Origin of the sequence: Paraburkholderia solisilvae, assembly GCF_902859875.1 — a bacterium.
Taxonomy (GTDB): Bacteria; Pseudomonadota; Gammaproteobacteria; order Burkholderiales; family Burkholderiaceae; genus Paraburkholderia; species Paraburkholderia solisilvae.
The window spans coordinates 57,672-98,182 of record NZ_CADIKF010000027.1 but is presented as its reverse complement, the minus strand read 5'-3'; the positions used below and the strand labels follow the sequence as shown (position 1 = coordinate 98,182).

36 protein-coding genes (1 of these 36 only partly in view) are annotated in these 40,511 nt (G+C 65.5%); 6 read left to right on the top strand and 30 right to left on the bottom strand.

What is annotated here, in order from left to right; genetic code table 11:
- Both HV675_RS17870 and HV675_RS17865 read right to left on the bottom strand, forming a co-directional pair.
- Nucleotides 1-2,635 (bottom strand): DUF748 domain-containing protein (locus HV675_RS17870; RefSeq protein WP_175112259.1); only part of this gene is annotated, 2,635 nt, incomplete at its 3' end.
- 264 nt (nt 2,636-2,899) lie between these two features.
- Nucleotides 2,900-4,336, bottom strand: a complete 1,437-nt coding sequence (locus tag HV675_RS17865) for a DUF1254 domain-containing protein (protein ID WP_175112258.1) — start codon at nt 4,334-4,336, stop codon at nt 2,900-2,902.
- A gap of 236 nt (nt 4,337-4,572) precedes the next feature.
- On the opposite strand from HV675_RS17865, the gene HV675_RS17860 reads away from it, so the two are divergent.
- From HV675_RS17860 to HV675_RS17850, 3 genes are all read left to right on the top strand, one after another.
- Nucleotides 4,573-5,214, top strand: coding sequence for an FMN-binding negative transcriptional regulator (locus HV675_RS17860; RefSeq protein ID WP_175112257.1), 642 nt, complete (start codon nt 4,573-4,575; stop codon nt 5,212-5,214).
- A gap of 119 nt (nt 5,215-5,333) precedes the next feature.
- Complete coding sequence (locus HV675_RS17855) at nt 5,334-7,985, top strand: heavy metal translocating P-type ATPase (RefSeq protein WP_175112256.1); 2,652 nt, start codon at nt 5,334-5,336, stop codon at nt 7,983-7,985.
- A 168-nt stretch (nt 7,986-8,153) separates the two neighbouring features.
- Nucleotides 8,154-10,130 (top strand): methyl-accepting chemotaxis protein, encoded by a 1,977-nt coding sequence (locus HV675_RS17850; RefSeq protein ID WP_175112255.1) that lies wholly within the window; start codon nt 8,154-8,156, stop codon nt 10,128-10,130.
- Between the two features lie 33 nt (nt 10,131-10,163).
- Here the strand turns inward: HV675_RS17850 and HV675_RS17845 are convergent, their stop codons facing one another.
- The 18 genes from HV675_RS17845 to HV675_RS17760 all read right to left on the bottom strand — a co-directional run bounded on the left by HV675_RS17845 (nt 10,164) and on the right by HV675_RS17760 (nt 28,528).
- A complete protein-coding gene (locus HV675_RS17845; RefSeq protein ID WP_175112254.1) occupies nt 10,164-10,778 on the bottom strand; it encodes a flavin reductase family protein in 615 nt (204 codons plus the stop codon).
- Between the two features lie 236 nt (nt 10,779-11,014).
- Complete coding sequence (locus tag HV675_RS17840) at nt 11,015-11,287, bottom strand: hypothetical protein (protein ID WP_175112253.1); 273 nt, start codon at nt 11,285-11,287, stop codon at nt 11,015-11,017.
- Nucleotides 11,288-11,720: 433 nt separating this feature from the next.
- Nucleotides 11,721-11,879, bottom strand: a complete 159-nt coding sequence (locus tag HV675_RS17835) for a hypothetical protein (protein ID WP_175112252.1) — start codon at nt 11,877-11,879, stop codon at nt 11,721-11,723.
- A gap of 313 nt (nt 11,880-12,192) precedes the next feature.
- Complete coding sequence (locus HV675_RS17830; protein ID WP_175112251.1) at nt 12,193-13,575, bottom strand: hypothetical protein; 1,383 nt, start codon at nt 13,573-13,575, stop codon at nt 12,193-12,195.
- Nucleotides 13,576-13,750: 175 nt separating this feature from the next.
- The gene (locus tag HV675_RS17825) at nt 13,751-14,266 is read right to left on the bottom strand and encodes a YbaB/EbfC family DNA-binding protein (RefSeq protein ID WP_175112250.1); all 516 of its coding nucleotides are present in this window, start codon (nt 14,264-14,266) and stop codon (nt 13,751-13,753) included.
- A gap of 79 nt (nt 14,267-14,345) precedes the next feature.
- On the bottom strand, nt 14,346-15,749 hold the full coding sequence (locus HV675_RS17820; protein WP_246270359.1) for a Do family serine endopeptidase: 1,404 nt from the start codon (nt 15,747-15,749) through the stop codon (nt 14,346-14,348).
- Between the two features lie 207 nt (nt 15,750-15,956).
- Nucleotides 15,957-16,316 carry a hypothetical protein gene (locus tag HV675_RS17815; protein ID WP_175112249.1) on the bottom strand — a complete coding sequence of 120 codons (360 nt, stop codon included), beginning with the start codon at nt 16,314-16,316 and terminating at the stop codon, nt 15,957-15,959.
- Between the two features lie 57 nt (nt 16,317-16,373).
- Complete coding sequence (locus HV675_RS17810; RefSeq protein ID WP_175112248.1) at nt 16,374-17,159, bottom strand: hypothetical protein; 786 nt, start codon at nt 17,157-17,159, stop codon at nt 16,374-16,376.
- Nucleotides 17,160-17,176: 17 nt separating this feature from the next.
- Nucleotides 17,177-18,067 (bottom strand): peptidylprolyl isomerase, encoded by an 891-nt coding sequence (locus HV675_RS17805; RefSeq protein ID WP_246270356.1) that lies wholly within the window; start codon nt 18,065-18,067, stop codon nt 17,177-17,179.
- Nucleotides 18,068-18,167: 100 nt separating this feature from the next.
- Nucleotides 18,168-18,653: a hypothetical protein gene (locus tag HV675_RS17800; protein ID WP_175112247.1), complete on the bottom strand. Its 486-nt coding sequence runs from the start codon at nt 18,651-18,653 to the stop codon at nt 18,168-18,170.
- On the bottom strand, nt 18,650-19,192 hold the full coding sequence (locus HV675_RS17795) for a YbjN domain-containing protein (protein ID WP_175112246.1): 543 nt from the start codon (nt 19,190-19,192) through the stop codon (nt 18,650-18,652). The genes HV675_RS17800 and HV675_RS17795 overlap by 4 nt, the downstream gene beginning before the upstream one ends.
- Before the next feature lie 104 nt (nt 19,193-19,296).
- On the bottom strand, nt 19,297-19,998 hold the full coding sequence (locus HV675_RS17790; RefSeq protein ID WP_246270355.1) for a hypothetical protein: 702 nt from the start codon (nt 19,996-19,998) through the stop codon (nt 19,297-19,299).
- Nucleotides 19,999-20,006: 8 nt separating this feature from the next.
- On the bottom strand, nt 20,007-21,821 hold the full coding sequence (locus tag HV675_RS17785) for a putative porin (RefSeq protein ID WP_175112245.1): 1,815 nt from the start codon (nt 21,819-21,821) through the stop codon (nt 20,007-20,009).
- A 73-nt stretch (nt 21,822-21,894) separates the two neighbouring features.
- Entirely contained in the window at nt 21,895-22,617 is a 723-nt protein-coding gene (locus HV675_RS17780) for an energy transducer TonB family protein (RefSeq protein ID WP_175112244.1), read from the bottom strand.
- Between the two features lie 76 nt (nt 22,618-22,693).
- Nucleotides 22,694-23,098 (bottom strand): ExbD/TolR family protein, encoded by a 405-nt coding sequence (locus HV675_RS17775; RefSeq protein ID WP_175112243.1) that lies wholly within the window; start codon nt 23,096-23,098, stop codon nt 22,694-22,696.
- A 78-nt stretch (nt 23,099-23,176) separates the two neighbouring features.
- Nucleotides 23,177-24,928 carry a DUF2341 domain-containing protein gene (locus HV675_RS17770; protein WP_175112242.1) on the bottom strand — a complete coding sequence of 584 codons (1,752 nt, stop codon included), beginning with the start codon at nt 24,926-24,928 and terminating at the stop codon, nt 23,177-23,179.
- Between the two features lie 99 nt (nt 24,929-25,027).
- Nucleotides 25,028-26,749, bottom strand: a complete 1,722-nt coding sequence (locus HV675_RS17765; RefSeq protein WP_175112241.1) for a ShlB/FhaC/HecB family hemolysin secretion/activation protein — start codon at nt 26,747-26,749, stop codon at nt 25,028-25,030.
- Nucleotides 26,750-27,388: 639 nt separating this feature from the next.
- Nucleotides 27,389-28,528 carry a TIGR03032 family protein gene (locus HV675_RS17760; RefSeq protein ID WP_246270354.1) on the bottom strand — a complete coding sequence of 380 codons (1,140 nt, stop codon included), beginning with the start codon at nt 28,526-28,528 and terminating at the stop codon, nt 27,389-27,391.
- A 313-nt stretch (nt 28,529-28,841) separates the two neighbouring features.
- Between HV675_RS17760 and HV675_RS17755 the strand changes: the two genes are divergently transcribed.
- Nucleotides 28,842-29,510: a hypothetical protein gene (locus tag HV675_RS17755; protein ID WP_175112239.1), complete on the top strand. Its 669-nt coding sequence runs from the start codon at nt 28,842-28,844 to the stop codon at nt 29,508-29,510.
- A 19-nt stretch (nt 29,511-29,529) separates the two neighbouring features.
- On the opposite strand, the gene HV675_RS17750 is transcribed toward HV675_RS17755, so the two are convergent.
- Complete coding sequence (locus tag HV675_RS17750; protein WP_175112238.1) at nt 29,530-30,216, bottom strand: MgtC/SapB family protein; 687 nt, start codon at nt 30,214-30,216, stop codon at nt 29,530-29,532.
- A gap of 159 nt (nt 30,217-30,375) precedes the next feature.
- Here HV675_RS17750 and HV675_RS17745 point away from each other — a divergent pair, with 159 nt between their 5' ends.
- Nucleotides 30,376-31,494: an AGE family epimerase/isomerase gene (locus tag HV675_RS17745; protein WP_175112237.1), complete on the top strand. Its 1,119-nt coding sequence runs from the start codon at nt 30,376-30,378 to the stop codon at nt 31,492-31,494.
- Nucleotides 31,495-31,579: 85 nt separating this feature from the next.
- Here the strand turns inward: HV675_RS17745 and HV675_RS17740 are convergent, their stop codons facing one another.
- On the bottom strand, nt 31,580-32,440 hold the full coding sequence (locus tag HV675_RS17740; protein ID WP_175112236.1) for an MBL fold metallo-hydrolase: 861 nt from the start codon (nt 32,438-32,440) through the stop codon (nt 31,580-31,582).
- A 45-nt stretch (nt 32,441-32,485) separates the two neighbouring features.
- Complete coding sequence (locus tag HV675_RS17735) at nt 32,486-34,051, bottom strand: methyl-accepting chemotaxis protein (RefSeq protein ID WP_175112235.1); 1,566 nt, start codon at nt 34,049-34,051, stop codon at nt 32,486-32,488.
- Between the two features lie 262 nt (nt 34,052-34,313).
- On the opposite strand from HV675_RS17735, the gene HV675_RS17730 reads away from it, so the two are divergent.
- A complete protein-coding gene (locus HV675_RS17730) occupies nt 34,314-34,760 on the top strand; it encodes a PaaI family thioesterase (RefSeq protein WP_175112234.1) in 447 nt (148 codons plus the stop codon).
- 137 nt (nt 34,761-34,897) lie between these two features.
- Here HV675_RS17730 and HV675_RS17725 read toward each other — a convergent pair whose 3' ends face one another.
- The 7 genes from HV675_RS17725 to HV675_RS17695 form a co-directional block, all read right to left on the bottom strand.
- On the bottom strand, nt 34,898-35,746 hold the full coding sequence (locus HV675_RS17725) for an ureidoglycolate lyase (RefSeq protein ID WP_175112233.1): 849 nt from the start codon (nt 35,744-35,746) through the stop codon (nt 34,898-34,900).
- Nucleotides 35,747-35,802: 56 nt separating this feature from the next.
- On the bottom strand, nt 35,803-36,546 hold the full coding sequence (locus tag HV675_RS17720) for an SDR family oxidoreductase (protein ID WP_175112265.1): 744 nt from the start codon (nt 36,544-36,546) through the stop codon (nt 35,803-35,805).
- A 171-nt stretch (nt 36,547-36,717) separates the two neighbouring features.
- A complete protein-coding gene (locus tag HV675_RS17715; RefSeq protein ID WP_175112232.1) occupies nt 36,718-37,557 on the bottom strand; it encodes an amidohydrolase family protein in 840 nt (279 codons plus the stop codon).
- Between the two features lies 1 nt (nt 37,558).
- The gene (locus HV675_RS17710) at nt 37,559-38,599 is read right to left on the bottom strand and encodes an aldo/keto reductase (protein ID WP_175112231.1); all 1,041 of its coding nucleotides are present in this window, start codon (nt 38,597-38,599) and stop codon (nt 37,559-37,561) included.
- 85 nt (nt 38,600-38,684) lie between these two features.
- On the bottom strand, nt 38,685-40,007 hold the full coding sequence (locus HV675_RS17705) for a UxaA family hydrolase (protein WP_175112230.1): 1,323 nt from the start codon (nt 40,005-40,007) through the stop codon (nt 38,685-38,687).
- A gap of 94 nt (nt 40,008-40,101) precedes the next feature.
- Nucleotides 40,102-40,410: a UxaA family hydrolase gene (locus HV675_RS17700; RefSeq protein WP_175112229.1), complete on the bottom strand. Its 309-nt coding sequence runs from the start codon at nt 40,408-40,410 to the stop codon at nt 40,102-40,104.
- A 37-nt stretch (nt 40,411-40,447) separates the two neighbouring features.
- Nucleotides 40,448-40,511 carry the final stretch of an ABC transporter permease gene (locus tag HV675_RS17695; protein ID WP_175112228.1) on the bottom strand. The gene runs 968 nt beyond the window's last position, so 64 of the gene's 1,032 nt are visible here — the last part of the coding sequence; its start codon lies off the right edge, out of view — the gene reads right to left on this strand; its stop codon occupies nt 40,448-40,450.

Genomic DNA, 40,511 nt, shown 5'->3' with positions numbered 1-40,511 from the left:
CGCCCGTCGCCGGTGTGCTGGCGGCGGCAGTCGCCTCCGTCGCGGCGCTCGCTTCGCCGCCGGCTGCGGCCTCCGCCACCGCGGGCGGCGTGAGCGGAATCGGCGGCCTGCCGTTTTTGCTGTCGTCGTGCGTCAGCGAATGCGCGGCGCCGTCGCCCGGCTTCGCGACAATGGCGCTCAGATTCAGCTTGCCCTGCGCATCGAGCAGCACGCGCCCGTAAAACTCGGTGAACGTCACGCGCGACGCATCGACCTCGGTGCCGCGCGCGTCGTAGTCGGCCTTCAGGTTGGTCAACGCGAGCGAGCGCCAGCCCGCGAAAGGGCCCGACGTCACCTTGTCGAGCATGCGCACATCGACCAGCGCGGCGTCGCCGCGATATGCCGCCTTCAGTCCGCCGCCCGCCTTGCCGCGCTTTTCCTCGTCGACCAGCGTCACGTCGCCTTTTGCGTTGAGCAGCGCGCTGGCGATCGTCGCGTTCAGCTGGTTGCCGAAGTACGGCTCGAACGCCGCCGCGTCGAGCCGGTTCGCGTCCAGCTTCAATGCGAGCTTGAGCGGCGTCGCGGTGACATCGCCGGTGACACCGAGCGTGCCTTTGCGATTGACCGTCGCTTGCAGATCGATCGGCAGCGGGCGCGACAGGTCGTCGCTGATCTGCTGCACTTTCAGTTGCAGCGGCGCGACCGCCACTTTGACCGGACGCGCGGTCGTGTTGTCGGTGAAGGTCGCCGAGCCGTCTTTCAGGTTCAGCGCGCCGATTGTGTAGTGCCATGCAGGCCCGGCTTCCTGCGCTTTCTTCACGGCGTGAATCGCGGTGCGCTCCTGCGCCTCGTGATGCGGACCGGCGAGCGACAGCAGATCGATATTGCCGTCTTTCTCGCGCGTCGCGTCGATCGCAAGGCCGCTCGCATCGATGCTTTCGATGTCCGCCTTGCGTGCCGCGAGGTCGACGCTCTTGAGCGCCACGTGCCCTTGCGCGAGGGCGATCGCCGGCTGCTTCACGCCGGGCGCGGCGAGCTTCAGCGATTGCAGATCCAGCGTGCTCGCGCCGACCTGCAGCGCAGGCGGCGATTGCGCCCAGTTCGCGCTGAGGTTGACGCTCGCAGCGAGGGTTCCGTCTAGCACTCGCGCGGCGGTCGCGGTGTCCAGATACGGCTGCAGCGGCGGCAGCGAAATCGACTTCAGATCGAGCTTCGCGTCGGCTGTCTTCGCGACCATGCCGAACGAGCCGGCCGCGCTCAGCGTGCCGCCGTTGTCCTTCGACGTCAGATTGAGCGTATAGCGCGCGGGCGTTTTCGCGACCGACGAAAAGTCCGCGAGCGACATCCCGACATTCGTCAACGTCGTCGTGACCGGCCGCGACGCGGCGGCGTCGGCTACCTCTACGGTGCCGTCGTTCAGCGTGAAGCGTTTGATCGCCAGGTCGAGCGGCGGCGGCGGCGCGGCGGCGGTTGCAGGCGCCGCGGACGCGCTCGCCGCGGCTGACGGCGGCGCGGAAGCCGGCGATGCCACCGCCGGCGCACTCGCCGTGGCAGCGGGCGACGGGCCCGGCGCCGGATTCGCGCCGGGCTGCGCGGCAAACATGCTTTGCACGCTCAACACGCCGTCCTTGTCGCGCGCGAGATGCATCGACGGCGCGTCGATGCGAATCTGGCCGAAGTGGTAGACGCTCTTCAACGGCTCGAGCAGATCGGCGCCGACATGCACCGCATGCGCGGCGAAGAACGGCGCCTTGTTGCCGTCGACCACATTGAGGTCGGCGAGATCGGTGGTGCCGGACACGCGCAGCGTCGGCGTATCGCCGGACACGACGAAATTGAGCTGCAGATCGCTCGACAATTTGCCCGCCTGCACGGTCACCGGCAGCTTCATCGGTGCGTACGACAGCAAACGCGGCATGTCGAGCCCGTCAAATCGCAGCGACACCTCCGACTCGCGCGACTGCGCAAACGGCTTGGTCTTGCCGTCGAGCGCGAGCGGACTGCCGTCGATACGCATGCGCAACAGCGGCTCGACGAAGATATCGGTCTTCGACGGCAACGTCGCGATAAACGGAATACCGAGCTTCCACTGATCGATGACATGCTTTTCGTTCAGCAGCCGGTCGTCGAATGTGATCTGGCCGTTTTCGAGACGGATGTTCGACACGGAAAACAGCGTCGGCTTGCTTTCCGGCTTCGCCGGCTGTTTCGAGAATTTTTCTATCAGATCGCTGAAATTGAAGCGCTGCGCATCGTAGCGAACGATATGAAAGCGCGGCGAGTCGATCTGCACTTCGTTGACGATCGGCGCCGCGCGAAACAGCGACGTCCAGGACGGCCGCACGATCAGCCGTTCAATATCGATGAAGTCGCCGGCGCCGCCGCGTTCGCCGATATGAATGCGGTCGGCTTCGAGATTCAACGTGTAGGGATTGAGCGCGATGCGGCCGATCGTGGCGGGCCGGTCGAGCTGTTGGGACAGCTGTTGCGCAGCGATATGGCGAATCAGCGGCGGCGCGGCGAAGAAACCGAGCAGCCCGAACAGCACAAGGAAGATCAGCAGCCCGATGACGACACGGCGGGTGCGCCGGCCGCGCGCGACATCGCGTACGGTCTGCAAGGAGGATGCGAGCGTTGCTTTATTGAGGCTTGCCATTCTCGGTCGCGGATCGTGCGGCGGCAAGCCCGCCGCAGGAGTCAGAGTTGGGCAAAGTATACGTCTTGTGTCGCGGCGACAGATCAAATGTAAGAACGCTGTTACGCATTGCTCTTACCTGCGCTTGACGACAAAACGGCGAGCGAAACCGCCAACGAGACAACAACGAAACGCCAAACGAAGCGCCCGGCGAAACCGCAGCCACGAAACCGCGTGGCACGAAGCGGCGGACGCAAAACGCCGCGCGCTTCGCGACGCGCGCCCCTACTGCCGGACGACCGGCGGCGGTTGCCAGGTGCCGTCGCTCGCCTGCGGTTTTGGCGCATAAAGTCGCATCACGAGCTGAAAGCCGCCGCGCGGCGTCGGCAGCCAGTTCGCCGCCTTGCGCCGTGCCGACGACACGGTCACGTCGACCGAGCCGTCGCGATTGCGGCGCAAGCCGTTGCGATCGCCGACCGCGACATGGGCGGTTTCGCTGTCGTCGAGGCCGCCCTCCTTCGTGTATGCGGTAATCGACCAGAAGCCGCGCACCGGCGGCAACTGCGCCGGCGTGAAGTGGATCACGTAGCGGTTCGCGCCGTTCAGCAGATGGCCGTCGTTGTCGAGCGTCGCGGTCGCGCGCACCTCGTCGTCCTTGGTGCCGATGCCTGGCTGCGCGTAGGCCGCATACGCGCGCAACCCGTAGTCGGGTCCGTAGTTGCCCACGCCGTCGCCGAACCAGCTCCAGCCGTTCGCGGTCAGCACGTTGGTCGGCGCAGTCTGCACGCGTGCGCGGCCTTCGGCAAGACCGGCCGCGAGGGCGCTGTCCGCGCCGGACGGGAACTGCACCGGCGCGTCCGACTTCACGCCGAGGTCCGCCAGAATGCTCAGTGCATGCGGATCGGGCGGCGCAGGGGGATTGTCGGGCAGCAGTTGCGCAAGGTGATCGAAGAAGGCTTTCGGGTCGAGCGCCGCGACCTGCGAGTCCGGCGTGCCGGCGACCGGCATGTCGCCGGCCGGATAGCTGCGCGGCTCGTCGGACGACTTCGCCGCGCCGGTATAGATGTCGAGCGGCGCGACGCGCATGGCCCGCTGCAGCTTGCGGATTGCCGCGATATCGCGCCCGCCGTTCGACTGCACGCGTATGTTGAGCCACACGTAGCGGGTCGGCACGTCGACGCGCTTGACGCCCTTCGGCAAATCGCCGTTCCAGCCCTGCGGCACGAACGCGACGGTCTGCGCCTTGATGCCGGTCACGCGCGCGCCGGTTTGCTCAGCCGTCGTCGACCAGAGCACGTTGGTCCACATATCGAGCGCACGCGCGTCGACATAACGGTTACGGGAATCGGGGAGCGAGACGAGCACCGGCTGGCCGGACAGATCGAGCCAGGCGGACGAATCGAGCGTGTCGACGCCCGGCGTCGGCCGGTTCGCGGCGCCGACCGGCGGCAGCGCCTGCGCATGGCGCAGCGTATTGAACGGCGCCTGTCCGGGGCCGCTGCCCACCGCCGCGTCGCGCGCGACGCCCATCAGCACGAGCGGATACGCGAACACGTACGAGTCGGCGACTTCGTCCTGAATCCATCCGGTCGGCTTCGGCGTGGCGATGGGAGAAGAATTGCAGCCGGCCAGCATTGCGGCAGCGGCCAATGAGACGCAAACGGCATAGCGTGAATAAAACAGCAAATTCAGCGAATTGGGTTTTTGGCGATTTTTTGTCATTCGACGAACACGCGTCCGTAGGGATACGTCGGTCGGGGCTGCGTGGGCACCGGTCTGGCCCACCGCACGCCTTCCGCGTCTTCCTGGTTCTGTGGATTATGTAGACGGGTTGTATCGTATCCGTGAGACACAGGCAAGCATATCCGCCAAAGGACCGGCCGCAGTGAGCATTTTCGCGGTACGGTTGCGCTTTTCCGCATATTTTTGCGGGATACCTTCAATGACCGGAGGAACTCATGTATATGCCCGCGCACTTTGAAGAGACTCGTGCCGACGTGCTCCATCGGTTGATCGACGATTGTCCGCTTGGCGCGCTCGTGACGGTCGGCCCGCATGGACTCGACGCCAACCATCTGCCGTTCGAGCTCGATGCGTCGAGCGGCCCGCACGGCACGCTGCGCGCGCACGTCGCACGGGCCAACCCGGTGTGGCGCGAAGCGGCCGAACGGCCGGACGCGCTGGTGATTTTCCAGGGGCCGTCCGCGTATATCTCGCCGAACTGGTATCCGAGCAAGCATGAAGCGCATCGGCAGGTGCCGACTTACAACTATATGGTGGTCCATGCGCACGGCCGCATCACGGTGCGCGATGACGAGCGGTTCGTGCGCGGCCTCGTCGCGCGGCTCACGCGCAGGATGGAAGCGGGCGAGCCGGCGCCGTGGAAGATCGGCGATGCGCCCGAAGACTTTATCGCGCAGATGCTGGGCGCGATCGTCGGCATCGAGATCGAGCTGACGCGGCTGGTCGGCAAGTGGAAGCTGAGTCAGAACAAGGACACGGCGGACCGGCAGGGCGCGCTCGACGCGCTGCGCGAGCGCGGCAGCGATGCGCAGCGGGCGGTGTCGGCGGCAATGGACACGGCGATGGGCAATGAGTAAGGCGCGCAGCGGGTGCGAATCCGCCGCCGCGCGAAGATTTCCTTGACCTTCCCATCATTGGAATGTCGATACTGGGTTTCATCGAGCGGCCCATCGGCCGCGGCAGGAACCCGAAAATCATGACCGACCTCGCTACGCCCTCTGACGCCGCCGCAACCGCGGCCGGCCGCCCCGCCCGCCCGAGCGCCGAGCTCGAAATCCAGGGCATGACCTGCGCGTCGTGCGTGATGCGCGTCGAAAAGGCGCTCGCCAAAGTACCCGGCGTCGCCCGCGCGAGCGTGAATCTCGCCACCGAGAAAGCGACCGTCGACGCCGACGCGTCAGTTCCGCTCGACGCGCTGCTCGCCGCGGTGCGCAAGGCCGGCTACGACGCCGCGCCCGTCGCGCAAGCCGTCGAGGCGGCAAGCGCGTCCGTCCCCGCCTTCGCCCCGCCGGCGACGGCTGAGCTTGCGATCGGCGGCATGACCTGCGCATCGTGCGCGATGCGCGTCGAGAAAGCGCTGTCGAAGGTGCCGGGGGTCGCATCCGCCGCGGTGAACCTCGCGACCGAAAAGGCCAGCGTCCAGTTGAACGGCGGCTCCGGCATCGACCAGTTGATCGCCGCAGTCGAAAAGGCCGGCTATCACGCGACGCCAATCGTGACTGAAACCGTCGCGCCGGCATCGACCGCCGCTACCGCTGCGGCGCGGCGCGACACCGCGCGCCGCGAGCTGGCCGCGGTCGTGGTCGCCGCACTGCTCACACTGCCGCTGATCGCGCCGATGGCGACCGAACCGTTCGGCGTGCATGCGATGCTGCCCGGCATGCTGCAACTCGCGCTTGCGAGCGTCGTCCAGTTCGTGTTCGGCGCGCGGTTCTATCGCGCCGCATGGCGCGCGGTACGCGCGGGCGCGGGCAATATGGATCTGCTGGTCGCGCTCGGCACGTCGGCCGCGTACGGCATCAGCGTCTATCAGCTCGCGATGCACCCGGGCGACACGATGCATCTGTACTTCGAGGCGTCAGCGGTTGTCATCACGCTGGTGCGCTTCGGCAAGTGGCTCGAAGCGCGCGCCAAACGCCAGACCACCGATGCGATCCGCGCGCTCAATGCGTTGCGGCCGGATCGCGCGCGGATCGTCGTCGGCAACGAAGAGCACGACGTGCCGCTTGCGCAGGTGCGCGTCGGGATGATCGTCGCGGTGCGGCCGGGCGAACGGATGCCGGTCGACGGCACGGTGCTGCAGGGCCGCACGCATATCGACGAATCGCTGATCACCGGCGAAAGCATGCCGGTGCCGAAGCAAACCGATGATCCGGTCACCGCGGGTTCGATCAACGGCGAAGGCGCGATCTCCGTGCGGACCACCGCGATCGGCGCGGAGACCACGCTCGCTCGCATCATTCGCCTCGTCGAATCCGCGCAGGCGGAGAAGGCGGCGATCCAGCGCCTCGTCGATCGCGTGAGCGCGGTGTTCGTGCCGGTGATTCTCGCGATCGCCGTCGTCACGCTGGCCGGCTGGCTGCTCGCGGGCGCCGGCGTGGAGCCGGCGATCCTCAACGCGGTCGCCGTGCTGGTGATTGCCTGCCCATGCGCGCTCGGCCTCGCGACGCCGGCCGCGATCATGGCCGGCACCGGGGTCGCCGCGCGCCATGGCGTGCTGATCAAGGACGCGCAGGCGCTCGAAACCGCGCATCAGATCGACGTGGTTGCATTCGACAAGACCGGCACGCTGACGGTCGGCCAGCCGTCGCTGAGCGCGTTCGAGACGGCCGATGGCGTCGAGCGTGCCGATGCGTTGCGCGTCGCCGCGGCGGTGCAACAGCACAGCGATCATCCGTTGGCGCGCGCGGTGGTAAAGGCGTTTGACACGCAGCGGGGGGCTGTCGTGGCGGAAGGTGGAACGGAAGGCGGCGCGGCGGCGGATGCGGGGCCCGTTACGGCGTCCGCCGTGGAGCCGGCCGTCGAGTCTGTCATCGGGCCTGCCGGGGTGCCTGCCGCCGGGTCTGCTACCCTGGCCGTGCAAGCGGCCCGCGCAGTGCCGGGTCGCGGCGTCGAAGCGGACGTCGACGGACATACCTTCGCGATCGGCAGCCGCCGCTGGCTCACGGAGCTCGGCGTCACGTTGCCCGAACGTCTCGCGCTGCGCGCGCAGCAACTGGAGCACGCGGGCAACACCGTGTCGTGGCTGATCACGCGCGGCGGCGCCGCACAACCGTCCGCCGTGCTCGCGTTGCTCGCATTCGGCGATACGGTGAAACCGACCGCACGCGCGGCTATCGAGCGCCTCAGGCAGATGGGTATCAAAAGCGTACTCGTGACCGGCGACAATCGCGGCAGCGCGGCAAGCGTCGCGGCCGCGCTCGGCATCGACGAATTTCATGCGGACGTGCTGCCCGCCGACAAGGCGCGCGTGATCCACGATCTGAAGATCCGCAGCGCGGGCGTCGTCGCGATGGCCGGCGACGGCATCAACGATGCGCCTGCGCTCGCCGCCGCCGATATCGGCATCGCGATGGCGACCGGCACGGACGTCGCGATGCACGCGGCCGGCATCACGCTGATGCGCGGCGACCCGGCGCTCGTCGCCGACGCGATCGATATTTCGCGCCGCACGTGGCGCAAGATCCAGCAGAACCTGTTCTGGGCATTCGCGTACAACCTGATCGGCATTCCGCTCGCCGCGTTCGGGCTGCTCAATCCGATGCTCGCGGGCGCGGCGATGGCGTTCTCGAGCGTCAGCGTCGTGACCAATGCGCTGCTGCTGCGGAGTTGGCGCACGCGGGGGTAGCGGCAACGGCCCCCGTCCGCTCGATTACATCCCGCTTTCGAAAAATTAAAGAAGTTCGCCGGGGATGCCGTTAACAGGTATCAGGTCGCGAATCCTCCAACGTGGGCCCATCGCTCGCGACACGGAACGACTTGCTGTCCCGTCCCCCCCTTTACCGCCAGCTCAGTCATGGAATTGCTCACTTTGCGCCGCGCCAGCGTCGGCGTCAGGTTGGCCATGCTGTCGTGTGCACTGGTGGCGTTGATCTTCGCGGCCTTCACGTGGGCCGTCACTCGCTCGGCCGGCGAGCAGATCAACGAACAGGTGCTCACGCGCATCGCCGAAAAAGATCACTCGATCGCCGATACGATTGCGCTGTTCGACAAAGCGCTCAGCGCTGAAGTCGGCCGCTCGATGTCGCTGTTCGAACATTTCGTGCCGCCGAACTTCGTGCTCGACGAAACGCAGAAAATCGATATCGGCGGGGTTGCGACGCCGGTCTTCAAGGCCGGCGACAAGGTGCTGAACCTCGACTTCTCGATCCCCGACGACTTCCTCGCGCGCAGCGGCGCGATCGCGACCGTGTTCGCGCGCACCGGCGACGACTTCGTGCGCGTGACCACCTCGCTGAAGAAACAGGACGGCTCGCGCGCGATCGGCACGCTGCTCGATCGCAAAGGGCCCGCTTATGGGCTGATATCCGCGGGCAAGTCGTACACCGGTCTCGCCGCGCTGTTCGGCAAGCGCTATATCACGCAATACAAACCGATCTCCGATGCGAACGGCCGTGTGATCGGCGCGCTCTTTGTCGGCGTCGATGTGGATGCGCAGATCCGCTCGATCGAAGACGGCATTCGCAAGCTGAAGATCGGCGAGAGCGGCTATTACTTCGTGATCGATGCGTCGCGCGGCGCGGAGCGCGGCAAGTTCATCGTGCATCCGGCCGCAACCGGCCAGAAAGCCGACGACAGCAACGCGCCGTATGGCCGCATGCTCGACGAGAAGGAAGGCCGTATCGCATACACGTCCGCGGACGCGACGCTCGGCGAAACGGGCGCGGCCGACAAATACGTGTCGTTCGTCACCGTCCCCGAGTGGCAGTGGCTGCTCGGCGGTATCGCGAAACGCGATGAGGTGATGGCCGAAGTGACCGCGACACGCAACCGCTTCCTGCTGATCGGCTTCGTGCTGGTGGCCGTTTTCGTCGCGTTGTTCATGATCGCGGTGCGCCGGCTGGTGAGCCGTCCGCTCGAGGAAGCGGCAAAAGCGTCCGAGCGGTTCGCGGCCGGCGACCTCAGTGTGCGTGTGGCCGACGCAAGCCGCGGCCGCGGCGACGAGATCGGCCGCCTGATGCACGCGATCGACGGCATCGGCGAAGGGCTTGCGCGAATCGTCACGCAGGTGCGCAGCGCGTCGGCCGATATGACGCACGGCACCGCGAAGATCGCGGCCGGCAGCGGCAACATCGCCGCGCGTGTCGCGACGCAGGCGAGCAGCCTCGAAGAAACCGCGGCCAGCATGGAAGAGCTGACGTCGACCGTGCAGCAGAATGCGGGGCATGCCGCGCAGGCGAACACGCTCGTTGCGAATGCATCCGCCGCGGCCGTCGACGGCGGCCGTGCGGTCGAACGGGTCGTATCGACGATGGGCGAGATCAGCCAGTCGTCGAAGAAGATCGCGGACATCACATCGGTGATCGAAGGGATCGCATTCCAGACCAATATCCTCGCGCTGAATGCGGCCGTCGAGGCGGCGCGTGCCGGCGAGCACGGCAAGGGCTTCGCGGTGGTCGCATCGGAAGTGCGCGCGCTCGCGCAACGCAGCGCCGCGGCGGCCAAGGAAATCGACACGTTGATCGCCGCATCGAGCGCGCAAGTCGAAAGCGGCTACCGGATCGCGGAAGAAGCGAGCGTCACGATGCGCAGCATCGTCGAACGCGTGAGCCAGGTGCAGACGATCATCGGCGAAATCAGCGTGGCGTCGCGCGAGCAGTCGGGCGGCATCGAGCAGGTCAACCTCGCGGTCACGCAAATCGGCGAGGCGACGCAACAGAACGCGACGCTCGTCGTCGAAGCGGAACGCGCGGCCGCCGAGTTGCGCGAGCAGGCCGACCGGCTGAGCGATGCGGTGAGCGTCTTCAAGGTGAACGCGTCGGCGCGCGACTGAGCGGCGCACGCCGCCGACCGGTTGCAGGCTTGCTTACGCCTTCGGCCGGAACATTTCGAACATCGAGCCGATTTGCGCGTAGTCGGCCCGATAGCCCGCCCGCATGACCGGATCGGCCGCCAGCGTGTCGAACCGGCCATCCTTCAGATACGCGTTCTGGATGTGCACGCCGACCACCTGCCCGAGCGCGAGGTAGTTGTCCATCGGCTGGCCGTCGAGCGAATGCAGCCGCACCACTTGCAACAGCTTGCACTCGAGCGCCGCCGGCGATTCGCCGACGTGGGGCACCGACACGTTGCGGCCGGCCGCCGGCGTCAGCCCCGCCAGTTCGAATTCGTCGACTTCGGGCGGGACGGGCATGGAAGTCAGATTCATCTGCTCGGCGAGCGTTTTCGACGTCAGGTTCCAGACAAATTCGCCGGTCTCTTCGATATTGCGAATGCTGTCCTTATACGCCTCGCTGCAGAAGCCGATGATCGGCGGAAAGGTCGCGAATGCGCCGAAGAAACTGTACGGCGCGAGATTGAGCCGGCCGTTCGCGGCGCGCGTCGAGATCCAGCCGATGACACGCGGCGCGACGATCGCCTTGAACGGATCGTGCGGCAGGCCGTGACCGACCAGCGGATCGTAGAAGTGGACATCGTTCATACGGTTTGTTTGTCCCGCCGTGGCGGGGCGCGTTACTTTGACGAAAGTGTCCAGCATAGCGCAGAGCGAGTTGGGTATCGATCGTTTGGGTATCGGCCCATGCATCGACCGCGTGTCGATCGCGCATCGACCGCATGTCGACCGTAAACGCAACCGGCCTGCCGCTTGAATCGCGGCAGGCCGGTGGACCCACTGACTGCGCGGCGAAAAACTGCGCCGCGCCGATCACACTCGCATTAATCGTGATGCGGGCGATGATCGTCGTGACGATGCGGATCATCGTGCGCATGCGGATGGTGGTGCATATAGTCGTCATGCGCCCAACGGCGGTGACCGTCCCAGTAACTGCCGTCAGGCTGCCAGCCGAGGTTGATCGACACGCCGACCGGAATCATCTGCGGCTCGCCGTACACGACGGTTTGTGCAAATGCGCCGGTGGCGCTGAGCAGCGCGCCGCCCGCGACCAGCGTCGCGATCAGCGTGCGCGAAGTCTTGTTCAAGGCTTTCATGTTTATTCTCCCGTTGAGGATGTGCTAGCGAGGGTTACCTCATGTTCGCAAGGCTCAGCTTTCGGCCCCGCGCTTGAGAACCACTTTAACGGCCGCGCCGATTCATAAACGTGAAGACTTGTAAGCGCACATTTCACAGGTCGACCACCAATGCGTCCCCGTTATATGCGGATGGCCTGTTTTTGCAGGGTTAATCCTGTGTGCGGACTAACGGATCGCTTCCGGATTTGTCAGCTCGCGTTACATCCCTTTCGTTAATGAAAGCATGAGAAAGGTAATTGAATGCGACCGGATGTTTCGGGCCGGCGCTGTGGAAGGAGACAGACGCCGTTCCGAAGGCCCAAAAGCCCAAAAGCAAAGAGCCCGGTGTGACCGGGCTCTCAGTGCTGCCTTCGACTCCGCGCAAGCTGCTGCGCGTTGGGACGAACCCGAATTAGTCGGTAAGACGGACGCCGAACAGCGTGGCTTGCGCGCGGCGCAGACGCTCCGCTTCGCGTTGGCGCGCTTCAAACGAGTAGTCCGAATCCAGCGGCAGGTGCGGCGACGCGAAGAGGTCGCTGACCTTTTGGTACAGAGCAAAAAGAAAGTTCATGGCGACTCCCGGTTGGTCATTGATGCAGGGTTTTCCCTTAGAGGCGAGTATAGGGTTTTCCCTAGACCGAGTCTAGTGCGCTGCACAAATTTTTTGTAAATGACGCTGCGACAGGGGTTGTGGGGCTGGTGCGTTGCATCATTACAACAGAGCTCGGCGAGCCGTCCGGTTTTCTTTTTGGGGACGGTGCAGCGGCAGACCGCGGCAGACGGCGGCCCATCTGGCCTGCGCCCATGAGGTAGCTTTGAGACGAAATGGATCGGATAAACCGGCCGGCGGACCGCGCGCCGCCGGCTTTGGTCGGCGAAGTCAGTTAATGCGTTTGAGTCGCGGCCGGCTTGTGCTTATGCGCATGCTGCGTCTTTGCCGGCGAGCGTGCTTCCGTCGATTGCCGCGGTGCGACCGCCGCCGGCGCGCCCGCGTTGGCCGCGGGTGCGCCGGGCGCCGTCGGCACAGCAGGGGCGGCGGCCGGCGCTGACGGTTCCGTCTGCAACAGGGTTGCGAGCGTCGCCTGCTGGCTCATCAGCGTTTGTTCGATGCGTTGCTGCTGAACGGTCGTATCGCGCGTCAGCCGCACCAGCAGCACCATCTGCACAACGCCGATCACGACCGCCACCAGTAGCGCGCCAACGACGATCGACAACATCCGCTGCATGCTGCGCGAATGTCCGGCGGCCGCACGACGCTGGTCGGCGATCACGCCATACAGCGCATCGACGGTGTCGGCAAAGGCGGCGGCGCGGGCGTGTTCCAGTTGGGGTGTCGCGCGCGGCGCGGCCTGCGGCTTCGCCGCCGCGCCGCCAGGCGTGCCGAACGCGGACGCAAGCGGCGCGCCGGCCGGCGCCGTGTAGGGTTGCCGTTGCGGCTCGGCAGCGCGGGCGACGGCCGCGGCCGATGTTTCCGCGCCTGCTCGCTCCGACGCCGACGTGGGCTGGGCCAGCGACGCCGCGAACGAGACCTCGTCGGACGCATCGGCGCGCTGTGGCGTCGTCTCAGCCGTGCTGTCGGGCGATGCCGCGCGATCGTCGCGAGCCGCGTTGCCCGCCGCAGCGGTATTGCGCCGCGTGGAGGCCGCCGCGACGGGCGGTGTCACCGCCGACGAAGCAGCAGGCCCGGGTACGCCCTGCGCCGCGCCGTGGCTTTCAGCCTTGGTCTGCGCTTGCGGCACATCGGGCTCGGCGGCCGTCGTCGCGGCAATCTTCGGCTCGACGTCTGAAACGCTTCGCGCCGGTTTCTGCGCGCTACTCTTGCGCGCGGCTTCGGCAGGCGTCGTTTCCGCCTGTTCCGTTCGTTCCGTTCGTTCTGTTTGCGCCGCGCGTACCGCGTCGTCCGCTTGCGCCGCGCGCGATGTGCGGCGCGCGGCCTTCGGGTCCGCCGCCGCCGCGGGCGCACTGCTCTCTTCCGCCACCGCCTCGACCACTGCAAGCACTTCGTCCGGCAGCTCGAAACCGCTCAACGTCCGTTGCCGCACGTCGATGTTCATCGCCTGCAACGCGGCGCGCGTGGGATCGTCGGGGAACAGGTCGAGCGTGCTGTCGTCGGCGGGGACGTCGCTGAGTTCGGCCAGACGCTGCGCCGATCGCGCGGCCCGCGCGAGCTTGTTTTCGGTGTCGGTCGACACGGCGGTGGCAGTGCGCGGCTCTTTCGAGCCGGAACGGGATGAGCGGGAGGTCGTGGGTGCGGCGGGATCGGCCATGTTCTATTCCAAAGTGTTCCCGGGAGAGTCGGGTCGAGCGCCGCTATTATGGACGACAAGCCGCAGCGATTCGATCCCGTCAGCGACGGATTGCCGCCTGCACGTTGTGGAAATGAGTCATCCCGCCGTCAGTTCACCCCGTCAGTTCCCGATCAATCGGCCGTCCCTCGCTGCATCATGAAGCGCCCGCCGCACCATGCGGCGCCGCGTCCGGTTTCCCGTCCGGCTGCTGATCCGGCTTCGCCTCCAGCTCCAGCCGCACACGCAATGGCTGACGCATGTCGGCAGGCGGCAGCACACCGATCGAATGCGCCATCAGCACGGCACGCAGTTCTTCATCGGCCTGCGCATCGCCGAGCGAATCGAACGCCACGCGCGTCACCGAACCGTCGGCGCCGATCCATGCGCGCACGTCGACCGTCGACGGCACCGTATCGCGCTGCGGATGCTGCATGCGGTCTTCCAGAAACGCATGCAGTTCGTTGGCGGTGTCGTCATAGCCTTCGAGCGATCGCTGGAACTGCGCGCCGACCCGTTGCGCGTAGTCGATCCACGCCTGCGGCACGGTCGCGGTTTGCGCGTGCGCCGCGATGCCCCACGCGATCGCACCTACACCGAGCGCGCACATCACCCGATGTTTTATCGCGCCTTTGAATGTGCGCGCGCACCCGCTGTGCTTGATGGTGTTCATCAGTTTCCCCTGCCCCGCCAGCCTCGTTATGCAAATTGAACTCGCCCGTCTGCCTGCGTCTGTGCCTGCGCCTGCGCGCTCAGGCCGGATCGAACGGCAAATAGACGCGCGTGCCGCCGCGCTGGATCAGCAGCGCCGCGTTTTCATGCAACTGACGCAGTTCATCCGCGAGTTGATCGAGCGACGCGACCGGCGTGCCGTTCACCGACAGTACGATGTCGCCCGGCTTCAGGCCGATGCGTGTCGCGCGCCCCGTCACCTGCTGGATCAGCAGTCCGTGATCGAGTCCGAGGCGCTGCTGCTCGCCGGTCGATAACGGCCGCACGACAATGCCGAGACGCGCCGGCGGCACGGCGGTCGCGTTCGCGGCCGCGCCGCCGGCGCTGTCCAGTTCGCCGACCGCGACGCTGACATGCGACGCGTGCCCGGCGCGCCACATCAGCAGATCCGCGTTTTGTCCCGGGCGGATCTTCGCGACCGTCGTCAGCAGATCGACGGAATCGCCGATGTCGTGACCGTCGATCGCCAGCACGACGTCGCCGGCCTGCATGCCCGCGCGCGCGGCCGGACCGTTCGGATCGACCACGCTGATCAACGCGCCGTCGGGTTTCGCGAGCCCGAAGGAGCGCGCCAGCGCCTGACTCACTTCCTGCACGTTGACGCCGAGCCAGCCGCGGCTCACGTGACCGGTCTTCAGCAATTGATCTTTCACGTCGAGTGCGACGTCGATCGGAATCGCGAACGACAGACCCTGATAGCCGCCGGTCTTCGAATAGATCATCGAGTTGATTGCCACGACATGGCCGCGCAAATCGAACAGCGGCCCACCCGAGTTGCCCGGATTGATCGGCACGTCGGTCTGGATAAACGGCACATAAACCTCGCCCGGCAGCGAACGCGATTTCGCGCTGACGATGCCCGACGTCACGGTATTCGCGAAGCCATACGGCGAGCCGATGGCCATCACCCAGTCGCCGACCTCGAGGCGCTGCGGATTGCCGGTGACGACGACCGGCAGATCGTCCGCGTCGACCTTGATCAGCGCGACATCGGACAGCGCATCGGTGCCGATGACTTTGCCCTTGAACTCGCGTTTGTCGGTCAGCTTCACGTCGACCACGCTCGCATCGCCGACCACATGACGATTGGTCAGAATGTAGCCGTCCGCGCTGACGATAAAGCCCGAGCCGAGACTCACTTCCTCGCGATTGCCGATCACGCGGCGCGCGAGAAACGGCGCAAGCGGATTGCCGGGCGCAATGCCGGGCGGCAGCTGCACGCCCATCTGCGTGACTTCATGCGTCACGCTGATATTGACCACCGCCGGCCCGTCGCGCTTCGCAAGCGACGCGAAGTTCGGCAGCACGATCTGCGCGGACCCGGCTGCCTGCGCGTCGTCGGATACCGCGGCGTGCGCCGCGCATGCGCAAAACGATGCGGCCGCAACTAAAGATGCGACTAACGACGCAACGCGCGCGAACATGCCGGAGCGCGCGCGCGATCGTGCCGCGTGCGCCGCCCGCCGGACCCGCGCCATCTTGTCGCGCATACCGCGCATACCCTGCATCAGGCCTTGCATCGCATGCCGCGCGCTGCCCCGTTCAAACCCTTGTTTTGCCGCTGTCATAAGTTCGTTCGCATGTTTTGAAACCGCGCGCGGCGCCGCGTTGCGAGCATCATGCTCGCGGCATCACTTCAACGGCACCGTGGGCGCCGGCGTCGGCGCCGGCCGCTGCGGCGTCAACGATTTGCCCCACGCATTACCGAAGCGGATGCTTTCCGCCGAATAATTGAATGTGCCGGTCTGATTCGACGGCGCCTTGGCCTGCGCTTCAGCAGGATTCAGTTCGCTTGCCGCCGCGCTCGGCTTCGGCGCGAGTTGCTGGCTCAGACAGTCGTACGACAGCGCCTGCACGCCGTTCATTTCCGCATTCACGCACACGTGCTTGCCGTTCCCGGACGCGGCGGCCTGCGCGGCGCCCGAACCGGCATCGGGGTGCGCACTTTGCGCCCAGGCTGTGCCGCAGAACAGCGATACCGCACCTGCCATCGCTGACGCCACCCCCCATCGAAGGACACGTCTATGCTGTTTCATCGCAAGACCCTCTCATGATGTCCCCGTATCGGCGCGCCCCGCATCGGCCGGCGGGCGGCCGGCCGCCGCGAAGCGCTGGAACTCCTTCACATCGGCCCGTTTCATCCAGGGCGGCGGAGTCTCGAGGAAGGAGGGGTCGCGTCGCACCGTCTCGTAGTGGATCAATTGCCTCGACGTCGGAAACGGTGTTTCGCGCGGTGCGTTGTACATCATCTTGAAGAGCCGTGCCCGCGACCCTCGCTGCGTCCACAGGTCGCCGATATCGCGCACCGTCGCATCGAAGCAGAAACGCACCCAGACCGGCCTGCCGCCCATGGCGCCCGCGCGCATGAACTGCGCCAGCGTCAGCAACACATAAGGCAGGTCATGTTGTTCGAGTGCCGGATACGACCAGAGGTTCATCACATCGGCGTAACCGATGAGATAGGTGAAGCGCCGCACCGTCAGCGACGGCACGGCGCGCCGCATCACCTGGAAATGCCGCTGCCAGTTTTCGATAAAGGCGCCGCGCTGTTCGCGCTCGAGCACGGCATCGCGCTTGCGGGCCACGCTCGGCGCGTCAGGCTGATACGACGGCGTCGAGAGCGGGCAACGCGCCTCGTCTTGCGCAACGAGGTGACGGAAGAGCCGGCCCGCATCGTCGGCAATGGGCAGGAGTTCGCCGAAGCAGACCGGACACTGCGGGCTCGCACCGACGCCGATGCCGTAGCGTGCGCCGACGACGTGAAAACCGTAGCCGCCGGCATTCACGTCGTCGGGCAGCCGCGCGGTATCGGACGAGATTCCGGTCACTGGCATCGCCCCTTGCGCGTCCGTCAGTGGACCGCGGCGAGCGCCTTTTTCAGCGCGTTTTCGTCGATCGGCGCGGCCGACGGGCCCGCGAGCTTCGCCATATAGGCCTGGGCGTTTTGCGCTTCACGCTGTTGACGCAGTTGCGCACGCAACTGTTCTTTCACGTCGGCAAGCGGACGCACGCTTTGCGCGCGCGTGTCGGTCAGCTTGATCACATGAAAGCCCGCCGTCGTTTGCACCGGCCCCGCCACCTCGCCGGTCTTCATCCCTTCGACGGTCTTGCGGATTTCCGGCATCAGCAGTCCGTCCGGCACGAAGCCCATGTCGCCGCCGTTCGCCGCGCTTTGCGTCTCCTGCGAATTGGCCTTGGCAAGCGCCGCGAAATCCGCACCCGACGCGCGCGCCTGACGCGCGAGGTCGGTCGCGCGTTTGCGTGCCTTGTCGAGCGTCGCCGCATCCGCGCCCGCCGGCGTGGCGATATAGATCTGCGACAGACGCACCGCGTGCGGCTGCATGAACAGCGTCTGATTGTGGTCGTACGCGGCCTGGATGTCCGCGTCGGACGGGTAGTCGGCAGGCGGCGCCGACACCGATGCGAGATAGCTGCGCAGGATCACATCGCGCCGCGCTTCGTCGATCAGCGCGGTGACTTGCGCCTGCTTGTCCCAGCCCTTCGCATGCGCTTCAGCCAGCACGGCCGAAGTGGCGAGTTTGGCGCGCACCACCTGATCGAGCTTCGCCGGGTCGGCCGCGAGGCGCGTCCTGACATCCGGGCTCAGCGCTTGCAGAAACGCCGTCATATCGGCTTGCGTCACCGACGTGTCGCCGGCGCGTGCGATCACATCGCCCTGCGCATGCGCCGCGCATGACAACGCCAGCATGGCGCCGCTCATAACCATTGCAAATTTCTTCACTGTCCCACTCCCGCTGCTGGAAAAAATCAGTCTGCTGTTGCCCGCGAACACGGATGCGCACACGGCATCATCAGACGGCATCAAACATTCATGATCCGCTTCACAACTCCGCGCCGAGCGACAGACGCACCACGACCGGCTGCTTCATCAGCCGCGGCGGCGGCGCACCGACGGTTTGCGCAAGCAGCAGCGAGCGCAAGTCGGCCTCCGCCGCGTCGTCGCCGATATCGTCGAATTCGACCTGCTCGACATGCCCGGCGCGATCGAGCCAGACACGCACTTTCAGCGTCGGCGGGTCGAACGGCAGCGGACCGCCGTCGGACGGCGCCGATGCAGGTGCGACCGCGCCCGCGTCGGTGTCGACCCAGTTGCTGAAGTAATCATTGAAGCGGCGCGCGGTTTCGGTGTCGGCGCTCAGCGCCGTCTGCAGCGTTTCCGAAACCCGCTGCGCATAGACAAGCCAGGCTTGCGGCGCCTTATCGACGCTCACATGCTGCGCGCCGGTGCCAGCCCACACGCCATGCGTCAGCGCGAGCAGCGCCGCACCGAGCGCACCGGCTACGCGGGGCTTGCCCGGCTTGTTCATTTCGTTTCAACCTGCTGCATGTCCCCAGCTGTGCTTGCAAGACCCGCCGCCGCGACGCCCGGGGCGGCCTCTGCTTGCGCCGCGGCCATGGCCGGCCGGTTGCGCAGATGCAGCAGGAATTCGCGAATCAGGCGGTCCCACAACTCGATCAGCGAACGCAGATTGCGCTCGCTCACGCCGCCCGCCACCACCACGTCCATTTCGAGCACGAGAAACGGCGCTTGCTCCCAGAGGCGCGCAAAGCGCTTCGTGCGATTCCAGCCCGCGACGATTTCCGCGGGCAACTCGCCCTGCACTTGCAGTGCGCAGCTCAGCGTGAAGTCGAGAAACTTGCCGACCTCGGCGGTCGCGTTGCCGAAGCGCACCGCGAAACCGACGCCCTGGCTCGCGCTCATCAGCTGCACGACGCCGTTCTGCTCGGCCGGCGTCACGCGATAACCCGCCGACTTGAATATGTCCGCCAGCTGGTCGACGCTGACCGCTTCAATGAACATATCGTCGCTGCTCTTCTTCGTTGCTGCCTTTGCTGCGGTCGTCATATCGATTCCTGTTGTTTCGATTCGAGTGCCTTGACGGCTTCAGATGCTCTATCGCGTCGAACGAGATGTTTAATCGCGTATGGTGCGACGCGTTCGTGACTGTGTTATTTCGACGCGGCGGCGGCTGGCGCGGCCGCCGAACCCGCGGACGCCGCCGCGGCAGGCGCCGGCGCCGCGTTCGGATCGTATTTGCCCGCATACAGCTGATCGCCGTACTGCTGCGCGATCTCGTCGTACTTCACACGCGCGCTTTGCGCGAACGGCTGACGCGTCTTCATGAAGGTGCCGAGGTCGATATGCTCGTATGCATCGAGAACGTCGTGCCCGACCTTGTAGAGCTGCGCGTTCTTCGCTTCGCAGGTCTGCAGTTGCGTGTCGCGCGCCTTCAGTTCGGTTTGCGCCTGCTTGCGCTGCGCCTCCTGGGTATGCGACTCGGCAAGCAACGCGTCATAAGCGGCCTTCACCTTCGTCAGCTGCTGCGTATCCTTCGCGTGGCTCGAGCGCTCGGCGGACAACGCGCGTTCGGCCTGCTCCTGCGCGCCCGACTTGCCCTTTGCCGCATCGAGCTCGCCCTGCGCGGCCTTCAGATCGTCCACGGCCTTGTCACGCTGCTGCTCGGCCGCGGTCTTGTCCGCCTGCAGTTGCGCCTGCGTATCCTGCAGCTGCCGCAACTGTTCGACGGTCGAACGCAGTTGCGCGCGCAACTTGTCTTCGAGGCCGCTGCTTTGCGCAAGCGCCGGCAGCGAGGTGCACACCAGCGCGGCGCCAAGACACCCGGCTGCCGCGCTCAATAGACGTTTTCGCATGGTCAGCCTCAGAATCTCGCGTTGAGCTCGAGCTGCAGCACGTCGATCGACAGCGGCGGCCCATACACTTCACGCGCACTCAGGTAGCGTGCGGACAGCCATGCGTCGCGCGCGACCGCATACTGCGCGCCGAGCACATAGCCCTTCGCATTGGTGCCGCCCAGGTGGAAGTCGGAATCGGTGAACGCGTCGAGCACCGCATCCGGCTGCAGGTATTTGTACGCGATCGAGAAGTTCCACTGACCCTTCTCGTACGTGTCCGGCTCGCCGAGCGTCGCCTTGAACATGAAGCCGTTACCGCCGCTGCGATAGTCCGCCTGCGTGACCGTCGTGCCCGACGAGTTCGCATTGTTGAAGTTGTTGACCGGCGTCGACGTCGCCTGGAACGCCTTGTTCGCGTCGTACGAGAGGTTGCGCACGAACTCGCCGTCAAGCCGGAGCTTGTAACGGTCCATGAGCTTCGTGTCCCATTCGAGCTTCGCATCGAACAACCGGTAGTTGTAGGCGAGGCCGAACAGCTGCGTGTCCGGTGTGCCGCCCGGCGTGGCGTTCGGGTCCTGCACGATATTGCGCAGCGCGATCACCGTGTTGCCCTTCTGCATATTGGCCGGCGCATCGTTGTCAGTGCTGCAGCTCGTCGCGCCGAGGAACAGCGCGCATGGCGAAGACAGTTCGCCTCGCGAATTCTGGAAGTCGTAGTACGCAATCGCGCCCTTCAGGCGGTTCTGCTCGTTGATCTTCCACTCCGCGCCGAACTGGCCGGCGAACAACCACTTCGTATCGCTGCCGGCCTTGTCGATGCTGTTCGACGGGAAGTTGTCGTCGCTGTACTGAACCGGGAACGCGCCGAGCGTGCCGAACAGCGTGATGTCCGGCGCGGCCGGCAGCGCATGGCTGAAGTTCGCCGCGAAGCCGTCGAATTCGAGGTCCGGGTCGAACAGCAGGTCCGACGAGAAGAACGGATTGTCGAAGCGGCCCGCGGTGATCGAGACCCAGCTGGTCGGCGAATACTTGACGTAGGCCTTGTTCAGCCAGATGTCCTTCTTGTCGAAGCCGCCGCCGAGCAGTTGCGTGGTCGACACAGGGTCGTCGTCGTTGCCCGACGCGAGCTGGATGCCGGTCTGCAGGTTGTCCGTGATCTGCGCGGTGACGCCAAGACGCGCGCGCACGCTGAACAGGTTCGAACGGTCCTGGGTCGTGTTGAGGGTCGGCGGCAGCGCATTGTTGGTGTTCGGATTGAAGTCGAAGCCGCCGTTGCGATTGATCTGCGCGAAGTCGGTCAGACCCGTCACGTTGCGCGGCGAGAAGAAGTGGAACTCATCACGTATGCGCATATCGCCGTCGATCTTGATACGCGACACCCAGTCCGGGAACGTGTTCGGCTGTGCCCAGTTTTCCGCCTTCGCCTGCGCGACCACTTCCTGCTTCACCTGGTCGCGAATCTGATCGCGCACCACCTGCGGCACATACGGCACCGCGACGTCGCCCGGCTGCGTCGGCGCGTTCGCGACGACCGGCACCGCCGGTCGCGCGGCAGCGGCCTTCGCCTGCGCAGCTTCGGCCTGGGCCTGCGAAACCAGGTCGTTGGCATTCTGCTGCGTGAGCACGCCGCGCTTCACCAGCAGGTTGATCAGGTTGATCACCGTGCTTTCGGTCGGCGCGGCCGTACCCATCGCGGCCTGCGTCTCGAGCGACTGCGCGTGCACGCCCGTCGTCAGCGCCATCCCCAGTGCCGCCAGCACCGCGAAACTGATTCGCGTGCGGCGCATCGACTGCCCCCCGCCGTGCTGCCCGCCACCCCGTAACACCATCTTCTGAATCATTCTGATTCTCCGCATAACTGCTGATTTTTCTGCTGGCCCCCGCCTGGTCCGCGACGCATAGGTGCGATTCGCATCAGCCCGGCTGGTACCCCTGTATGTCGATCCGCACCGGGTACTGCCACGTCGGCGGCGGCGTCTGGTCGAGCTTGCCGAGCACTTGCATCGCGTTGACCACGGCCTCATCGAGTTTCGGATCGCCGGTGGAACGGCCGATCGTCACCTTGACGATGCGGCCCGACGGCTCGAGCCACACCTTCACGCCGACCGAAAAGCGCGCGCCCTGTCCTGCTTCCTGCACACCCTTGTCGCGCTCAACCGCCTGTCGCAGCGCATACACGAGGTATTGCGTGTAAGTGGCATTGCCAAAACCGTTGCCGGTTCCGCTGCCGGCCATGCCTGAACCGTCGCCGGCCGCAATCGCGAAGTTGTCCGTGCCGGCTTGCGCGGGCGCGTTCATCGACATCTGCTTGGGCATGTTGTCCATCGGCTTGGGCGCGTCCGCGGGCTTCGGCGTCGCGGTCGGCTTCGGCACCGGGGTCTGCACCTCCGGCTGTTTTTCGGGCGGCGGCTTCACCTTCGGCGGCGGAGGCGGCGGGGGCGGCGGCACCGGAATCACCGTCGTCACGCGCGGCGCTTCCGCGCGTTTCACGCCCGCCGTATCGTTCGCGAAACGCCACACCGCGAAGCCGATGCCGAGCACCACCACCACGTAGATCGCGGGCTTCACGAAACGCCTGACACCTTTGCGCTCGTCTTCCGGATCGCCGCCGTGGCCGCCCTCGTAAGTCATTTCCATGAGCGAAGCCTCCGGCTGTGCGTGCGACCGCTGCGATCGCACGTGGGGCGCTGGCCGCTCATGCTGTGCGCGCGTGTCATGATTTCTGCTTGCCCGTCACGAGACCCACTTGCGTCAGATCGAGCCGGCGCAGCAGATCGAGCACATCCATCACCTTCTGATACGCGACCGCCGAATCGCCCTTCAGCACGATCGGCGCGTCCGGCGTCGTCGCCTTGATCGTGCGCAGCCGGTTCTCGAGCTCGTCCATCGTCACCGGGTAGGCGTCGAGGAAGATCTGCCCCGAGTCGGACACGGTGATCGCCTTGGTTTGCGGCTTCGCGAGACTCGCCGACGAGCTCGCCTTCGGCAGATCGACCTTGATCCCCTGCACCGATGCGGTGGTCATGATGATGAAGATGATCAGCAGCACGTACGCGAGGTCCAGCATCGGCGTGATGTTGATGTCGTCGTACGGCTTGTCGTCGTCCTGAACTTGCATGGCGTTACGCCCTCCGTTGTTGCGTGCTGCGGCGCGCGTCGTGTGTGTTCGTCATCGGTGCTGTCCGCAGTGTCCTGATCAATCGGCGGCGATCGTGTGGTCCGCGCTGCGATGCGCTTCCGCAAGACGCGTGACGAACTCGTCGACGAACACCTGCATGTTCGCGGTCACGTTCTTGTTGCGGATCAGCAGGTAGTTGTAGCCAAACAGCGCGGGAATCGCGACGAACAGACCCGTGACGGTCGCGAGCAGCGCGGCCGCGATACCCGGCGCGATCGCGTTCACGTTGACGTCGCCGGCGGCGGCAATCGCGGCGAACGTGATCATCACGCCGACCACCGTGCCGAGCAGGCCGAGGAACGGGCCGCCTGAAATCGCAATGGTCAGCAGAACCATCGATTTCGACAGACGCTGGTTCTCGCGCACGAGGGTCGCGTCCATCGTCGCGCGGATCGCTTCGATCGACTCGCTTGTGATGACCGTGCGGCCGTTTTCGTCGACCCGGCTGTGAATTTCCGCGACGCCCGCGCGGTACAGCCGGTACAGCGACGAGTGGCGCAGACGCCGGCCGTCTTCCGAACGCTCGTCGGTATGCGCGAGACCGACCAGATGACGTCCCGCCACTTCGCGAAAGCGCTTCACGAAGAATGCGTTCGCCTTGTCGATCGTGCCGACGTACTGCGCCTTGTTCCACATCACGACCCACGACGTGAACGCCATGCCGAGCAGGATCACGATGACCACCCACGCGTCGACCGTCACCGACTTCACGATCACGCCGAAGTAGCCGAAGCCGAAGCCCGACTGCTTTTCATCCGCGCCGTAGCCGACCAGCTTCGATTCGGAGCCCTGGCTCATCGCGTCGATGCCGATCTGCGTCGCGGAACGCGCGACCTTCGACAGCCGCAGTTCGTCGATCTCGCCCGCGTAGCCGCTGCCGGCGCCGCCGGCCACATCGCCGCCGACCGCGGCCGGCACGTTCAACGCGGGCAGCGTGGCCGCGACCTGCGCGACCTGGTGGCCGCCGACATACAGCGTGAGGTTCGTGCCGTCCGCGGTCACCGCGATATGCGTCCATTGACCCGCGGCGACCGGCGCCGATGCGGGCGTGCGCGCCGGTGCGGCGCCGCCGTCCACTTCTGCGAACGGCACGCCGTTGTCGAGGCCGATCAGCAGGCCGTTGGCGCCGTCGCGACGCGCGAACAGCAGCGTCTGCGGCGCGAGCGCAGCAGGCTTCACCCACGCGCTGAAGGTGAACTTGCCGCCTGCCGGAATCGCGAGCGACGGACTCGCCGCGAGGTTGACCGGCGTCTTGCCGTCGAACTGCGCGGCCTTGCCGACGATGCCGTCTTCGACGACGCGCGCCGGCGCGTTCTGCGCGTTGTTCGCGTACGCGGTCAAATCTTTCGGCGGCGTGCCCGACGCGCCGTCGAAGTGATAAACGAGCGTGTAGTCAGGGTCGAACGTCTCGGCCGGCTTCGCGCCGTCCGGCGCTTTCTTGTTGCCGTAGTACATCCAGATGTTCTGCGCGGCGCCTGCCGGAAACTGCGGCACGTCCACCCACACGAGCGCGACGCCGAGCACCGGGTCGTACTGCTCGATGTGATAGTTGAGCGGCGTCTTGTCGTCGGCGCCGACGAAGCGGATATCCGCGCCGCTGTCCTGCAAGCCGTCGAACTGGAAGTTGCCCGAATGCAGACGGATCAGCAGCGGCACCCGTCCTGCCGACTCTGCAACGTTGCCGCCCTTCGGCGTCGTGTCGATCGTGATCGACTTGCGGAACGACCAGTCGTTCTGCCACCACGCATTCGCGACCCCTGGCAGCCACATGAAGGCCACCGTCAGTAAAACCAACCAAGCTCGCTTCACAGTCAAATCCCCCGAAAAACCGGCCGGTCACGGCCGGCCCAACACATTTAAAGAAACCGGTCAGAAACTCGCGCGCACATAAAAGTCGAAGTGCGGGCTATACGCTTTCGTGAAGGTCGCGGACTTCATCGGGAACGCCATTTCCACATCGGCGCTCGCGTACTTGAGCAACTGCACGCGCGTGCCGAGACCCACCGACAGCATGTTGAAAGACGACTGCTGCTCCGGAAGCGGGCTCAACAGCCACAGATGCGCGGAATCGACGAACGCATGGAAGCGCCACTCGTTCACGATCGATCCGTTGAAATACTTCGCGACCGACGGGCTGCGCAGTTCGAGCGAACCGAGCACGCCGCTGTCCGCGGTGTTTTCGGCCGACAGGTAGCCGCGCACGGTATTGATGCCGCCCGCCGCGAACTGCTCGCTCGACACGAGCGGCGAGTCCGCGAGCTGGCCGCTCACGTGCGCGTTCAGCTGCAGGTCGTGCGGCAGGTTCTGCGTATGGTTGATATCGAACTTGGCGATCAGGAAGTCCGCGGTCGCGTCGAAGCGCTTGTTGTCGAAGTCGTCGGCGTTGCTGCTAGCGCCGCGCAGATTCGTCTCCAGCGAAACCGAGAATGCCGTCTGCGAGTTCTTCAGATTCAGCTGGCCGTTGTACGCGAACGTGACCGGCACGTAGGTGATCGGCGCTTGCGTCGACTGGCCGCCCAGCACGTCGTTTTCGTCGAAATGCTTGTGATCGATTTCGATGCTCGTCGTCTGCGAATACGTGTCGGTCGACGGCAACGCGTAAATGGCCTGCAAGCCGAACGACGTGCCCTTGCCGAGCACGGTCGTGCCGCCGAGCGACGCGACGTTGCTGTCCGAGTGATACGCGGTGGCGAGCAGGCTCCAGTGCGTGCCCTGCAGCGGCGCGAGGTACGAGAACGTGTAGACCTTCGCGTCCTGCGGGTGCTGCGGCGCTATCAGGAAACTGCCGGAAATGACGTGGCCGAGCTGCCACAGGTTCGAGTAGCTCAGCGAGGCGACCGTGCGCAGCTCCGACGTGTCGGGACTATGGTCGTTGTTCAGTTCGATACTGCCGTGCGCCGGGTTGTGATCGTCGACCTTCAGGTCCACGTCGACGGTTTGCGGCAGCGCGCCGGCCTTCAGCACCGGAATCACCTGACGGTCCTGCGACTTGTTCAGGTCGGTCAACTGCTGTTGCGCCGCGTTGAAATCGGGGACGCTGCCTTCCGCCAGCGCCGGCACCGCATCGCGAATCACCTGCGGCGAGTTGTACTGCTCCCCTTCGACGCGCAAGCGCCCCACCTTCGCCTCGACCACCTGCAGCAGCACCACGCCGCCCTTCACCTGCTGCGCCGGCAATTCGACCACCACCGACTGGTAGCCGCGGTCCTGATAGACCTTCTGCAACGCGTCGCGTGCCGCATTGACATCGGTCAGCGTCTTGCCCGGCCCCTCGAACGGATAGACCGCTTTTTCGATATCGAGGGACGGCAGTTTCGTATTGCCTCGCACGATAAACTCGTTGACGTCGAAGGTCCGCGGCGCGTTGCCCGGTGCGGGCGCCGCGCCGGCCGTTGCACCGCTCGTTGCAGATGCCTGTGCCTGCGCGCTGCTTTGCGTGTTGCCTGGCGCCGGCGTCTGTGCCGCTGCTTGAGCCGTCGCCTGCGTTTGTGCCTGCGCGAGCGGCGCAAGCGTCATCCCGCCCACCAGCAGTGCACCCGCCAGGCACTGCCCGATCCGGTTATTCGATTCCCCGTCTACTACCGGCGTCATGCGCCACCCCTTGATTGCTTGAAATTCTCAGCGTTGTCGTTCCGCTTGCGGCACTTCGCGTCTCGCGCGTTATACGTGTTTCAGGTCAATTTGATGACAGCGGCTCAGTATTCCTAAATAGTTGAGTTGGTCTCGCTCACACCACACATGCTTGCCTGCCCGATCGACGCAGACGTGTTCCACATCCGCGAATACGCACTGCGTTATCGCCTGCCATTCCCGTGAAACGCTTCGCAACGCGCGAACAGCTGACCGGCACTTCGGGTTCCAGCTCCGCGTTGCGCCGCTCGCTTCCCCGCTCGCTTCCCGCTTCCCATCAGGCACTGCGCATAACCGCTACTCAAGCCGCATCCGAACCGACGCATCTATTTGCATAGACGGAACGAACCGCAAGAAACCGCACATTTTTTGTTTGACCAACCCGGCGGGATCGAACACGCGACTCCCTGCCTTGCGCTACCGGCATCACCGCATGTGCAATATGCGGCGATGCCGGCAGATTCGATGACGGGGCGGCGACAGCAGAAGGTTCTTTGCCTCCCTGTCTATCCAGACGTGCCGGGTCATGCAAACCCGCACTTTTTTATCGCACCGGGGTGACAGGCGGAAGACGCCTGGTATCCGGGCGTCGCCACGCGATCATCCTTGCGCGGCCGCAGCCGCTTCTTCGTCTTCTTCACGTGGCTTTTGCTGCCAGAACCCGCCGCGCATCGTCGTGATGGACGGCATCTGCGCCCATTGGCGCGGGTTCAGGATCTCCGCACGCAACACGTCGGGCAGCACCTGCACGTCGAGAATTTCCTCGACACCGTTGTAAAACTCGAGAATGCCGAGCACCGCACCGCTCGCCAGATCGACCGCCGCGACGCCCGCGACCAGTTCGTCGCGTTCGGCTTCGATCGGCAAGCCTTGCGGGCCGCGCTTCATGCGCAGTTTCGACAGTCCGATGAACAGCACGCCGCCATACTCGGCGAGCCCGTGCGTGAAGCCCGGCAAAGTCGTGACGGTTTGCTTCGCGCCGGTCGCCGGATCGATCCGCAACAGCGCGCCGCGCCCGCCTTCGAGCACGTATAGCTGGCCGCCGATGATGCGCGGCGAGTGCGGCATCGACAATCCGCTCGCCACGATCCGGCCCGTTGGCACTTCCATCACGATGCCGCCGTCCACCATCCCCTTACGCCAGCCGAACGGCGTATTCGTTTCGCCGAGCGCGGTCACGTAGCGCACTTTCGATTCGTGAAACGCCATACCGTTGAGGTGACAACGATCGTCCGGACCGAACTCGGTGACGAACGGCGGCTGCCAGATCGGCGTGAAATTGAAGTACCCGTCGATCACGCTGATGCACGAGTAGCGCGTATTCACCGCGAGCACGATCTGATTGTCGAACGCCATGTCGTGCAGGTCGAGGTCGCCCGTATAGTGGGATACACGCGGCACGAACATCGCGTCGTAGTAATCCGGCCGCTCGGGGTAGAGCGGCGCGAGCGACGACACATTCGCGAAAATCATCAGTTCGTGGATGGTCGCGATCGCGAGGCGTTTGCCGCCAACCGCAAGGCCCATCGAACGAGGCAGCTGGCACGCCGACAGCGTCGGCACGCCGTTCTCCACGCCCAGCAACGCGACGCCGGACGGACGCCGGCTGATGGCGAGCGAACACTTCAGGGACGCCAGCACATCGAGAAAGCGCCCGGTATCGCGCAGGTTGATCAACGGCGCTTCTGCGGGGTCTGTCTGCGTGGGAGGGACTGCGGTGTCATGCGGGGACTGCTCCACTACGTTTTCCTTTTTTTGCGTGTGCGGCATTCGACGGATCGAATCGGTCTTTTTTCAAGGTAGCGTATGTTTTGAGTCAAACATGTGACAGAAACAATCGATATGCGCACTCGCATATAAGTTTGCGGGATAGCGGCGCCCGATCCGTCTAAGCAGTAGACACAGGCAAATAGGGCTATTCGAACCCGTTCATGATTTCCGATCCAAAGACTCGCGCCGCATCGGTCGACGGCGCGGGCAACAGCGTGTGCGGCCGCAGACCGCATGCCTTTTTCATCGCAGGTTCGCTTGGGAGCCTCGCGTGCCGTTGAGCATGAAACAGCTGCGCGCCTTCGGCGCGCGTTTCGCGTCCCGCTCGCGTGGCCGCACGCCATTTGCACTTCGCTGGCGCAGCCCGTGGCGGGTGTGGCAAAGCACGTCCTGGTTTGCCAGCACGCTGCTCGCGCCGCCGTTTTCGGTCATCGGCGTTCTGCTGCTGATCAACGCGCACAGCGATTGCCCGACCTTCTGGCCTTCCGCGATGGCGGTGGTCGCGCTCACCAATGCGGTCGCCATCGTCGATGCGAACCAGCGGCACCATCGCCGGCCGTTCGCGAGCCGCACGCGCGTCGCGCTGCGTTATTTCGGCGTGAGCGCGTTTGTCGGCGGCGCGCTGTTCATGATGCTCGTATGGGGCACCGGCATTCTCGAAGATGTGGCGGGTCCGCTGATGCCGGCGGACGGCCCGGCACGGCTGCCCGGCTCGTTCACGCAGCTGCAATGGACGCTTGCCGGGACGGCGGCCTTCTGCGTGCTGTCGTTCGCGCATGCATGCGTGCTGCATGCATGGCTCGCATTCGACGTGCCGGTCTGGTATCGCATCTCGCGCGGGACGTTCGCGCCGGACTTCACCGACGCGGGCAACGAACGGGACGACGCAAAGACCGAGCGCGCGGCGGCCGCCTCCCGTTCGCGAGACCCGCGCGACGACGGTCGTCCATAACGTTGCGAACGCAACGACGTCACGCCTGCGCGCCGTTGTCGCGACACTCCCTGACACCGGAAAACTGACGCAATTGCTCATAGATCGCCGTGTATTCCTGCGGCGATACGCGGCTGAACGTGATCAACACTTCGTCGAGCTCGGGCGAGTCGTCGCTCTGCTGCACGACGAACTGCTTGACGCGCGCGCTCGACGGGCCGAGCGCATCGTGCAGCGAGTGAAACGTGAGCGCGCCGCGCTCGACGAGCAGCGTCAACTGGCGCCGCTGTTTGACGGTGATGAAGCGCCGCTCGATCGGCTTGATGCCGGCGAGGATGATCAGAATGATCACGGTCGCGGCAATCGATGCCGTGTACAGGCCGCCGCCGACCGCGAGGCCGATCGCCGCAACCGACCATAAGCTCGCCGCCGTGGTCAGCCCGCGGACGATCTCGCCGCGCAGCAGGATCGACCCCGCGCCGAGAAAGCCGATGCCCGATACGACCTGGGCGGCCACCCGCGACGGGTCGAGCACGATATGCTCGCCGCCCAGCACGTCGGCAAAGCCGAACGCGGAGACGATCATGATCAGCGCCGAGCCGACGCATACCAGCATATGCGTGCGCAGCCCCGCGGCCCACGACAACCGTTCGCGCTCGAAGCCGATCACACTGCCGAGTGCGGCCGCCATCACGAGCCGCGCGATGAATTCAAGATTGCCTGGCATATCGCCCCCCCTGTTTTTTGTCGATCCAGCAAGATGCGGTCCGCCCCGGCACCCGTCCGGCGTACCATAGCGGGTTATTCGCGTGCTATCCGACGCTGGCGACGCTGGCCGCGCGCCGCCGGAGCGCAACGCGCGTCATTTCAACCTTGAATTCGAATCATGAGCACACCTGCTTCGACGTCCGCCGCCGCGCTCGCACTGCGCGAACATTTTGCACGTATTGTCCTGCCGATCTGGCGCGGTCCGGGCTTCAACGAAGCGCTGAATCTGCCTTACGAAGCCGTTGCCGGCGACGGCCGCCAGCCGCTGCCCGCCGTCCGCTACCGGGCGATGGCCTGTGCGCGCCAGTTATTCGTGTTCGCGCAGGCCGGCATCGCCGACCATGCACAACGGCTGTTCGACGCGCTGCTCCACTACTTTCAGGACCACGCGCGCGGCGGTTGGTTCTATAGCGTCGACGCGCAAGGCGCGCCGCTCGATACGACGAAGGACCTGTACACGCATGCATTCGTCGTGTTCGCGTGCGCGGAATATGGCGCACGCTCGGGCAACCGCGATGCGTTCGACGTCGTACGTCGCACGTCGTCTGTGATCGAAGAACGTTTTGCAGTGCGCAACGGGGCGCAGCGCGCACCCGACACCCACGGACTTTACAACGCGGCGCTCGACGTGGATTTTTCGACGGTGACCGGCACGCCGTTGCAAAACCCGATCATGCACTTGACCGAAGCATGGCTCGCGGCGCGGCAAGCCACCGGCGACGCCGCCTTCGATACCGCGCTCGAGCGTCTGTGCAGCGCGGTCGCCCGCGCATTCATTCACGCGCCGACCGGCTGCGTCGCGGAGTTGCCGCTCGGCAGCGCCGGCAACTGGCTCGAGCCCGGACATCAGTTCGAATGGTTCTGGCTCGTGCGGCAAGCGGGCGAACGGCTCGAGCGAACCGGCCTCGATGCGTCGCTGGCTCGTGCGTTCCTTTTTGCGCAGCAGCACGGCGTGGACGCGGCGACCGGCGGTGTCGCGCTGGCGCTCGACGAACACGGCGCGATCAAGGACGCTACGCAGCGGATCTGGGCGCAATCGGAATACTTGCGCGCGCTCGCCGTGCATCCGGACGCAGCTGTGCGAGCCGTACTGCCGCAGCAGATCGCCCGCTTCAGCGAACGCTTCCTGCGTCCGCAAGGCTGGTTCGAATGCAAGACCGCGGCAGGCGGCGTGTCACGCGACGATATGCCGTCGACCACGCCTTATCACCTCGCCACTGCGTATGCAGCGCTATAAGGCGCCATGACGCGCAGCGCCATCACATCGATGTTGGCGCTGCGGCTTGCATGATGGAAACACAGGGGCTTTGCAACGCCGACGCTCACAGCACGTTGAGCGGCGTCTTCAGATACCGGATGCCGTTCGCCTCCGGCGGCGGTGCGACACCCGCGCGGATATTCAGCTGAATCGACGGGATCAGCAGCGTCGGCATGCCGAGCGTCGCATCGCGCGTCGTGCGCATCTGCACGAAGGCCTGCTCCTCGACGGACTCATGCATATGGACATTGCGTTCGCGCTGGTCGGCAACGGTCGTCTGCCAGCACACGCCGCGTCCGTTCGGCGGGTAGTCGTGGCACATATAGAGCTGCGTATCGCCCGGCAGGCTCAGCAGGCGGCGGATCGACGCGTACAACATGCGCGCGTCGCCGCCCGGGAAATCGCAGCGCGCAGTGCCGACGTCCGGCATGAACAGCGTATCGCCGACGAATACCGCGCCATCGAACCGGTACGCGACATCGGCAAGCGTGTGGCCGGGCACGTGCAGCACGGTCGCTTCCAGTTCGCCGATGCGGAAAGTTTCGTCCGCAACAAACAGGTGATCGAACTGCGAGCCGTCCGCATGAAACTCGGCTTCGAAGTTGAACATCGGCGCGAAGATCTTCTGCACTGAGCGAATGTGTTCGCCGATGCCGATCGCGCCGCCCAGATGCTCGCGCAGATACGGCGCCGCCGACAGATGGTCCGCGTGCGCGTGCGTCTCGAGCAGCCACTGCACGTGAAGCGCCCGATCGCGCACGAACTGGATGATGCGGTCGGCGGATTGCGTCGACGTGCGCCCCGAACGCGGGTCGTAGTCGAGCACCGAATCGATGATCGCGCACGGCGAACCGCGTCCGGCATGCACAACGTAGCTTATCGTGGCCGTTACGGGATCGTGGAACGCTTCGATCTCGGGTTTCATCAAGTCACCTCGGTTCTTACCGGCAGCAACCCGAAGATAACCGAGCTATCGGCCCGCCGCCAGCACCGAATTGGAAATCTCGAACACTGCGACTGCATCTTTCAGCTGGCGGGTCTGCTGATGCAGCGATGCGGCGGCGGCCGCCGCCTGTTCGACGAGCGCCGCATTCTGCTGCGTCATCCCGTCCATCTGCACAACCGCCTGCTTCACCTGCTCGATGCCGCTGCTCTGTTCAAGCGATGACGCGCTGATCTCGGTCATCATCTGCGTGACGCGCGAAATCGACGCGGATACTTCGTGCATCGCCTCGCCGGCGCGCTCGACGAGCGTCGAGCCGTCGCGAATCTCGGAGACCGATTCATTGATCAGCTCCTTGATCTCCTTGGCCGATTGCGCGCTGCGCTGCGCAAGGCCGCGCACCTCGCCCGCCACGACTGCGAAACCGCGCCCCTCTTCGCCCGCCCGCGCGGCTTCCACCGCGGCGTTCAGCGCAAGAATATTGGTCTGGAACGCGATGCCGTCGATCACGCCGATAATCTCGGCGATCCGGTCGGAGCTTCGCGCGATGCCACGCATCTTCGCGACCACGCCGTCGACCACGCCGCTGCCGCGCGACGTTGCGTCGAGCGCGTTCGCCGCGAGCGTGTTCGCTTCGCGGGCATGGTCCGCGTTACGGCTCACGGTCGCGGTCAGCTCCTGCATGCTCGCCGCGGTTTGCTCGAGCGACGCGGCCTGGTTTTCGGTGCGCGCGGACAGATCCGCGTTGCCGGTCGCGATTTCGTTGGCGCCGAGGTGAATCGAATCCGCGGTTTCGCGCACCGTGCTCACGGTGCGCGCGACGCTTGCCTGCATGCTCGCGAGCCCCGCGAACAGGCGGCCGATTTCATTGGTGCCGTGCGACTCGACCGGCTGATCGAGGCGGCCTTGCGCAATACGGTCGAAGTGCCGCCCCGCTTCCTCGAGCGGCGCGAGCACGCCGCGCTTGAGCACCTGATAGACGGCCACCGTGATGCCGAACAGCAGCACCAGAAGCACGATGCCGACCATCTGGAACAGCGCGAGCCGGCCGTCGATCGAATCGAACGACGCGTGACTGATGCCTGCGCCGAACTGCGTGAAGTTGTTCGTCTCGTTCAGGTAAGCGTCCTGCAAGCTTTGCGTCGGCTGATCGAGAAACGCCTGAATATTGCCCGCGTCGAGAAATTGCGCGAGTTCGATGAGCGCGTCATGAATCTTCTGGTACCGCTCGGTGAGCGCCGCCGCGCGCGTGCCGTTTTCGTCGTTGAGCTTCGGCGCCTGCGCGAATGCCGCGAACGAGCGATCCGCGGCGGCCAGCTGTTCGCGCGCGTGCTGAACGATGTCGGCCGGCTCCGCGCCGCCGCGCACCATCCGCGTGCCGGCGCGCGACAGGTTGATGCGCGCGTCCATCAAATGCTGCGTGGTTTCGTTGACCGCGTTGACCTGACCCAGCGCGACATTCGCGAGGTCGCCGACGTCGTCGTGCGTGCGGGTGAGCGACCAGAAACCGAGCGCCGCGCTCACCAGCTGGAACATGCAGAAAGCGGCCAGAACACATAGAAGGCCCGAGGAGACCTTGATCTTGCTTAACATCAGTTACCACCCGCGTATTGCGATAAGAAACCCATTGATTGACTCGGGTTTACGGCAATACGCGCGCTGACTTGAGATCAAACGACGGGGGGGTGGCAAGCCCCCCCGGCGCCGGTGTCTGCCGGCCAGTCCGCGTCTGATTACCGACGTTTTTCACAATAATTACATCGTGATTTTTTCCGGATTACCTTGACTAGGCGTGTTGGCGCTTCCTAGAGTGGGTGGAACGTCACTGCGGGCCTCGCCCCGAAGGAATCCGACGATGACCGATCTTCTGGATCGCGCGCGCGGCGCATTGCATGCGCAGCCGTTCAGCACGCTGCTGGGCACCGAACTGATGTATGTCGGCGCCAACGAGCTGACGTTGTGCCTGCCGATCCGCGACGATCTGCGGCAGCAACATGGATTCGTCCACGGCGGCGTGATCAGCTATCTCGCGGACAATGCATTGACGTTTGCCGGCGCGCTGGCGCTGGGGCCGCGGGTGATTATCGGCGAGTACAAGATCAACTATCTGCGGCCCGCGGTGACCGGGGTGCTGATGGTGCGTGCGGAGGTCGTGTACGCGGGCCGCCATCAGGCGACCTGTCAATGCAGCGTGTTCGTGACGGATGGCGATCGCGAGCGGCTGATCGCCGTCGCGCAGGGCACCGTCAACCGGATCGGCGACGGCACCGAAAATCATAAGGAAGAAGTGCAGGCGGAATGACGGGCGGGATCTGGAGGGAGTGGCGTTGTTACTATAGAAAATTCTGCAGAGCCAGTAACCGGCCGGCGCCGCCACGTTCGGCACGTGAACGACGCCGGCTCCCCACTACCGTAGTGGGTCCAGCACCAGACAATCGCTTAGTCCGCCGCGTACGTCTTCTGCTGCTGCTCGCCGAGCCCTTCGATAGACAGACGCATCGTCTGCCCCGGCTTCAGATACACCGGCGACGGCTTCACGCCCATGCCGACGCCCGGCGGCGTGCCGGTCGAGATCACATCGCCCGGTTGCAGGCTCATGCACTGCGACAGATACGACACGAGCTTCTTCACGCCGAAAATCATCGTCTTCGTGCTGCCGTTCTGGTAGCGATGACCGTCCACTTCGAGCCACAGCTTCAGGTTCTGCGGATCGGGCACTTCGTCGCGCGTGACCATCCACGGGCCGATCGGGCCGAACGTGTCGAAACCCTTGCCCTTGTCCCATTGTCCGGCGCGCTCGAGTTGCCACTCGCGCTCCGACACGTCGTTGATCACGCAATAGCCCGCCACGTAGTCGAGCGCGTTCGCTTCGTCGACGTACTTCGCGGCCTTGCCGATCACGATGCCCAGTTCGACTTCCCAGTCGGTCTTCTTCGAGCCGCGCGGAATTTCGACGTCGTCGTCAGGACCGCAGATCGCGCTGGTCCACTTGTTGAAGATCACCGGTTCCGGCGGCACCGGCAGATTCGATTCCGCCGCGTGATCCGCGTAATTCAGGCCGATACAGACGAACTTGCCGATCTTGCCGACACACGGGCCGATACGCGGATTGCCGTCGACGAGCGGCAGCGACGCCGGATCGAACGCGCGCAGCTTCGCGAGACTCGCGTCGTCGAGCACGCTGCCGTCGATGTCGCCGACCACTTGCGACAGATCGCGAATCTTGCCTTGCGCATCGAGCATGCCGGGCTTTTCCTGACCTTTCGGTCCGTAACGAAGCAGTTTCATTGTTGCGGTTTCCTGTAAGTTCAACAGACGTTCGAAGGAATGAGACAGGCAACCGGTCAGTTCGACCAACCGCCGTCGATCACATGCGCGTGGCCGGTGGTGAACGCCGATTCGTCCGAAGCCAGATAGAGCGCGAGCGCCGCGATCTCTTCCGGCTTGCCGATGCGGCCCATCGGCTGGCGCGCGACAAACGCGGCCTGCACATCGGCGACATGCTTGCCCTGCGCCTGAGCCTGCTCGGCGATCCGCTGTTCGAGCGACGGCGACGCGACCGTGCCCGGGCAAATCGCGTTACAGCGTACACCACGCGTGACGAAGTCCGCTGCCACCGCTTTCGTGAGACCGATCACCGCCGCTTTCGATGCGCCATAGACGAAACGGTTCGGCACGCCCTTCACGCTCGATGCCGCCGACGACATATTGATGATCGAGCCGCCGCCCTTTTCCAGCATGCCGGGCAGAAACGCGCGAATGGTCCGGTACATCGCCTTCGCATTCAGGTCGAAGGCGAAATCCCAGTCTGCTTCGCTGGCTTCGAGAATCGAGCCGGCGTGCACGAAGCCCGCGCAGTTGAACAACACGTCGATCGGACCCACGTCTTTCGCCAGCGCATCGATCGCGGCGCTATCGCGCACGTCGAGCTGGCGCGCGTCGACCGGCTTGCCGGCGAGCGAATCGAGGCGGATGTCGGTCGCAATCACGCGGGCGCCTTCACGCGCGAAAAGTTCGGCGGTCGCAAGGCCGATGCCTTGCCCGGCAGCGGTGATCACGGCCGTTTTGCCGGCCAGTCGCTGCGTCATCTGTGTCATCTGCGTCTCCAGTCTGTTTGATGTTGGTTTGAATCACCGCCGAACCGCGTGCGCCGCGCGGGTCGCGGCGCGTGCCGGTGTTGCGCGCGGGGTCGCACATCGCGGGTCGCAGGTCGCGCGGCGGCAGTTGTGATTGTGCATCCGTCGGCGGTGCATGCGCACTTACAGGCGGTAAAAAGCCGTGGCGTTGGCGCCGAATATCGCATCGCGCTGCGCGTCGGACAGCGCGGCGACGAGCGTCGTCGCGATCGAATGCCACAGCAGATAGTCGCCGTTCAGGTTCAGCACCGGCCAGTCGCTGCCCCACATCAGCCGCGCCGGTCCGAACGCCGCGAGCAGATGGTCGACGTACGGCCGCAGCGTCGCTTCGGTCCAGCCCGCGGCGGCCTCGGTCGCGAGACCCGACAGTTTGCAGTGCAGATGCGGCAGCCGCGCAAGCCGCGTGATGCCGTCCGCCCACGCGTGCCAGCCCGCGCTGCCGTCGCGGATCGGCGGCTTCGCGCCATGATCGACCACGATGCGCAGCGATGGAAAACGCTTCGCGAAGATCTCGAGCGCGTCGACGTGGCGCGCGAAAATCAGCGCATCGAAGGCGAGGTCGTGCGCGATCAGCGCGTCGATGGCCGGTTGCAGCGCCGGGTTGGCGATCCAGTTGTCGTCGGGCAGATCCTGCAGCATCGGCCGCACGCCTTTGAATTTGGGCTCGCGCGCCAGTTCCGCGAGCAGCGCGGGCGCATCGCGTTCGAGCAGCGGCACCCAGCCGACCACACCCGCAATCGACACGTCATTGCGCGCGAGCGCGAGCAGATAGCGCGTTTCGTCGACGCTCGGCGCGGCCTGCACGACCACCGTGCGTGCGACGCCGGCGCGTTCGCGCAGCGGCGCGAGGTCCGCTGGCGCGAATACGCGGTACAGCGGCGCGAGCGCCGGCGTGAGCCAACCGTAATCGCCGCGCGCCGGGTCCCAGTAGTGCTGATGTGCGTCGATCTGCGGCGTCGTCACGTCATGCCTCCGGCAGCGGGGCACGCCGGTCGATCAAGCCCTGGTCCTGCAGCGCTTGCCACAGCGCGACCGGAATGGGCCGCTCGAACGATTCGGCGTTCGCGCGCATTTCGTCGGCGCTGCGCGCGCCGGTCAACACGGTAGCGACCGCGGGATGCGCGTACGGAAACTGCAGCGCCGCCGCGGCAAGCGGCACGCCATGCGCGCGGCACACGTCTTCGAGCCGCGCCACGCGCTCGATCACCTCGGGCGGCGCCGCGGCATAGTTGAACTTCAGGTCGCCGGACACGCCTTGCGCGAGAATGCCCGAATTGAACGCGCCGCCGAGCAGGATGCTGACGTTGCGCTTCTCGCAGTTCGGCAGCAGATCGTTCAGCGTCTGCTGTTCAAGCAGCGTATAGCGGCCCGCCAACAGCGCGCAGTCGATCTCGAACTCGACCATCATTTCGAGTATGGCGTGCCCTTCGTTGACGCCGAGGCCGACCGCCTTCACGACGCCCGCCGAGCGCAATTCGTCGAGCGCGCGAAAGCCGCCGCCGTCGGTCAGTTGCTTCCAGTAGTGCGGGTTCTGGTCGCCGTGCGTCATGCGGCCGATATCGTGAATCAGCAGGATGTCGATCTCGATGATGCCGAGGCGCTGCTGGCTGTCTTCGAACGAACGCAGGATGCTGTCGTGCGTATAGTCGTAAATCGCTTCGAACGGCAGCGGGTTCTGCCAGCCTTCGCTGCCGTCGTATGGATGCGTGCGCGGCACGAAACGGCGGCCGGCTTTGGTCGACAACACGTACTCGTTGCGCGGGTAGCGGCGCAGCGCGTCGCCGAGCCGGTGCTCGGCTTTCGTGTGTCCATAGTGCGGCGCGGTGTCGAAGAAGCGCACGCCGCAGTCCCACGCGGCGTCGACGGTGTCCTGCGCTTCCTCGTCGGTCAGATCGCGGTACAGCCCGCCGAGCGGCGCGGTGCCGAGGCCGAGGCCGCCGACCTGCAGCGGCCGGCGGCCGATCGAACGGCGCTGCCCGATGTTCGAATCGATTGCGGATGTCATCCTCGATGTCTCCTTCTGTTTTCTTATGCGTCGTGCGACCGCCGAACGAATCACCTCGCCGCCCGATGCGGCTTCGCGAAACGCACTACGGCGCGATCTCCACCATCCGCCGCGTCAACACCGCATTGCCCGGCAGACAAGCAGGCCCGACCGGCTCGAATGTCTTGTACGTAAGGATAAACTCCTGGTGCCCGAGCGTTTCGGATTTCGACGGAATGCCTTGCGCGACGCGCACCGTGACGTCGAACACCTCGCGGCCCACTTCGTCCAGCGACGCGCGGCCTTCGAGAATCCGCCCCGCGTCGACGTCCATATCGCCCGACAGATTGCGATACGTGTCCGGATTCGCGCAGACCTTGATCACCGGCGAAATGGCCGAGCCGACCACCGAGCCGCGGCCGGTGGTAAACAGAATCAGATGCGAGCCGCATGCGATCAGCTCCGCGATCTCCGCATTGTCGCTGATGTTCGGAAAGCCGAAACGCGGCTCGCCGTCGGGCACCACGTCGAGCAGATACAGGCCGCCGGTCGGCGGCACGTCGCCCGGCTTCACGATGCCGACAATCGGCGACGCGCCGCTTTTCGCATACGCGCCGAGCGACTTTTCCTCCTGCGTCGTCAGGCCGCCGTCCGCATTGCCGACCGCGAAGCTGCCGTGCCCGAGAATCGAGTAGTAGCGCGCCGCCTTCGCGACACACGCGACGATTTCGTCGCCCAGCTCCGCACGCGCCGCGCGGCTTTTCATATGAAACTCGCAGCCGACCAGTTCGCCGGTTTCCTCGAAGATGCAGGTCGCGCCCGCATCGATCAACTCGTCGAATGCGCGGCCGACCGCCGGGTTCGCGGTAATGCCGCTGGTGCCGTCCGAGCCGCCGCAGACCGTGCCGATCACGAGTTCGCTCAGCGCCATCGGCACCTTGCGTTGCGTCGCGAGCTTGCCGCGCGCCTGTTCGACCCAGTCGATGCCGTGCTGGATCGTGCTGCGCGTGCCGCCCTTCTCCTGAATCGTCAGCACGTCGACGGGCCGGCCGCTCGCGCGCACGGCGTCGACCAGATAGTGCTTGTTCATGCTTTCGCAGCCGAGCGACACGAACAGCACCGCGCCGATGTTCGGGTGCGTGGTGAGCCGTTCCATCATCTTTTCCGCGTAGCTGTTCGGGTAACAGCCCGGGAAGCCGATCAGATGCACCGGCGGTTCGCGCTCGCCCGCTGCGCCGCTCGCCGCGGGGTCGTCGAACGCGTCGAGCGGGTCACGAAAGTGCGTGACGATTTCGCGTGCAACATGGTGCGCGCATTCGACGAGATACGCGACCGCGACCACATTGCGGATGCCCTTGCGGCCGTCGCTGCGCAAATAACCTTGCAGCTGCGGCTGGGCGACGGCGGGTGTGACGGAGGTGTCGGTCATGATCGTTGTTGTGCGGCTCGTAGTTCGGTTCGTTGCGGGGCTCGTAGTACGACTGTCGTGCGGGTCGCGTCGTGTGCCGCCCGGCCGCGCCGGTTCAATGGTTGACGAATGCGTGCCCTGCGTCGTGCGTGTAGGTCGGCAGGTAATCGCTTTCGAGGTTGTGCGTGTGCAGGTGCTCGCCGCGTGCAACGGCGCCGGTCACGTGGCCGATCACCGCGCCGTAGCGCAGCACCTTTTCGTCTTTGACGAGCGCGCGGCGCGCGACCTTGTGGCCGAGATCGATCGTCTTCGCAAGCGTGATCGTCTCGCCCTCGATGTCGAGCTGCGTGCCGGCTTCGAGCCGCGCTGCCGCAATCAGGCAGTTGTCGTCGGGGCTCAGCAGAATCAGGCGTGGGTCTGTCATGGAGGCGGTTCTGTGGGAATGGGCGTTCTGGTCTGTTTCAGTTCTGTCCTTCGCCGCTCGCGAGTCGCGCCACCATCAGCGAGCCGAGAATGATCGCGCCG

Coding starts and splice junctions, on each gene's coding strand:
- HV675_RS17765 (WP_175112241.1), bottom strand. CDS start 26,749: ATGACGCCGGTAGTAGACGGGGAATCGAATAACCGGATCGGGCAGTGC.
- HV675_RS17740 (WP_175112236.1), bottom strand. CDS start 32,440: ATGAAACCCGAGATCGAAGCGTTCCACGATCCCGTAACGGCCACGATA.
- HV675_RS17735 (WP_175112235.1), bottom strand. CDS start 34,051: ATGTTAAGCAAGATCAAGGTCTCCTCGGGCCTTCTATGTGTTCTGGCC.
- HV675_RS17750 (WP_175112238.1), bottom strand. CDS start 30,216: ATGCCAGGCAATCTTGAATTCATCGCGCGGCTCGTGATGGCGGCCGCA.
- HV675_RS17830 (WP_175112251.1), bottom strand. CDS start 13,575: ATGGCCGATCCCGCCGCACCCACGACCTCCCGCTCATCCCGTTCCGGC.
- HV675_RS17800 (WP_175112247.1), bottom strand. CDS start 18,653: ATGAACAAGCCGGGCAAGCCCCGCGTAGCCGGTGCGCTCGGTGCGGCG.
- HV675_RS17860 (WP_175112257.1), top strand. CDS start 4,573: ATGTATATGCCCGCGCACTTTGAAGAGACTCGTGCCGACGTGCTCCAT.
- HV675_RS17720 (WP_175112265.1), bottom strand. CDS start 36,546: ATGACGCAGCGACTGGCCGGCAAAACGGCCGTGATCACCGCTGCCGGG.
- HV675_RS17850 (WP_175112255.1), top strand. CDS start 8,154: ATGGAATTGCTCACTTTGCGCCGCGCCAGCGTCGGCGTCAGGTTGGCC.
- HV675_RS17755 (WP_175112239.1), top strand. CDS start 28,842: ATGAAACAGCTGCGCGCCTTCGGCGCGCGTTTCGCGTCCCGCTCGCGT.
- HV675_RS17810 (WP_175112248.1), bottom strand. CDS start 17,159: ATGCCAGTGACCGGAATCTCGTCCGATACCGCGCGGCTGCCCGACGAC.
- HV675_RS17845 (WP_175112254.1), bottom strand. CDS start 10,778: ATGAACGATGTCCACTTCTACGATCCGCTGGTCGGTCACGGCCTGCCG.
- HV675_RS17795 (WP_175112246.1), bottom strand. CDS start 19,192: ATGACGACCGCAGCAAAGGCAGCAACGAAGAAGAGCAGCGACGATATG.
- HV675_RS17790 (WP_246270355.1), bottom strand. CDS start 19,998: ATGCGAAAACGTCTATTGAGCGCGGCAGCCGGGTGTCTTGGCGCCGCG.
- HV675_RS17780 (WP_175112244.1), bottom strand. CDS start 22,617: ATGGAAATGACTTACGAGGGCGGCCACGGCGGCGATCCGGAAGACGAG.
- HV675_RS17775 (WP_175112243.1), bottom strand. CDS start 23,098: ATGCAAGTTCAGGACGACGACAAGCCGTACGACGACATCAACATCACG.
- HV675_RS17745 (WP_175112237.1), top strand. CDS start 30,376: ATGAGCACACCTGCTTCGACGTCCGCCGCCGCGCTCGCACTGCGCGAA.
- HV675_RS17855 (WP_175112256.1), top strand. CDS start 5,334: ATGACCGACCTCGCTACGCCCTCTGACGCCGCCGCAACCGCGGCCGGC.
- HV675_RS17825 (WP_175112250.1), bottom strand. CDS start 14,266: ATGAACACCATCAAGCACAGCGGGTGCGCGCGCACATTCAAAGGCGCG.
- HV675_RS17710 (WP_175112231.1), bottom strand. CDS start 38,599: ATGACATCCGCAATCGATTCGAACATCGGGCAGCGCCGTTCGATCGGC.
- HV675_RS17815 (WP_175112249.1), bottom strand. CDS start 16,316: ATGGCAGGTGCGGTATCGCTGTTCTGCGGCACAGCCTGGGCGCAAAGT.
- HV675_RS17725 (WP_175112233.1), bottom strand. CDS start 35,746: ATGAAACTGCTTCGTTACGGACCGAAAGGTCAGGAAAAGCCCGGCATG.
- HV675_RS17820 (WP_246270359.1), bottom strand. CDS start 15,749: ATGTTCGCGCGCGTTGCGTCGTTAGTCGCATCTTTAGTTGCGGCCGCA.
- HV675_RS17700 (WP_175112229.1), bottom strand. CDS start 40,410: ATGACAGACCCACGCCTGATTCTGCTGAGCCCCGACGACAACTGCCTG.
- HV675_RS17730 (WP_175112234.1), top strand. CDS start 34,314: ATGACCGATCTTCTGGATCGCGCGCGCGGCGCATTGCATGCGCAGCCG.
- HV675_RS17705 (WP_175112230.1), bottom strand. CDS start 40,007: ATGACCGACACCTCCGTCACACCCGCCGTCGCCCAGCCGCAGCTGCAA.
- HV675_RS17785 (WP_175112245.1), bottom strand. CDS start 21,821: ATGATTCAGAAGATGGTGTTACGGGGTGGCGGGCAGCACGGCGGGGGG.
- HV675_RS17770 (WP_175112242.1), bottom strand. CDS start 24,928: ATGTGGCTGCCAGGGGTCGCGAATGCGTGGTGGCAGAACGACTGGTCG.
- HV675_RS17835 (WP_175112252.1), bottom strand. CDS start 11,879: ATGAACTTTCTTTTTGCTCTGTACCAAAAGGTCAGCGACCTCTTCGCG.
- HV675_RS17865 (WP_175112258.1), bottom strand. CDS start 4,336: ATGACAAAAAATCGCCAAAAACCCAATTCGCTGAATTTGCTGTTTTAT.
- HV675_RS17840 (WP_175112253.1), bottom strand. CDS start 11,287: ATGAAAGCCTTGAACAAGACTTCGCGCACGCTGATCGCGACGCTGGTC.